The following is a 55,705-nucleotide window of genomic DNA, read 5'->3' as shown; positions in this document are numbered from 1 at the left end:
TACCGCGCGAGACGTAGGCGCCGAGGAATCCGCCGGCATCGTCGCGGCTGATTCCATAGGTCGTCTGCGTCAGGTCGTTGGTGCCGAACGAGAAGAACTCCGCGGTCTTGGCGATCTCGCCGGCCATCAGGGCCGCACGAGGCAGCTCGATCATGGTGCCGACTTCGTAGACGACCTTGCCGCCCTGATCCTTCATCACCGCGTTCGCGGTGGCGTCGATCCGCGACTTGATCATGTCGAACTCAGCCTTGGTTGCGACCAGCGGCACCATCACCTCGGGCGCAACCTGCTTGCCGGTTCGCTTGTTGACGACAATGGCAGCCTCGAAGATCGCGCGCGCCTGCATTTCGGCAATTTCGGGATAGGCGATTGCAAGCCGGCAGCCGCGGAAGCCCAGCATCGGATTGAATTCGGAGAGATCGCGCGCACGGTCAGCGAGCTTGCGCGGATCGGCATCCATCGCCCGCGCGACTTCCTCGATCTCAGCCTGCGTATGCGGCAGGAATTCGTGCAGCGGCGGATCGAGCAGGCGGATCGTCACCGGCAGCCCCTGCATGATCTCGAACAGCTCGACGAAATCCGCTCGCTGCATCGGCAGCAGCTTTGCGAGCGCTGAACGGCGCTTTTGCTCATCGTCGGCGAGGATCATCTCGCGCACCGTGCGGATGCGCGTCTCCTCGAAGAACATGTGCTCGGTGCGGCAGAGGCCGATACCCTCGCCGCCGAATTTGATGGCGACACGTGCGTCCTCCGGCGTGTCGGCGTTGGCCCGAACTTTCAGCTTCCGCATTTGATCGGCCCAGCCCATCAGCGTGCCGAAATCGGCGGCAAGCTCAGGCTCCAGCATCGGCATCCGGCCGGCGAGCACCTGGCCCACCGCGCCGTCGATAGTGATGATGTCGCCGGCTTTGAACGAGCGCCCGCCGACGGTCATCAAACCGCGGCCGTAATCGATCCGGATCGTACCGGCGCCGGAGACGCAGGGTTTGCCCATGCCGCGCGCGACCACGGCGGCGTGCGAAGTCATGCCGCCGCGCGCGGTGAGGATGCCTTCGGCGGCGTGCATACCATGGATGTCTTCCGGGCTGGTCTCGACACGCACGAGAATGACCTTGCGCCCATCAGCTTGAAGCTTCGCCGCTTCGTCCGAGGAGAATACGATTTCGCCGGAGGCGGCGCCCGGTGATGCAGGCAGTCCGGTGGCGATCACGTCGCGCTTGGCGGCCGGATCGATCGTCGGGTGCAGCAACTGGTCGAGGGAAGCCGGCTCGACCCGCATGATGGCGTCCTTGCGCGAGATCAGGCCCTCGTTGGCGAGTTCGACCGCGATGCGCAGCGCGGCCTTCGCCGTGCGCTTGCCGCTGCGCGTCTGCAGCATCCACAGCTTGCCCTGCTCGATCGTGAACTCGAGGTCCTGCATGTCGCGGTAGTGCTTTTCGAGCAGCGTGTAGATACGGGTCAGTTCCTTGAACGCCTCAGGCATCAGCGCTTCAAGCGACGGTTTCTCGGAGCCTGACTCCTGTCGCGCAGCCTCGGTGATTTCCTGCGGTGTCCGGATGCCCGCGACCACATCTTCACCCTGCGCGTTGATGAGGAACTCACCGTAAAGCTGCTTCGCACCGGTGGACGGATTGCGCGTGAATGCAACGCCGGTCGCGGACGTTTCGCCCATGTTGCCGAACACCATCGCCTGTACATTGACGGCGGTTCCCCAGGATTCGGGGATGTTGTGCAGTGTGCGATAGGTCACCGCGCGGGCGTTCATCCACGAGCCGAACACCGCGCCGATCGCGCCCCACAGCTGAGCATGCGGCTCCTGCGGAAATTCCTCGCCCGTCTCGTTCCTGACTGCATCCTTGTACTTGCCGACGATCGCCACCCAATCCTCCGCTTCGAGGTCGGTGTCGAGCGTGTAGCCCTTGGAGTCCTTGTAGGTGTCGAGAATCTCTTCGAAATGATGATGCTCGAAACCCAACACCACGTCCGAATACATGGTGATGAAGCGCCGATAGCTGTCGAAGGCAAAGCGCCTGTCGCCGGAGAGATTGGCCAGCGCTTCGACGGTTTCATCGTTCAGACCGAGATTGAGGACGGTGTCCATCATCCCGGGCATCGATGCACGCGCGCCCGAACGCACCGACACCAACAGCGGGTTTTGGGCGTCGCCAAAGGCCTTGCCGGTCAGCTTGCCGACATAATCGAGCGCCTTCTCGACCTGCGCCTTCAGATCCTTCGGATAGGTTTTGTCGTTGTCGTAGAAATAGTTGCAGACCGACGTAGGGATTGTGAAGCCGGGCGGCACCGGCAGGCCCAGATTGGCCATTTCCGCCAGGTTCGCGCCCTTGCCGCCGAGCAACTCGCGCATTGCGCTTTTGCCCTCGGCGCGGCCATCGCCGAAGGTAAATACCCACTTGCCCGCCGGGACCGCGGCCCGAGCCGGACCTTCCTTGAGCGGAGCAGGCCGCGCCTTGGCGACCGCCTTGCCTGCGCTCTTTGGAAGCGACGCCCGTGCCGCGGGTGCCTTTTTTGCAAGTGCCTTTACATTTGCAAGTGTCTTTGCACTTGCAAGTGTCTTTGCAACGGTGGGTTTGGAACGGGTCCGGGAGACGGATTTCGAAGAGGCTTTGGCCATGGTGTCCGTGACAGGTTGCTTTCAAGGAACTGGCAGCAGCCGCTTACAACATGCTTTCATGTTGCAGCGCAAGCGCCACGAACCACCTATCACCGCAACATTGCGCCGATCTGGTGGACTCGGGCGCCAGCTTCGACCGCTTATCTCAGGATTCCCAGACCGAGAATCCCGACAAGAATCAAATACAGCGCGACGATGTAATTCAACAACCTCGGCATGATGAGAATAAGGACGCCCGCGATCAGCGCGACGATGGGTTGAAGATTGGCGATGCTGATGGTCACGAGCTGTCTCCAATTCGTTGTGCGATGATTTCGTTGTGCGATGAGATGCGAATCGCGGGGAGTAGCTTACTGTTTCCGGAACTGCGATCTTAGACGGTTCCAGATGACGATTGTTCCGCGCGTGCAAAAATTTTCGGCGACGGAACAGAGATCGATTTCGGAACGATGCTGCATGCGCCGCATTAACCGGCGTCCATGCGCGAAAGGCAGGTGGCTCTATTTTCGCGCTTGTTGCCAGCTAAGTGTTGAGGAGAGCATCATGCGCAAACACATTTTTGCCGCAGCCTTGATCGTCGCAACATCTGTTTCACTTCCGGCATATGCGCAGTACACCGGCACGGTTGGCGGACCTGCGGTCGGCATCATCGCCGATGAAGAAGTTCCGACCTTCCGCCGCTATGTCGTCGAGGAACGTCTCCCATCGTTTGCGATTCCGGATCGAGTGGTCGTCGGCGCAACGCTTCCTGATGCTGGCGTCGTCTACTACGATGTCCCCGAACGCTATGGCGCGACCACCTATCGCTATACGGTGGTGAACGATCACACTGTGCTTGTCGATCCGCGCTCGCGGCGGATCATGCAGGTGATCGACTAACGTCCACCACTAGGACGCTGCGAAGTTCAAGAACTCATCCGGCGAGTGCGGGTATCCCCTCCTCGTGCAAACCGGGTGACAGGGCCCCGCGTCGGCAACGCCGCGCGGGGCTTCTTGTGTGTTCATCGTGCGCGTGGCACTCGCAACAATGACGGCTAATCCTGGATCTTCGAAAAATCGGCGACGGCGCGCGTTGCGACACGGATCTGGTTGAGCAGTTTCAACCGATTCTCACGGATCGCCTTGTCATCGTCGTTCACCTTCACCTTGTCGAAGAACGCGTCGACAGCCGGACGCAACCGCGCCATTGCGCTCATCGCGCCCGCGAAATCTTCCTTCGCCACGGCGGCGCTCGCATCATTGGTGACGCCGGCGATCGCCGTGGCCAGCGCCTTTTCCTCCGGCTGCCTCAGCAGCGACGCATCGACCGCACCGTCATAGCTCGTGCCGTCCTTCTTTTCCTCGATGCGGAGAATGTTGGCCGCTCGCTTGGTCCCGGCGAGCAGGTTCTTGCCGTCATCGGTGTCGAGGAATTTGCCCAGCGCTTCAACACGACGGACGATCATCAGCATATCGTCCTGCCCCTCGAGCGCAAACACGGCATCGACAAGATCGTGGCGCGCGCCCTGATCACGGAGTTGGACCTTCAGGCGGTCGGCGAAAAAGGCGAGGAGACTGGACGACAATTCACAGCCGTCCACCGATGTCATTCGCGCGCCAGTCTCGCGCAATCCATCAACACCTGATTTTGCTATCGTCGACAGATGCAGGCGCAACTCGTTGTCCACCGCCAGCCGGATCACCCCCAGCGCTGCACGACGCAGCGCGTAGGGGTCCTTGCTGCCCGTCGGCTTCTCGTCGATTGCCCAGAAACCGGCCAGCGTGTCGATCTTGTCGGCAAGCGCAATCACAATAGAGACCGGATCGGCGGGCACACGGTCGTTCGGCCCCTGCGGCTTGTAGTGTTCCTCGCTGGCTGAAGCGACGGATGCATCCTCGCCCTGCGCGAGGGCATAGTATCTGCCCATCAGCCCCTGCGTTTCCGGAAACTCGCCGACCACTTCGGTGAGCAGGTCCGCCTTGGCAAGTTTCGCCGCGCGCTTCACCTTTGTAACATCCGCGCCGACCAATGGCGCGATCTCTGCGGCCAGCCGCTCGATACGGGCGATGCGCGCGGCCTGGGTGCCAAGCTTCTCGTGAAACACGATTTGTTCGAACTTCGGCAGGCGTGCTTCCAGCCTGGTCCTCAGGTCCGTCTCGTAGAAGAATTTCGCATCCGACAACCGGGCCCGGATCACACGTTCGTTGCCGGCGACGATCGTCTGGCCGCCGTCCGTCGCCTCGATGTTGGCGACGAGAACGAATTTATTGGCGAGCTTCCCTGTCTTGGGATCGCGCACCACGAAGCACTTCTGGTTGTTGCGGATGGTGGCGCGGATCACTTCGGGCGGGATCGACAGGAAGCTCGCGTCGAACGACCCCATCAGCACCACAGGCCATTCGACGAGCCCCGCGACCTCCTCGAGCAGGCCTGCATCCTCGACAAGCTCGAACCCTTGCGCGAAGGCAAGCGACTTCGCATCGGCGAGGATGATGTCCTTGCGCCGCTCGCCGTCGAGCACGACCTTTGCCGCCTCCAGCTTCGCCACATAGTCGTCGAAGCGCCGCACTGAAATTTCGCCAGGCGCCATGAAGCGATGGCCCCGCGTCGTCTGCCTCGCCGCGATGCCGTCGATCGTGAAGCGCACGATCTCCGGATCCTCGGTCTCCGGGCCGAAGGTCGCGATGATCGAATGCAGCGGCCGCACCCACGACAACGATCCGGGCTTGATCGAGCGTGCGCCCCAGCGCATCGATTTCGGCCATGGAAACGTGCGCACGATCACGGGCAGCGCTTCGGCAAGCACGTCCAGTGCGGCACGGCCGGGCTTTTCGATCAGCGCAACGTAGAACTCGCCCTTCTTCGCGCCCTTCTCGATCTTGGCCTCGCTCAGCGACGACAGCCCCGCGCCCTTTAGAAAGCCCTGGATCGCCGCATCCGGCGCGCCGACGCGCGGCCCCTTGCGCTCTTCCTTCAGGTCCGGCTGGCGCGTGGGGATGCCGTGCACGGTCAGCGCGAGGCGGCGCGGCGTCACAAACGCTTTCGCGCCCTCATAGACGAGGCCTTCAGCAACCAGCTTCTCGGTGACGAGGCGGCGCAGGTCATCCGCTGCCTTCGCCTGCATGCGTGCGGGAATTTCTTCGGAGAACAGTTCAAGCAAAAGATCGGGCATTGCGTTCAATCAGCTATTCGAGGGAGGCGCGGCTTGTCGCTAGTCTGCCCGGCCTGCTTCAGTATGAATCCAGGCTTCGCCGCAGGCCTTCGCAAGCTCCCGCACGCGGAGGATGTAGCTCTGCCGCTCAGTGACTGAAATCACGCCACGTGCATCGAGCAGGTTGAACACGTGGCTCGCCTTGATGCACTGGTCGTAGGCCGGCAGTGCGAGCTGGTGCGCTTTGCGGTTGCCGCTTTCGCGCCAGCCGGCGTCGAGATACTTTCGGCAGGCGGCTTCCGCCATCCTGAACTGCTCGAACAGCATCTCGGTGTCGGCGACCTCGAAATTGTGGCGCGAGTACTCCTGCTCGGCCTGCAGGAACACGTCGCCGTAGGTTACCTTCTCTGCGCCCTCGCGACCATTGAAGTTCAGGTCGTACACACTGTCGACGCCCTGCAGGTAAATCGCCAGCCGCTCGAGTCCGTAGGTGAGCTCGCCCGCAACTGGAGCGCACTCGACACCGGCCACCTGCTGGAAGTAGGTAAACTGCGACACCTCCGCACCGTCACACCAGCACTCCCAGCCCAGCCCCCACGCGCCAAGCGTCGGGCTCTCCCAGTCGTCCTCGACGAAGCGGATGTCGTGCACGGCGGAATCGATGCCGATCGCCTTCAGCGAACCGAGATAGAGCTCCTGCAGGTTCGGCGGCGACGGCTTCAGGATCACCTGAAACTGGTAGTAGTGCTGCATCCGGAGCGGGTTCTCGCCGTAGCGGCCGTCCTTCGGCCGACGCGATGGCTGCACATAGGCGGCGTTCCAGGGCTTCGGGCCCAACGCGCGCAGGGTCGTCGCCGGGTGAAACGTGCCGGCTCCCATTTCGATGTCGTAGGGTTGCAGGATGACGCAACCCTGATCGGCCCAGAAGCGCTGCAGGGCGAGGATAAAGCCCTGGAACGATTTTTCCGGGCGCATGTGGGACGGCAAGGAGTCCATTTCAGGGTTTCTACGGTTGAGTTAAGCGCGCGGAAACTATCGACGGCCCTCACCCGGCGCAAGCGCAAGCGAGACGAAACCATAACGAGCCCTGAACGTAGTCAGGCGGGGTAATCCAGCTCTAACCGCCAATTCTGGCAGACCGACTTTCCGCCGAGGAGAAGTCGACGAATGATGTGGCTTGTGGGCCTTGTGGCAATAGCCATGACGGTGCTCGCCGGCAGCCCTTGGCTGCTGGCGCATCGCGCGCAACGCCGCCGGCATCTTCATTTCGTTAAAAGGAGGCGTACCCGTCTACGCAGCCGCTAATCCGCCTGCGGCCGGACCTGGCTGGGTTGGACCTGGCTAGCTTGGACCCGGCCAGTCATCCCACGGTTGAAGCCCTTATTCCGGACGATAGGCACCCGTCACCGGATCGCGGCGAAGCGTCGGAATCCGCTCGGTCCTCACCGTTTCGGCCATCCGCGCCTCGGCCATCCGCGCACGCGCATCGTCAAGCTCACGGTTGATGCGCCGCGCCTCCCTGATCGCCCAGCGGACCAGCGCAGCGCCTCCCAGCACTCCCACCCCCCATGCAATCAGCGGCGGCATGGCCCGCTCCTTTCTCCGGCAAATGCGGGTTTCGATCCCGCCAGCCTCGTCGCCAATTGTGGCGAAACTGCTCCCGCAAGGTGCGGCGTTGGATCGGTCGCGTTCACGGGGCCGTGTGAAAATGCGCCAAAACGCCTCAAAACCCATACCTCGCCCAGATGGCGCGGGCCTCGAGCGCCGAAATCAACTCGTCCGGCAGCGTCCCCGGCATATTCAGCAGGCTCGCCACCTCCATGCCCGCCGAACGGCGGCCAAACAGGCTGGACAAGATCCCGGTTGCCGGCGCGATCACCGGCATCTTAACTTTGTCGCCGAAACGGGTGCGCAGCACGGTGCGCAAATCGCCAATGGCATCGCTCAAGCCGAGGTCGATCGATTTCTGCCCGGTCCAGTAGGCGCCGGAAAACAGATCATCCTCGTCGCCCTTGATCTTGGCGCCGCGGCTGCGCTTGACGAGATCGATGAACAACAGATGGATCTCATGCTGGATCGCCTTCAGCCGTGCTACATCATCCGCTTTCTCGGGAAGGAACGGGTCGAGCATCGCCTTGTTCTTGCCCGAGGTGTAGAGGCGGCGCTCGATGCCGAGCTTCTCGATCAGCCCCTGAAAACCGAACGAGCCGCCCACCACGCCGATCGACCCGACGATCGACGACGGATCGCAGAAGATCTCATCGCCTGCGCAGGCGATCATGTAGCCGCCGGACGCGGCGACGTCTTCCACGAACACCAGCACCGGAAGCTTCTTCTCGGCCGCAAGCTGACGGATGCGGCCGTGAATCTGATGCGACTGCACCGGCGAGCCGCCCGGCGAATTGAGGACGATCGCCACCGCCTTGGCGCCGCGGGTGGAGAAGGCGCGTTCCAGCATGCGCGCAACGCCTGAAAGCGTCATACCCGGACGCAGCGGCGTCACTGCACCGATCACACCCGACAGCCGCACCACCGGCACGACCGGCGCATCACCGCGAAATCGCGGCGGTAGCAGCCGCTTGAGGCCGCGCAGTGTCGAACCCAAAGGCCTCTCGCGCGCATCCGTCCTCGTCTCACTCATGCTCATCGTTCAACGCCTCGAATCGTGGGCATGATCTGGCCGAGACCCAGTGCTTACCATGGGATCATGCCGCATCAACACAACAGTAACCATTCCTCGCATATGTGGAGCGGACTCGTCCGGGACGAGTCCTGACCGCATGCGCTGCGGCGCAGTCCAGACGTTGGATGCCATGAAGATCTATCTGTTGATGCTGCTGATCGGCGCGCTCCTGACGGCTATTCACTTCACTGCTCCTTCGGACAGCCAGCGCGAAGCCGCGCGCCAATAGATCTGATCTCGGCAGCGGCTCTAATTCCCGTCGAGCCGCAAAGTTTCCTCGCCTCTCAGGACCCTGTCCGCCTGCGCTGTGGGCGCGCCACCATCGTCATTGAGCACGAGGCCAGCCAACAGCTGCAGCGGCGCGCCGGACCCTTTCTCCGCCTTCACCAGCAGGCGGATCGCCGCATCTTCCGATTTCGGATGCACCGGCAGAATCGCAATGGCTCCGAATCCGCGGCCCAATGCCGCAAGAATGTCGCCAAGCCCGTCGGCGCGCCAGATCAGCGTCAGCGTGCCGCCCGGCTTGAGCAGCCGGCGCGCAGCATGAACCCAAGCGTCGGAGGACATCGCCTCGTGCGCCGAACGGCGGCCGGGGTCCGGCGACGGCTGATGCCGGGCTGGCGTGTTGAACGGCGGGTTCATCAGCACGCGATCGGCGCTATCGGGCGCAAGGCCGGCGCTCAAGAATGCGTCCGCCTTCGCCGTGACGTCGAGCACGATCGCCCGACATTCGATGCCGTTGAGCGCAGCGTTTTCCCGCGCCAATGCGACGAGCTGCTCGTCCAGATCGACCAGCGTCAGATCGACGGGCCCGACCCGACTGGCGAGCGCAAGCCCAGCCGCGCCGACCCCCGCACCGAATTCGACCACGCGCTCGCCAGCCTGCGCATAAGCGGCCGCGGCCAACAGCATCGCATCGTGGCCGGCGCGATGTCCCTTGCGCGGCTGGCGCAAACGCAACCGTCCGCCGAGAAAGGCATCCTCGGTGAGGTCGCTGGGGCTCATTCGGGGCGTAGTTCGTGGCCGAGCCCCGCATCCGTGACGACGCGCCGCGCTGCGGGCGCATCGGCCTCACCGACCATCACCCGGCTCGGCAGGATACCGAGAGAGCCTTCGATCACGCTCATGTTCTGGTCCAGCACCACATACCGGATGCCGGCGCCGTCCAGCAGCGCGCCGATTGCCGACAGCAGGACGGGATCGTTGACGCGGATCAGTTCACGCAAAATCGCACTCCGGAGCACGGGGTTGGACATTTTGACCTCTGGTGCGCCGGATTCGACGTTCGTACAAGCATTGCGGCCCAGTCCTCGGTACGAACATTCAAATCCAAGCGCACTAGCTACTTAAAGTTGCTAGTGTCCCGCCTGGTTCAAAGATTTGCAGACGAGGTGGCCGCAAAGCGATGCGGACCCCAGAACCGGGACACGAGCCTTGGCCCGACCGACGCGGGCGCGACCTTTTAGCGGAAAAGAACTGCATTCTGAAATAGCCGTTAGGGCGCGAATTACCAGCAGCGGGCTTTCCGCCTTGCCGCCCGGCCCGCCAGTTTCTATGTTTGCGGTGCAAGAATGCACGGAGACTCGCGTGGCCGTTATCGTTCCTTTCGAAAGCCGTTCCGACGCCTCGATCGATCAGCTCGTGGCGCTGGTTGCGGCCGACATGGAGCGGGTCAACAGCACGATCCTGTCACGCACCGGCTCCGAAGTGACGATGATTCCCGAGGTCGCCAACCACCTGATTTCGTCAGGCGGCAAGCGGCTGCGGCCGATGCTGACGCTGGCGATGGCGCAGCTCGCGCGCTACGCGGGCGACGGCCACATCAAGCTCGCGGCCTCCGTCGAGTTCATGCATACCGCCACGCTGCTGCACGATGACGTGGTCGACGAGAGCGAGATGCGGCGCGGCAGGCTGTCGGCACGCATGCTGTGGGGCAACGAAGCGAGCGTCCTGGTCGGCGACTTCCTGCTTGGTCAGGCATTCCGCATGATGGTCGAAGTCGGCTCGCTGCGCGCGCTCGACATCCTTTCGGCAGCAGCCGCCACGATCGCCGAAGGCGAAGTGATGCAGCTCGCCGCGGCGAAGAACACCGCCACCACCGAGGACGAATATCTGGCGGTGATCCGCGGCAAGACGGCGGAGCTGTTCGCAGCAGCTTGCGAGGTCGGCCCGGTGCTCGCCAACCGGCCGAAGGCGGAGCAGGCCGCCTGCCGCTCCGTCGGCATGAACCTCGGCATCGCGTTCCAGCTTGTCGACGATGCGCTCGACTACGGCGGCAAGGCCGCAAAGCTCGGCAAGAATATCGGCGACGATTTCCGCGAGGGGAAGATTACGCTGCCTGTGGTGCTGGCGTTCCGCCGCGGCAACGACGCGGAGCGCGCTTTCTGGGCGCGCACCCTCGAACATGGCGAGATCGGCGATGGCGATCTCGACCACGCCGTTGGACTGATGTCCAAGCACCGCACCCTGGAGGATACAGTCAGTCGCGCGCAGCACTACGGCGCGATGGCGGTCGATGCCCTGGCGCTGTTTCCGTCCTCGCCGATGAAATCAGCGCTGGAAGAGGTCGTGGCGTTCTGCTTGGCCAGATCGCATTAGTAGTCCGCATATGGCGAAACGGATGCCGCGACTGTTCGTTTCACCCTGCATGTCCGTGTAAAGATTATCCACATGCACACGGTCAGTAGCGCCGAGTTCGCACCTGGTGTGGCTAGTGCGGTGAATTTGAAATTCCTGCCAACCTCGCGGCAATCTCATCGCAGGAATTTCAAATTCAAAAACCGCACTAGCATCATAAAGTTGCTAGTGCTCCCTATGTTTCCGAAGTTCGCATGTAGAGTGTGCCGCGAAGTGATGCGAACTTCGGAAACGGAGCACTAGTCGTCGGCCCACATTCTGATCAGATTGTTGAGCGACTTGGAAAGCAAATCGAATTCAGAGGTCTTCCCTTCGCGCCCGTAAAGCGTTCGCCGTACGGTGTCCAGATCGAACAGAAGCTCGCGTTGTGAGGCCGATCGGATGTAGCTGCGGGCCCAACCGACCACTGCATCTCTTGCACCGCGCGTCACAGGGGCGACTCGGTGCAGCGTCGTCGCTTCGTAGACGATGAGCGAACCAGCCTCCAATTTTACAGCATCTTCGCCGGCTGCCGACTCGATGATCAGTTCGCCACCGTCGTAGTCGGCCGGTTCGCTCAAGAACAACGTGAATGCGACATCTGTTCGCATGCCGTTCATCAGCGCATCGTCAACATGCGTGCCATACTCCATGCCGGTTTCGTAGCGCGAGATCAGCAGAGGAGATATGGACCTTGGGCGAACCGCAACTCGAAACAGCTCATTCTCATTCAGGCGTGTTGACACCAGTGATCTGATCGCATTCGCTCCCCGGTCAGTCGCGCCCGCCTGCTTGTTTTTCTTGACTTGCCTGGCGGCGAATCCGGCGGTGGAGCGACCATCCACAAACGGCAATGACTCGAAGGCTTGACGAATGTCTCGCAGATCGTTTGAGGTCAGTAAGCTGCTAATGACGATGCGCATCGCGGGTCTTGGTAGGTAAGTGGGCGTTTGGTGCACTCTCAGTGCATCACTTCATGGCAGGAAACCAGCATGAGAAGAAGTCGCAAGATCTGGCTCGGCGTCGGAGCCTTCATCCTGACTGGCGAGCCTGCGGTCAACGCAAACGAGCTCCAACGGTTTGTCGTGGAAGGAAAGTCCGACGGGAAAACGAGCCTCCCGCCCCATAACGCCGCGCAACTTAGAACTGATCTAGCTAATGTCTGGGCCCAGGCCGGAGAGGGTGGCGAGGGTGGCGAAGGTGGCATCAATCCGGAAACGGTGGGCAACGATCCTGCGGAGTACGCGATTGCCCTGCAAATCATCGCCGCGCATTTCGATGCCGGCATCGCTGCGTATGCAGGGGGCGAGCGAGAGGCGGGCGCCCAGATGTTCGCGCATGGGCTATCTGAAATATACGCTGTTATGGAGGACACCTTCAAGCAACGCGGGGTAACGACACTCGGGCCGAAACTCGAAGCCGCCGTCGAGGCCGCCGCAGACAAGAAGCCGCTGAAAGAAGTCAGAAGCCGTTTCAACGACGTGCTGCTCGCGCTACGCGATGCCGCGCGCCGTGGGCCGCAGCCGGCCTCTCCGAAGCGCATGCAAGCGTTCGTAGTCGGCGAACTCATCGAACGTGCCGCGGCGCAGTATTCAGTTGCACAGAAAGACAAAGGGCTCGAGGCATATCTTGACGGCCTCGGATTTGCGATCGCGGCGCGCCGCGAAGCAAAACCTGCCCTTGAGTCGCTTCGCAGCTCCGACAAGCAAGCTGCGGCCACGCTTGCGAACGCCTTGCAGCTCTTGCAACGAGCCTATCCGGGTCTCAAGCGGCCCACAAAGGGCGACGTTTCAGAGGCTGATCTGTTGGCTGCTGCATCGCGCTCTCGGTTGGCGGTGTCGGCGTACAGATAAACATCCAACTTCACACCGTCGAAATGGGACGCGTATGGATTGCGGACCGTGGCATGGCCAGCGCCGGCAACGATCCCCCTCGCCCATTCACGGAGAATTTGCTCGCATTCCGTCCCGGGAGGTCGTGTTGCCAACCGCAGCGCACGGCCAGGTTTGCCCCATTTGCCACTTCTAGCTAGCTCAACCCGCTCGCCTCGACCCACCAGGTCGGATGCGCCGACTTGAGCGACGCGGCCGCCGTTGCCGCCGACGCGTCGGTGTCGAACAGGCCGAAGCACGTCGCCCCTGAGCCGGACATGCGCGACAGGGTGCAGCCCTTCGCCGAACCGAGCAGCGCCAGCACCTCGGCGATCACCGGCTGGATCTTCACGGCAACCGGCTCGAGATCGTTGCGGCCGCTTTTGATCGCAGCGAGCCAGGCGGTCGGCGGCGACGAAGCCGTCGGCCATGCGATGTCGGCTGTGGCGCCCGATGGCGGCGTGAAGGTCTCGCCGGCCTTCAGACCGATCGCTGCGAACACATCCTTTGTCGGCACCGGTACGCCAGGATTGACCAGCACGCAGGGCAGCCGCGGCAGCGGCAGCGGTGTCACCCTCTCGCCCGCGCCACGCATCATACAGGCGGACGACAAGAGGCAGACCGGCACGTCCGCGCCGGCCGCCTGCGCGGCGGCAATCACGCGCACGTCGTCCCTCGCAATGTCGTTGGCGCCGGCAAGCAGGCGCAGCGTTGCTGCAGCGTCCGCCGAGCCGCCGCCGATGCCGGCAGCCGCCGGCAAATGCTTGTCGAGCACGAAGGCGCCGGATTTCAGCTTCGGCACGCGCTCGGCCAAGAGGCGTTCGGCCTTGGCAACGAGATTGTCGGTAAGGTCGCCACAGTCGGCGGCGCGCGGGCCGGTGACGGCGAGCGAGAAGCTTTCGCCTTCCGAGAAGGTGAGAGCGTCGGCGCAGTCGGCAAACGCGACCAGGCTTTCGAGATCGTGGTAGCCGTCGCCACGACGGCCGAGCACGTGCAGCGTCAGATTGACTTTGGCGCGCGCGCGCTCCTTCAGCACAGTCATGAACGTTGAGCCCCAGCTAGTGTCCCGAATCCAACTCTCTGGATCTCGACGTCAGCCGCCCTTGTCGTTCTTCTTGACCTCGTTGGCAGCCGCGGTCGGCTCCTTGTCGTCCGGCAGGCCGTCCTTGATCTTGGCCTCGATCTTCGGCAACTCGTCCGCTTCAGGCTTCAGATCGCGCGCATGCGACCACTGGAATCTCGCCTCCAGCTTGCGACCGACCCTCCAGTAGGCATCGCCGAGATGGTCATTGATGGTGGGATCCTCAGGACGCAAGTCGATCGCGCGCTCGAGGTGCTTGGTCGCTTCCTCGTAGTTGCCGATGCGATAGTAGGCCCAGCCGAGCGAGTCGACGATGTAGCCATCGTCCGGCCGCTGCTCGACGGCGCGGCGGATCATCTTCATGCCTTCGTCGAGATTGGTGCCCTGGTCGATCCACGAATAGCCGAGATAGTTCAGCACATGCGGCTGCTCGGGCTTCAACTCGAGCGCCTTCTTCAGATCGGCTTCCGCCTTTGGCCACTGCTTGGAACGCTCGTAGCAGATGCCGCGGAAGTAATAAAAGACCCAGCTCTGCTCGTTGATTGCTGGCAGCGCATCAATGCCGAGCGTGTAGGTCTCGCCGCACTCGGCGAACTTCTTCTTGCCGCGCTCGATGTTGCCCAGGGCCATGATCGATTCGATGTCCTTCGGATTCTCTTCCGTCAGACTTTTCAGGATCTTGATGCCCTCCTCGCTGCGCTCCACCGAATCGAGATTGGTGGCAAGCTGGATCTGCGCGTTGCGCTTCAGCAGCGAGCTGGCCGGCACGCGCTCGTAGGCCTTGATGGCGAGCTGCGGACGCTTGACCGTCTCGTAGAGGTCGCCAAGCGAAAGCAGCGCCAGCGCATGCGTCGGTTCGAGGTAGAGCGCAAGCTGCAAGTACACCAGCGCCAAGTCTTCCGCCCCTCGGCGGGTGAGCGAGGCGCCGATACCATAGAGCGCTTCGGCGGCGCCGGCCTGCGGCGACGAGACCAGCGGCGGCATCTTCCTGCCGGCCTTGGCCTCTTGAATGCCCTCGATCACCAGCGGATGACGTGAAAGCTTCTTGTCGAACGCTTCATAGACGGCGGCAGCGGCTTCGGGCTTGTCGTTTCGCGACAGCCAGCGCCCGTAGGAATCCACCACCCGCAGCGCCGAATCGTCGAGCTTGTAGGCGCGCTCCAGTCTCGCCCCTGCCTCCTTGGGCTTGTTGGCAAGATCGTACATCAGTCCGATGTGCAGGTCCTTGAAGATCGGATACCATTCAGGGCCGGCGAGCTTGTCGACCGAGGCTGCGGCGACCTTGACGTCACCCGCCCCCATCGCCGCCCAGCCGGACAACAGCGCTGCGACGAGATCGGTGATCGGTCCCCGCACCGACTGATTGATGTTCTGCTGCGCGGCCGCATACTGCTTCTGCTTCAGCGCACGCACGCCGACGACGAGCCTGGCGATACGGTTGGACTTGTCGACCTGCAGGATCTTCTCGGCGAGCTTGACCGCCTCGTCGATGTCGCCATCGGCAAGGGTCGAGATGAACGCGCGGTCGAGCAGTTCGGCGTTCTTCGGATCGGCGCGGAGCGCCGAGCGGTAGAACGAGGCGGCGGCACCGGCGTCGCGCTCGACGCTTGCGTGGCGCGCGGCCAGATAGTTGCCGGCGATGGTCGATCCCTTCCCGCGATCGACGGGGGCAAATTCAACGACGCCGGAGCGAATGGATTCAGTCTTCTTCTGCTTCTGCTGCGCAAGCGCCTGACCTGGCAGGCTCAGTCCCAGGGCGAGCGAAGCGCAAAGGACCGCGCGGCACGAAAGAAATGACATTACGATTCGCCCTAGGTTGCGGGGTTGCCGTGGCTGCCAGCGACTGCTGCAGCGAGTTGCCAAAACAGCGCAAAATGCCCCGGCACGAGCAGCGACGTTGCCCTTTTCGCCACTCGCTCGCAGGGATTGGAGGCCCTGTTTCGACGCTCCCTTATACCACCTGACGCCCGTTTTGTGTGGCGGCATCGTGGCCGGAACGCCGCACCCACGTAATCGTGCGCGGTCGCCTACAAGTTTTCCCTACATGGCCTGATAGTTCGGCCCGCCCCCACCCTCCGGCGGAACCCAGGTGATGTTGCCGTTCGGATCCTTGATGTCGCAGGTTTTGCAGTGGACGCAGTTCTGGGCGTTGATCACGAACTTCGAGCCGCCGCCCTCCTCCACCCATTCATAGACCCCCGCCGGGCAGTACCGGTTGGACGGTCCGGCAAAAACCTCGAGTTCGGACCGCTTCTGCAGATCGAGGTCGGCGACCTTGAGGTGGATCGGCTGGTCTTCCTCGTGGTTGGTGTTGGACAGGAACACGGACGAGAGGCGGTCGAAGGTGGTCTTGCCGTCGAACTTCGGCGCCGCGATCCGCTTTGAGTCCTTCGCCGGCACCAACGTCTCGCGATCGTGCTTGCCATGGCCGAGTGTCCCGAACAGCGAGAAGCCGAACAGCGAGTTCATCCACATGTCGAAGCCGCCGAGACCGACGCCGAGAACGGTGCCGAACCTCGACCAGAGCGGCTTGACGTTGCGGACCTTGAACAGGTCCCTGCCGACCGCAGAGTCACGCCAGCCGTTCTCGTACTCGACCAGTTCGTCGTTCGCACGGCCGGCGGCCAGCGCCGCAGCAATGCATTCGGCCCCCTGCATGCCCGTGCCCATCGCATTGTGCACGCCCTTGATGCGCGGCACGTTGACGAAGCCACCGGCGCAGCCGATCAGCGCGCCACCCTTGAAGGTCAGCCGCGGCACCGACTGATAGCCCCCCTCGGTGATCGCCCGCGAGCCGTAGGCCAGGCGCTTTGCGCCCTCGAAGAGCGGCGCGACCTTCGGATGGGTCTTGAAGCGCTGGAACTCCTCGAACGGCGACAGATACGGATCGGTGTAGTTCAGGTGCACGACGAAGCCGACGGCGATCAGGTCGTCGTCGTAGTGATAGAGGAATGAGCCGCCGCCGGTCGACATGCCGAGCGGCCAGCCGAACGAATGCTGGATCAGCCCCTTTTTGTGCTTCGCAGGATCAATCTGCCAGACCTCTTTCAGGCCGATGCCGAACTTACCTGGCTCGCTGTTGGCGTCGAGGCCGAACTTCTTGATGAGCTGCTTGGTCAGGCTGCCGCGCGCGCCTTCGGCAAACAGCGTGTATTTGCCGAGCAGTTCCATGCCGCGTGTATAGGAATCCTTGTGCTCGCCGTTGCGGCCGACGCCCATGTCACCGGTGGCGATGCCGCGCACTTCGCCGTTCTCGCCGTAGATGACCTCGGTTGCAGCAAAGCCCGGATAGATTTCGACACCGAGCGCCTCGGCCTTGGTCGCGAGCCAACGGCACACCATGCCGAGCGAACCGATGTAGCAGTGATGATTGTTCATCAGCGGCGGCATGATGAAGTTCGGCAGGCGGATCGCCGCCGACTGGGTCATCCAGTAGAAATGGTCGTCCTTGACCTGCGTCTTCAGCGGACAGTCGGGATCCTCGCGCCAGTCCGGAATCAACTTGTCCAGCGAGGCCGGATCGATCACGGCGCCCGACAGGATATGCGCCCCAACCTCGGATCCCTTCTCGACGATCACGACGGACAGCTCAGGGTTGATCTGCTTCAGGCGGATGGCCGCGGCGAGACCCGAGGGACCGGCGCCGACGATCACCACGTCGAATTCCATGGATTCCCGGGGCGGCAGCTCGTCGGTGGTCATCTTTTCCTCGAACGGTTCTAAGACGCCCCCGTTCTTGACGATTTTTGCTGTAATCACAACCGCTGAAATGAGGGGTGGCCATTCCGCGACGCGGCAGTGTTCCGCTACGCAAAAATCAGGCTGCGCGCGGCCGCGACCAGAACAGCGCCAGCGGCCCGAGCGCAATGCCGATGGCCAGCACGCAAAACGCCGCCAGCCAGCCGGACGTGCTCATCGGCCCGCCGGCCGCGTCGAGCGCGACACCGAGGCCCCACGCGCCCGCGGCTGACAGGCCGAAGCCGACCGTTGAATGCAGCGCCATGGTTGCGCCGCGGAAGGCGGGATCGGCCGACGCCGTCATGCCCGCAGTCAGCGCGCCGGAATCCGCCGGAACGGTGATCGCGTAAAGCAGAATGAGCAGCAACAGCAGCCAGGGCGAGAAGCCTGCGAACAGGCCGATGGCGACGGCGATCAGCGCCGAGGCGACCATGACGATGGTGATCGCCCGGTGCCGGCCGAAGCGGATCGCCGCCTCGTTGCCGAGAATGCTCGCGGGCATCGCCAGAACCGTGAACAGCACGCTGACCGCGATCGCGCCGGGCAGCGACTGACCTGCATTCTGCGCAACGACGAAGCTCCAGAAGCCGACGATCCAGGTGCGGATGCCGTACAGCTCGAAGCAGTGCGCGCCGTAGCCGAGGATGTATCCCAGCGCCGGGCGGTTGCGAAGCACCGGTCGGAAGTCGAGCAGCTTCGCGCTCGCAGGCGCGGGCTTGTGCGGCGGCATCAGCACGCACGCGGCAAGCATCGCCAGCGGGCCTATGCCAGTGATGAAGAACGCGCTGCGCCAGCCAAACGCGTCGGCGGCAAGCTGCGAGACGAGAAACGACAGGCCGACGCCGAACGAGAAGCTCGAGGTGTAGAGCGTCACTGCGCGCGAAGTGTCGCCCGCCGGCAGCCTGTCGGTCAGGGCCTTCAGACCCGGCATGTAGGCGCCGGCGAAGCCGATGCCGGCGATGCTCCACAGCGCGGTGGCGGACCAGAGGCCGACTGCGAACAGGCCGAATGCGACGGTCGCGAGCGCACTGAGCGCCGAGCCGCAGAGCAGGATCAGCCGTGCGTCGATCCGGTCGGTCAGCGTCGCCAGCACAGGAACGGCGAGCATGTAGCCAAAGGCGTAGCCGCTCGCCATCAGCCCAGCTTCGCCGCCGGAAAGCTGCCACGGTGACATCAGGTGCTGCGCCATGATCGCAGGCACCACGACATGCGGAAGCAGGTTGCCGACCTGGCCGACGCACATCGCGACGATGAGAGACTTCCCCGAAAGCGCCACGCCGCCCCTTTGCTTTTCTTGAACGGCGCGAGCCGTCATTCTTGTCGTTAGCTATTCCAGTATCCGCCGCAGGATGCAACCGCCCCGAACGGCGCGCACAATCTCGTCAGCGCGCGCGGGTGGACGGCAGGAACAGGAGCATCACGAAGGCCGACACGGATGCGAGCGCGCTGATCCACAGCGCGCCGGTGCCGATATGTTCGACCATCAGGCCGACGGCGAGCGGCGCGAGTGCGCCCGTCGCCCTGGCCGGCAGCGACAGGACGCCGACACGCCGGCCAAAACCCTGCGGGCCGAACAGCGCCAGTGGGAGCGTCCCCCGCGCGATGGTGAGGATGCCGTTGCCGGCGCCATAGAATCCAGCGAACACTGGCGCAAGCAGCGGTCCGCCGGCCACCAGCACGATCACACCCAACGGATTCATCAGCGTGGCCAGCCGGGCGGACATCAGCGGATGATAGCGTGCGAGCCATCCCGCCTCGATAAGGCGTGCTGCGACCTGCGCCGGGCCGACGATCGTTCCCGCAAACAACGCTGCCGCCGGCGTGGCGCCGAACTGCACGAGCATCGTCGGCAGAAGCGCCGACAGACCTGAACTGACGAATCCGGTCGCCGCGAACACATAGGCGAGCGCAACCATGGCGAAGGTTTCGCTGCGCGGCGCCGGCGCGGCAGCCTGGATCTTCGGCGCCTCCGGCGACAGTGGCACGGCGCGTGGCAGCGACAGATTCAGCGGCAAGGCCAACAGAAGATGGATGAGCGCCCAGACCTGACAGGCGCTGCGCCAGCCGAACTGCGCGTCGAGCCAGACGGTGAGCGGCCAGCCGACCGTGCTTGCGAATCCGGCGATCAGCGTGATGCCGGTGATCGGCCTTCGCGCGGCCGAACCGTAGATGCGCGTGAGTGTCGCGAAGGCGGATTCGTACAGCCCCATGCCCATGCCGATGCCGAGGATGATCCACGCGGCGATCAGGACGATCGACCCGGTTGCGAACGACAGCAGCAGCAATCCCGCAGCAAGAACCACATTGGACACCGCAAGCAGGCCGCGACCGCCGAACGTGTCGATGGCGTGGCCGATGCGCGGCCCGAGCAGGCCGGAGATGACGAGCGCGCCGGAGAGGGCGCCGAAGATGAACGTCGGCGCAAGTCCGAGGTCACGCGCGATCGGCACGGCAAGAATGGCCGGAAGGTAATAGCTCGACGCCCACGCGACAGTCTGCGTCGTGCCGAGGGCCAGCACCACCGGCAGCGAGCGCCCTGCCCGGCTTTGCTCATTCATGTCTGGGGCGCGGAAGGAGCAACGATCTCGCCGTCTTCCTTGATGAAGGGCTCGCGCAAGGGCTTGGTCAGAAGGTCGAGCACCTGCTCGGACGGCCGGCAGAGCCGCGTCCCCTTGGACGTCTCGACGATGGGGCGATTGATCAGGATCGGATGCTGCAGCATGAAATCGATGAGCTGTTCGTCACTCCACTTCGGATCGCCGAGTCCGAGCTCAGCGTAGGGCGTGCCCTTCTCGCGCAGCAACTGGCGCACGGAAATGCCCATCGCGGTGATCAGCGCTTTGAGACGCTCGCGGCTGGGAGGGTCTTTCAGATACTCGATCACGACCGGTTCTTCGCCGCTCTGGCGGATCATCGCCAGCGTGTTGCGCGAGGTGCCGCAATCGGGATTGTGATAGATCGTGACGGTCATTGGTCAGTCCTTCAAGCTCACTCTTTCCGGCAGCGGACGCATCAGCCAGGTCATCAGCACGAGCGCACACACTGCGCCGAAGAGCTCGGCGCCGATGAAGCCCGGCAAGTCCACGGGACGAATGCCGGAGAATGTGTTGGTGAGCGAGCGCGCAATGGCAACGGCGGGATTGGCGAACGATGTCGAGGCGGTGAACCAGTAAGCGGCAGTGATATAGAGCCCGACCAGCCATGGCACCGAGGCGACGGCAAAGCGGATGCCGCCGAGGATCGTCGCGACCAGACCGAAAGCTGCCACGGCTTCCGAGAACCATTGCGCGCTGCCGGAGCGCACCTTGGTCGAGGCGTCGATCAGCGGCAGGTCGAACATGGCGTGCGCGACGATCGTGCCGGCGATGCCGCCGGCCACCTGCGCAAGCACGTAAAGCAGCGCCTCGCGCCCGACGAGGTCCCGCTTCAGCGCGAACACCAGTGACACAGCGGGGTTGAAATGCGCGCCGGAGATTGGTCCGAGCACCGTGATCAGCACCACGAGAATGGCGCCGGTCGGCAGCGTGTTGCCGAGCAGCGCCACCGCAGTGTCCTTCGTCAGCGTCTCGGCCATGATGCCGGAGCCGACGACCGTCGCGACCAGGAGCCCTGTTCCCAGCGCTTCAGCTGCGAGCCTTCGGCTCAGATCGAAGGTCTGCATCAGCCGGCCTTGTCGTGCGGGGTCGTGGAGCCTTGCATCCGCCCGATGTCGCGCAGCTTCGGTCCCAGCGCGAGCTTGTCGATGCTGGCGAGCGGCAGGCTGACGAACGCATCGATGCGGCTCCTGAGATAGCGGAAAGCCTGATTGAAGGCCGCTTCCTTCTCGATGTCGGTGCCTTCGACGGCGGCGGGATCTTCGATGCCCCAATGCGCACTCATCGGCTGGCCCGGCCACACCGGGCAGACTTCCGAGGCCGCATTGTCGCAAACGGTGAAGACGAAATCCATCTTCGGTGCGCCGGCGCGGGCGAACTCCGCCCAGCTCTTCGAACGCATGCCGTGTGTGGGATAGTCGAACCGCTCGAGCACCTTCAATGCGAACGGATTGACGGTGCCTTTCGGCCGGCTGCCGGCGGAGAAAGCGCGAAAGCGGCCGGCGCCATCCCTGGCAAGAATGGATTCGGCAAGGATCGACCGCGCCGTGTTGCCGGTGCAGAGAAACAGCACATTGTAGATCTGTTCAGGCATCGGCTTCCTCGCTTGTGTTTGTCGTTGTCGCTGCGTCATCGCAGCAAGTGACGCTCGCAATCGCCGGTCCGCAGATCTCGATGCGGCCGCTGCAGCAGTCCTCCATCAGGAAGCGGATCAGTTCGCCGAGCGCCTCGTAGTTCGCCGCGTAGATGATCGAGCGCGCCGCCCGGCGCTGCGCGATCAACCCTGCGCGCTCGAGCTCCTTCAGGTGGAATGAGAGGTTGGAGGGCGAGACCGCCACCGCATCGGCAATGACGCCAGCCGCAAGCCCGTCCGGTCCTGCCTGCACCAGACGGCGCAGCACGCGCAGGCGCGTTTCCTGCGACAGCGCGGCAAAGCTCGCGACAGCTTGACTTTCGTCCATATTTCAATATTCCTTGAATTATAGAACTGTTGAAACAGGAGTACCGCAAATGCTGGACCGCGCCAACAGAATTCCGCTGTCGCCGCCGCCCGCAGACGAAATCTCCACCGGCGAAATGCTGCGGCAGCTCGCGGCTAGCCCTCAGTTAAAACTGATCTTTTCCTATGAGGGCCAGGATGTCCTGCCGGGCTATCACGTGACCGAAGTCAAGGATGGCCAGTTCGAGGGACTGGACTGCGGGACCAATCCAGAAGCCTGGCGCGAGACCTTCATCCAGCTCTGGGACGTTCCCGCAGACGACGGCCGGACGCACATGCCGGTTAAGAAGTTCACAGCGATCCTCGGCAAGGTCGGCGAGGTCGTGCCATTCGATCCGAATGCGAAGCTCACATTCGAAGTCAGCGATGGCGTGGGCGCGATCAAGCTCTATCGCGCGGAGGCCATAACGCTTGACGGTGATGCCGTGCGCGTCGCGCTCTCGCGGCGACCTGCGAGCTGCAAACCGCGCGATCGCTGGCTGGAAGCGCAGCAGGTGGAGACCTGTTGTGGTTCCGATAGCAAAGCGTCTTGCTGCGGCTGAGCCCTCGCCTCATAAGTGAGGCATGACGCCGGAGCGCAGGCTGACACCGCGGGAACTGCTGACCTTCTATTCGGAGGCCGGCGTCGATTGCGCGATCGGCGAGGAGCCGGTCGACCGTCTCGCCGACGAAGCGCCGGCGCCGAAGGAGCCGCTGGCGATCGCGCCGCGCATGGAGCGGGCGTCAACCCCGGTTACGCGGCCTGGACCCGCACCTGCCGCAGCGCCGCCGCCTGAAGCTGCGATCGTCACGGCGCGCGAGGCCGCAAGCTCGGCGCGCTCGCTGGACGAGCTGCGCGAGCTCCTGGAAAACTTCGACGGCTGTGCGCTGAAATTCACCGCGTCTCGCCTGGTGTTCGCCGACGGCAATCCCGAGGCGCGGCTGATGTTCGTCGGTGAGGCGCCAGGACGCGAAGAGGACCTTGCCGGTCTCCCGTTCGTCGGCCGTTCCGGGCAGCTGCTCGACCGGATGATCGCCGCGATCGGGCTCGATCGCACGAAGGTCTACATCGCCAATATCATTCCCTGGCGGCCGCCGGGCAACCGCACGCCGACGCCGCAGGAAACACAGATCTGCCTGCCGTTCATCCGCCGGCAGATCGAGCTGGTGAACCCTGATGTGCTGGTCTGCCTCGGCAATCCGTCGAGCCAGGGCATTCTCGAAACGAAGGAAGGTATGATGCGGACGCGCGGCCGCTGGCGCGCCTACGACACCGGCACACGCGCCATCAAGGCGATGCCGACATTCCATCCGGCCTATCTGTTGCGCTCGCCGGTCTACAAGAAGCTCGCATGGCAGGACTTCCGCGCGATCAAGGCAGCGTTGGGCGATTCGTCATTGCGAGCGGAGCGAAGCAATCCAGTCTGAGCTTACGGCAGCCGCTGCACTGGATTGCTTCGCTCCGCTCGCAATGACGCTGCAGCGCCGCTGCTAACCCAGCCTCGCCTCCTTGCCGAGCACGCTCTCGTACACCTTGATCACCGACGTCGAGTCGCCCTGCCCGAGACCCATGCCGCGCGCCATTCTCATCAGGTTCAACACCTGCGGGGCGACCATGCCGGGCACGCCGTGCTCGGTGGCGAGCTCGACGGCGAGCCCGAGGTCCTTGTAGGCGAGATCGAGCGTGAAGCTCGGCTCGAACTTGCCGTGCATCGCGCGTGTTGAGACGCCGCGAAACGCCTGGCTGTTGCCCGAGCCGTTCGAGATCACCTCGACGATCTTGTTCAGATCGACGCCCGACATCCTCGCCATCATCATGCCTTCGGCGGCGACCGCCGAGTTGCACAGAGCCATCATGTTGTTGACGAGCTTGGCTACCGACGCGGAGCCGTGAGGTCCCGTGTACACGACCAGCGCACCGATCGAGGACAAGAGCGGGCGCTGCTTGTCGATCACCGCCTCGTCACCGCCGGCGATGATGGTCAGTGTGCCGTCCGTTGCCTTGATGACGCCGCCGGTCACCGGCGCCTCGATCAACGCCACGCCCTTGGCGGCAAGCGCCTCGCCCAGGCGTTTAATCACAGTCGGCGAGTTGGTCGACAGATCGATGACGACGGTGCCGGGCTTCGCATTCTCGGCCACGCCGCCGGGGCCGATGATCACCGCCTCGACATGCTTCGGTGTCGGCAGCGACATCATCACCACCTCGCAGGACGACGCCACCTCGGCGATACTTGCGCCGCGTTTCGCTCCGGTCTCGATGCATTGCTCCATCGCTGCCGGATTGAGGTCGAACACCATGACCTCGTGGTTGGTCCTGGCGACAATGTTGCGCGACATCGGTCCGCCCATGGCGCCGACGCCGATGAACCCGATCTTCACGACGCATCTCCCTGTGTTGTTGTCTTGTTGTTGTCTTGTTTTTGTCTGCTGCCTTGACGCTACTGGTTGAGCTGCGGCTGGGCACGGCGCACGCCGCCGGCGGTGATGCCGCCGTCGATCACGAGCTCCGCGCCGGTCACGTAGCGCGCAGCGTCGGACGCGAGGAACAGAACGCCGTTGGCAATGTCCTGCGCCTCGCCTGCAAAGCCCAGCGGCACGCCCGCCTTGGCAAGCTCATCGGGGCGCATCGGCGCATTGTGACCCATGCCGGCCGCCTCGCGCGGGATCTTGCCCCAGATCGGCGTGTCGATGATGCCGGGATGCACGGAGTTGACACGGATACCGTCGTTGGCGCCGGCACACTCCATGGCAATGGATTTCGCAAACAGCCGCACGCCGCCCTTGGTCGCGCAATAGCCGGCGAGCGTCGGCGAGCCGCGCAGGCCCGCGACCGAGGACATCATGATGATCGAACCGCCGCCCGAGCGGCGCATCGCCGGAATGCAGTGCTTCACCGACAGGAATACGCCGTCGAGATTGATCGCGGTCTGCCGCTTCCAGTCGGCCAGCGTCATCTCGACGATGGTCGGCGCACCGACGCCGATGCCGGCATTCGAGACCAGCACGTCGAGGCGCTTGTAGCGTCTCTCGATCTCCGCAACGATCTCGATCCAGCGCTCCTCCGACGTCACGTCCTGCTGCAGGTAGATCGCTTCGCCGCCGGCGCCCTGAATGGCCTTGACCGTCACGGCGCCACCGCGATCGTCGATGTCGGTGACCACCACCTTCGCGCCCTCGCGCGCGAGCGTCGCCGCGCATGCTGCGCCAATGCCCGACGCACCACCGGTCACTAGCGCGACCTTGCCCTCAACCTGGCCCATTCGTTTCTCCCTCTGGTTATTGTCCGGCCGCATCAGCGGCGGCCGACTTCTAGAGCATTTTCCGAAGTGGACACCGGTTTTTCCGCAGAAAATGCGATCAAACAAAGAAGCTCGTGTCGGATTTATCGGCTCGGACTGAGCCGGCGCTCGACGATGCGCGCCATCAGGCTGGCGCCGATCGGGATGATCGCATCGTCGAAGACGAACTCCGGATTGTGCACCGGCTTGTCGCAGGCATGCCCGACCCAGCAATAGGCGCCGGGCGTCACCCGCAACATGTCTGCGAAATCTTCGCTGCCCATCACCGGCTCGACGGCGGTCGACAGATTCTCGTCGCCGACGATCTCGCGCGCGACATCCGCATAGGCTTCCGTCTGCTCCGGATGGTTTTCCAGCACCGTGAAGATGTCGCGCGAACTGACCTCGACGTCGACGCCGTAGGTCGCGGCGACACCGGCCGCGATTTCCTTCATGCGCTTGCGTACCAGCGCCCGCGCATCGTCCGAGAACGCCCGCACGGTGCCGGAGATTGTCGCGTCCGCCGGAATGACGTTGTAGGCGGAGCCTGCATGGATCTGCGTCACCGAGACGACCAGCGGCGTACGCGGATGATTGTTGCGGCTGACGATGGTCTGCAACGCCTGCGCAACTGCGACAGCAGCAATGATTGGGTCGCGTGCCTCGTTCGGCCGCGCGCCGTGGCTGCCACGTCCCTTGATGTGGAAATCGAAAAAATCCGCGCCTGCCATTGCTGCGCCCGGAAACACCGCCACCCGACCCGGCTTGCGGTTCGGCGCATTGTGCAGCCCGTAGATTTCATCGCAGGGGAACTTCTTGAACAGGCCGTCCTGGAGCATCGCCCGCGCTCCGCCGAGCCCCTCCTCGGCCGGCTGGAACACGAACACGGCGGTGCCGGCGAAATCGCGTGTTTCGGCAAGATAGCGCGCCGCGCCGAGCAGGATGGTGGTGTGGCCGTCATGGCCGCAGGCGTGCATCTTCCCGGGCGCCGTCGATGCGTAAGGCAGTCCGGTCTCTTCCTGGATCGGCAGCGCGTCCATATCGGCACGAAGGCCGATGCGGCGATTGCCGTCGTGCCTGCCTTTCAGCTCACCGACAACGCCGGTGCCGCCGATGCCGCGATGAACAGTGATGCCCCACTTTTCGAGCAGATCGGCAACGATGTTCGAGGTGCGAACCTCCTCGAAGCCGATTTCGGGATGGGCGTGAAGATCGTGGCGAATGGCGACAAGTTCGTTCTGATAGTGATTGATCCGTTCGATGACCGGCATTGTTTCGTCCGATGAGATGACCACGCGCGGGTGAAACGGTAGCTTAGCACTGTATGCGGGCGACGAGTCCAGACAAGTTTCGAGGCGCATAACAGGGCTCAGCCTGCGAACGCAGGGATCGCAACACCGTGTCATCAATGAGACGGGAACGCGCTCGTTGACTTTCCGCCAACGACAGCCGCCGGCCGGATCGGCGCCGCGGTCAATCGATACCCTGCCTTCGCAGGGACGCCGCTACCAGCTTGCTGGCAGCGTCTTCAGGCCGCGAAGCACGAAGGTCGGCCGCCACTGCGGGTTGACGACGTCGTCGATCTTCAGGTTCGGCAGCCGCCGCAGCAGCGTCGAGATCGCGACTTCCGCCTCGATGCGCGCGAGCTGCGCGCCGAGACAGAAGTGGATGCCGCCGCCGAACGATTGCGGACGGATGTTCTGTCGCGTGATGTCGAGCTTGTCCGGATTGTCGGGATAGGCGGCTGGATCACGGTTGGCCGAGCCGAGCAGGCACAGAACCGCGTCGCCCTTCTTGATCTCCTTGCCGCCGACCTCGCCGATGTCCTCGAGCGCGACGCGCCCTGTGGTCTGCACCGACGAGTCATAGCGCAGGAATTCCTCGATCGCGTTCTGCATCAATTCCGGCCGACTCTTCAACAGCGCGAGTTGATCGGGATTGCGGTGCAGCGCCAGGAGGCCGTTGCCGATCAGGTTGACGGTCGTCTCGTGGCCGGCGCCGAACAACAGGATGATGTTGGCACAGAGCTCATCGTTGGTGAGCTTGCTGCCGTCCTCCTCCGCCTGCACCAGTTGCGTCGTCAGATCGTCGCCGGGCTCGCGCCGACGCAGTTCGAAGAGCTTGTGGAAATAGGCCAGCGAGTTCTTGTGGCCCTCGTTCGCTTCGTCGATCTCGGCGCGCGACAGCGGCACGGGGTCCAGCAGGCGTCCGCCGGTGCGCTCGCGCTGGAAGAAGATCACGCGGTCCTGCTCTGGAATGCCGAGCATGTCGCAAATCACGATCACCGGCAGGCGAAACGCGAAGTCGGCGATCAGGTCCATGTGACCGTTCTTCTCCACGCGATCGATCGAGTCATCGACAATCGCCTGGATGCGCGGACGCATGTCCTCGACCCGCCGCGCCGTGAACGCCTTAACCACGAGGCCGCGCAGCCGCGTATGATCCGGCGGATCCTGCGTCAGCATCCAGTGACTCATGCTGCGGAACACCGGCTCCTCCATGATGCCAGGACCGTGGCGCGCGATGGTGCGGGACGCGAAATCCTTGCCGAAACGCCTGTCGCGCAGGATCATCGCGACATCCGCGTTGCGGCTCGCGAGATAGGCCTTGAACGGCGTCAGATACATCGGCTCGGTTTCGCGCAGCCGCGCATAGGCCGGATATGGATCGCTGATGAAATCCGGCGACAACGGGTTGAACAACGGTTGAGCGGCGGTGTTGCGAATTGCTTCGTTCATGCGCGTCTCGCGAAAGTTATGACCTTGCGCGAAACCTAAGGCATTCGTGGCTGGCCCGGTACTCGCATTTGCTGCGCTGCAAAGCAGCTGGTCAGGCGACTTCGCCGCAACACGGCCGCGTGAAGACGCGAACTATTGCGCTGCCGCCGCTTGCGACGGCCGCACGATGGCCCAACCGATCCTGAGCAGCGGCTGGCGGCCGTTGAGATAGCGCTCGAACGTTCGCGGCACTTCCGGAACCAATCCCGGAAAACGTCGGGCGATGTCCTCCGGCGGCGTGCCGGCAGTATCGGCTGCCCGCCAGACGACGACACCGCCGGCCTGGTTGAACGCCTGGTACGTCAGCCATGGCGTCTTTTCAGGCGAGGCGTCCAGCAACAGATGCGGTCGGTGCGGAGCGGCGTAGCTGATCAGGGCGGCAAGCTGCGGATCGCCTGCGATCGCCGTCAGCGGCCGGCCAGTGCGGCGCTGAAAGCTGTCGGCAAAGAATGCGCCGATCTCGCGTGCCGGCAGCATGGTCCGTACCTCAGTGCCGAGAATCCAGGGCTGCGTCAAAGTGATCGCAATCATGAACAGCGCCGGTGCCGCGACGATCCAGGCCCAGACGAGGCGGAGAAGACGCTGGCGCCGCAGATAGATGATGTCGCCCGCCGCGACCACCACGGCGAGGCCGGACAGCAGCAGCATCGTTCCATTGCCGGGCATGAGCGATGGCGTGTTGAAAAGCGCCGCAAGAATGCTGAACAGCGCCGGCGGCAGTATGGCGAAGCAGTAGACGAAGTTGCGACCGAGCGGATCGACTGCAGGTCGATAGATCACCGGCGCCCACTCCACTCCACCAGTCAGGCGCCGCAGATTGAAGATGACCACCAGCGCGACGCCTGCGAGTGCGAATGCGAGGCCGCCGATGATGTCGAGCCAGCGCGAGAGTCCGTCCTGCAGCACAAGACCCTTCAGTATCACGTCGTGGCCGACGCCGGAGCGTATGACAAACATGACATAAGGCGCCACCAGCGCGATCACGACGATCAGAGCGAACAGCGGATCGAACGACGCAAGCGCACGACGGCCCCGCGCGGTCGCGAGCGCAAACAGCGCGAGCATGGTCAGCATCAGCGGGGCGGCATAGGTCGTCAGCAGCAACAGGCTGGCATAGATCGACAGTGCGAACCACGCCTCACGCCGGCGCTCGCCGAAGATGCGCCAACCGTTCAGCAGCGTCAGCGCCCACAGCGGCTGAGCCACGGTGTGCGGACCGAACGCGACGCCGGGGAATGCGAACGCGGTGATCGTTATCGTGAGAAGCACGGCAAGGACGGCGTGCGGCTCCCCGACAATCGCGCGCCCGAGTCGGAAGACCGCCCAGAACGAGACGACGGCGCAGATCTGCGACAAGAGGTAGACGCCGAACATGTGGTTGCCGGCAATGCGGAAAGCGAGGTCGCCCAGCCAGAACGCAAGCGGCGGCCCCCGGACGCTGCCAAGCAGGTATTCCCGTCCGTAGGCAAGGTTCAGAGCGACGTCGCCGGGCGGGCTGGCATAGAGCAGCGTCGGCAGGACGAACCAGAGCGCAGCCTGTGCGAGCACGACCAGCCAGAACACCAGCACTGGCCGCGCGCGGATCAATTCAACGATCAGGGACGTAAAGCGCATGCGGGAGCGGGCGGCCGATGAAACTGCACCCTGTCTGTACGGCGATGGCTCGCCTCCGGCAACACTGGTGCTATCGATTTGACGTTCGTACAGCATTGCCGCGAGTCCCTGGGACGAACGTTAAATTTGGCGCGCGAGCTTCATTGAGGTAGCTGGTGCCTCTTTTGCCTGGTTCTGACCGTCGCAGCTACTCCTGGATGATGCGAACAGTAGAACCGCGGCGCTCGCGGCTTCGCGCCCGCGCGTCTGCTCACGCCGACAGCGGCAAGCCGCCCTGCAGGAGTGCCGCCACCGGTGCGAACAGGCGACGGTGGTGCATCGTCGGCCCCAGACGGCGCAGGGCATCGAGATGCGCCGGCACGGCATAGCCCATGTGGCTCTCGAAGCCGTAACCGGGATGATCGAGCGCGAGCCGACACATCAGCCGGTCGCGCGAGACTTTTGCGACAATGGAAGCTGCGGCGATCGAGGCGACGATCGCATCTCCGCCGATGACGGCGTCGCAGGTGCAAGTGATCTCGAGCTTGTCGCGACCGTCGACGAAGACATGCTCCGGCCGATCGGGCAGCGCATGCACCGCCTTCGCCAGCGCCCAAAGCGAGGCGCGCAGGATGTTGTCGCGCTCGATCCTCGCCACCGAAGCGACAGTCACCGCCACCTGCGCGGTCGCACAGATTTTCTCGAACAGTTCTTCCCGGCGCTCGGCCGTCAGCCTCTTCGAATCGTCGAGGCCCTTCGGAATGCGCTTCGGGTCGAGCACGACGGCGGCTGCGACTACAGGCCCTGCAAGCGGTCCACGCCCCGCCTCGTCGCAGCCGGCGACCAGGCGAATGCCCTTCTTCAATATCGCGCGCTCGCGCCGGAAGGTCGGCGTGGGCGTGTCAACTGCCTTTGCCGCTGCCTTCGTCGCAACCGGAGCTTGAACTGCCGCAGCCTTGTTTGCTCGAATCATCGGCCGATGTTGGCGAAATCGGCCGAACGCCGCAACGGCGCAGCTCAGTTATCGCCGCAATCCACGGCCTCCCAAGGCTCGGAACAAGGCTCAGAACAGGCTCAACTGCCCGCCGCTGTCCTTTGGCCTTTCGAAATGTTCCGTGGTCAGCTTGGCCCGCTTCTTGTTCAATCCGAGCTTGGCGCAGGCGATCTCGAAGCGGCGGCCAATCATCCAGGCCATCGGCCCGCTTCCCTTCATCCGCACGCCCCATTGCGAGTCGTAATCCTTGCCGCCGCGCATGTCACGGATGACCGTGAAAACATGCCTGTACCTGTCGGGATAGTTGGCGACCAGCCATTCGCGGAAGAGATCGCGCACTTCGAGCGGCAACCGCAACAGGATATAGCTCGCCTCCTTGACGCCGATATGCGCCGCCGAATCGAGGATGCGCTCCATCTCGGCGTCGTTCAGCGCCGGGATGACCGGCGACACCATCACCTTGGTCGGCACGCCTGCATCGGACAGCAGCTTGAGCGCTTCCAGCCGCTTCGTCGGGGTCGAGGCGCGCGGCTCCATTGTCCGCGCCAATTTCGCATCGAGCGTCGTCACCGAGATGCCGACCTTGACAAGGTTTCGCGCCGCCATCCGCGACAAGATGTCGAGATCGCGCACCACCAGCGCCGACTTGGTGACGATGCCGACCGGGTGCGAGACCCGATCGAGCACTTCGAGAATACCACGCATGATCTTCAGGTCACGCTCGATGGGCTGATACGGATCGGTGTTGGTGCCGATCGCAATCATGCGCGGCTCATAGCCCGGATGCGCGAGCTCCTTTTCCAGCAGTGCCGGCGCGTCGTGCTTGGCGAATAGCTTCGATTCGAAGTCGAGACCGGGTGATAGCCCAAGATAGGCGTGCGTCGGTCGGGCAAAGCAGTAGACGCAGCCGTGCTCGCATCCCCGGTAGGGATTTATCGAGCGATCGAAGCCGACGTCGGGCGAATCGTTGCGGGTGATGACCTTGCGGGCGCTGTCTGCGCTCACCGTCGTCTTGAACGGAGGCAGGTCTTCGATGCTCTGCCAGCCGTCGTCGAAGGCGACGCGCGCTTCGGCTTCGAACCGGCCGCTTGTATTCGATTGCGCACCGCGCCCCCGCCTGCGCTCGCGTTCGACGGCCGTCTCATTCGCCGGCAAAGGCCCTTCGGCCTCCCGGAGTTCAGTCTGTCGCGATGATGATGCCGACCTTGCCATGACCCGAACCATAGCAAACGATTAGAACATAACAAGAACACAAATATGAGAGGCCCTCGGTTATTCAATACCGGGCACGCCACCCGGCCCTCGCGGCGTTGTGATGGGACAGCGCGAGAGCGACCTTTATTCAGCCGCGGGAAACGACCAAGTCAGCGCTTCCGCCCCTCGCAACGGGCGGCAATCACGGAGAAGAAAATGCGCGTACTCACTTTTGCCGCGGTGCTGGCCGGCTCGGCGTGGATCGCAGCCCCGACGACAACGCCCGCAAACGCGCAAGGTTTCGAGTATCCCTATTGCACGAGCGGCGGCTGGGCGACCGACAATATCTGCCGGTTCTACACGTTCGAGCAGTGCCTGACGTTCGTGCAGGGCGTCGGCGGATCCTGCACGCGCAACCCGCGCGTGGCGGCGCAATACCCTTACGACCAGGATTCGCAAGGCATTCCAGGGCCGCGGAAACCGCACCGGCGTTAACTGAACGCGCGCGCATCCGAAAGCATCGGCATCAGTGGGCCGAAGCTGAGATGGAGATGAGGACATCGACCATGCGCAACTTCATTCTCGGTGCGGCGGCGCTGGCGCTCGCTGGCGTCATCCTGTCGTTCGCGGCCTCGAACGCGGCGCAAGCGCAGGAGTATCCCTACTGTGCATCAGGCACATGGGGCGCGGGTGGCTGCACGTATGCAACGCTCTACCAGTGCCGAGCCTTCATCAGCGGCGCGGGCGGAAGTTGCGTGCGCAATCCGCGCTACACGCCCGATACGAGCAGTTTCGCTCGCAAGCGCCGCTAACCAACCGAGCGGAAACGCCTGCAATCGAGGCTGTTTCCACGCCGAACCGGTGCTAACAGTGCAGTCCATGACATTTCCATGAAGTCGTGGGCCGCCGATGCTGAGCGTTATCATATTGACCAAAGGCGATGAGCGCGGCGTCGTCATGACGCTGGCCGCGCTCGTGCCGGGCGCCGCCGCCGGTCTTGTGCGCGACGTGCTGCTGATAGACCGGGAGGGCGGCGGCGCGATCGAGCGCGTGGCCGACGTCGCCGGTTGCCAGCTCCTCGTCCACCAGGGCACGGATGGCGCGCTGCTGCGAGAAGGCGCGCGGGCCGCGCGATCCAACTGGCTGCTATTCCTGCGCGCCGGCGCGGTTCTCGAAGGCAGCTGGATCGACGAAATCGCGCAATTCATGGAAAGCGCCGCGCTGGCGCCGAAGGCCCGCGCGGCCGTGTTTCGTTACGCGCGTTCGCCGCACGCGGACCTGCGCGTGCGCGATGCGTTCAAGACCGCGCATCGTTTGCTGCTTGGGCCCTCCGCTGACCAGGGCCTGCTGATCGCCCGCGCGCACTACGACGCGCTGGGCGGCCACGCCGCCTCGTCAGAGCGCGCGGAAGCGAAATTGCTCGCGCAATTGCGACGCAAGGACCGCATCCTTCTGCGCAGCCGGATCGTCGCCGGCAACTGATTGACTCGGTCAAATAATTGGTTGATAAAGTCAATCATTGTTCGAGGCACGATGGCCGTGACACGCGCTGAAACTCTGCTGACGGATGTCGCCGCGGTGCGACGTTTCAACCGCTTTTACACGCGCCAGGCCGGGCTGATCGAGCCGAAGCATCTGCACACCGATGTCTCGCTGCCCGAGGCGCGAATTCTTTACGAACTGGCGCAGAACGGGCCGCTCGGACCGACCGATCTTGCCCGCGATCTCGGCATCGATCCGGGTCAGCTGAGCAGGACTGTGCAGGCCTTGCAACGGCGCCAGCTGCTGTCGCGAAAGGTCTCCAGCGCAGACAGGAGGCAGGCCGAGATTGCGCTCACCGCCAAGGGGCGCAAGCTGTTCGCCGAACTCGACAAGCGGTCGCAGCAGTTCGCTCTCGACATCATCGCGCAGTTGCCGGGGTATCGACGTGCAGGCCTGGTTGATGCCATGGGAGAGATCGAGCGCGCGCTCGCCGTCACGTCCCGGCCCGCCGTTAACCTGCGTCCGCACCGTCCCGGGGACATCGGCTGGATCGTCTCGCGCAATGGTGCGCTCTATGCTGAAGAGTATGGCTGGACGATCGAATACGAGGCGCTAGCGGCCGAAATCGCCGGGCTGTTCATCAAGACCTTCGATCCTGAGCGCGAGCGCTGCTGGATTGCGGAGGTCGACGGCAAGACCGTCGGCTCAGTCATGCTCGTCAATGCGGGCAACGGCGTCGGCAAATTGAGGCTGCTGCTCGTCGAACCGCAAGCGCGCGGACTTGGTGTCGGCAAGACGCTGGTCGGCGAGTGCATCCGCTTCGCGCGCGAGGCGGGCTACACATCCATGACCTTGTGGACGCAAAGCATCCTCACCGCAGCGCGCGGTATCTACAAAGCCGCCGGATTCCGCCTCGTGGATGAAAAGCCGCACCACAGCTTCGGCCACGACCTGATCGGCGAGACCTGGGAAATGGATTTGGACCGATCGGCGTAGCTCGTTGCTTTCACGTCGGCGGCCGTCTCGGCCGGCTGCTATATGATCCGCTTGACCCGGCAGGTCGAACACGCGCGTTTGATGACACGCGCTACACCATCGACCACTTTCAAACGAAGTTGTTCAACATCGCAGAAGGCTTTCAGACGACGGCGGGAGCCCGCCTCGCCACATCGAGACAGAAACGCCTGCAACGCTTCTTTGAGGAGTTCATAGATGAAATCTCGTGCGATGCTACTCGCGATGAGCCGTAACGCACGTCACGCCGGCAGCCGCGCCGCTTCACGGCTCGCAATGACCGTTGGGCATCGCCGAGCGTAGCCACACACGTCATTGCGAGCGAAGCGAAGCAATCCAGTCTGAGGTGCCGCACGTGTGACGTTTGCAGTCTGCATTGCCGCGCCGCTTCGCGGCTCGCAATGACGAAGGTTTAGCGTAGCGGCTCGCCGCTGCTGACGTGAAAATGCAGGTGCTTGGAATCCTGATAACGTCCGAGATTGGTGAGAATGCGCGCGGCACCGTGCTCGGCAGTGACGCTTGCTGCCAGCGTCTTCATCACCTCGACCATCTCCAGGAATATCGGCGTGTCGTCCGCCGACAGGGTGACGAACGAGGCAATATGTCTCTTTGGGATGACGACGATATGCACCGGCCAGAACGGGCGCGTGTGGTGATATGCGAGCACGGCATCGCTCTCGTACTCTTTCTTCAGCGGAACGGCGCCCTTCAGCGCGACATCGCAATAGAAATCGTCGCCGGAATAGTCTGACGTCATCAGGCGGTTGCGCCCCTGGCTTTGCCGCGGCGCAGATGCTCGTCGAGTCGCGGCATGATCTCGACGAAGTTGCACGGCTTTGTACGGTAGTCGAGTTGGGCCGCGAGAATGCCGTCCCAGCCGTCACGACAGGCGCCGGGCGACCCCGGCAGGCAGAAGATATACGTTGCGCCCGCAACGCCAGCGGTAGCCCTGCTCTGGATCGTCGAAGTGCCGATCTTGGCATGGCTCAGCATGTGAAAGGCGATCGAGAAGCCGTCCATTCGCTTTTCGAACAGCGGCTCGAGCGCCTCTGGCGTAACGTCGCGGCCGGTGAAGCCGGTGCCGCCGGTGGTGAGCACCACGTCGATGTTGGGATCGGCAATCCAGATCTTGACCTGCGCCTGAATGCGCTCGACGTCGTCTGGCACGATGTTGCGGGTCGCGAGATGGTGCCCGGCCGCCGTGAGGCGCTCGGCAAGCGTCGCACCGGACTTGTCGTCATCCAGCGAACGCGTATCCGAGACGGTCAGCACCGCGATGTTGAGCGGGATGAACTCTCTGGTCTGGTCAGCCATTGGCGAATGCCTTTCGGGGCTGCTGGAGCATTTTCCGGAAAGGTGGACCTCGGCCTTCCGCAAGAAAATGCGACCACCACAACGAATCTAAAGCCGCACGCCGGGTGCAAAGGTATTGCAGGCCTGCACCGACCCCTGCTGGTAGCCGATCATGAACCAGCGGCGGCGCTGTTCGGCGGAGCCGTGCGTGAACGAGTCGGGCACGACGCGACCCTGCGTTCGTCGCTGCAACGTGTCGTCACCGATCGCGGTGGCGGTCTGCAGCGCCGCATCGATATCGCCTTCCTCGAGGAAGTTTGGCCGCTTCTGCTTCTCTCTGTTCACCCAGACGCCGGAGAGACAGTCGGCCTGAAGCTCGACCCTGACCTGAAGCCCGTTGGCCTCGGCGCGGCTGACCTGCTGTTGCTCACGCTGCACCCGCTGGAGAATGCCGAGCACGTTCTGGATATGGTGTCCTGCCTCATGGGCGATGATGTAGGCGGCGGTAAACTGGCACGCCCGACCCGAGCAGCCGCGGAAGCGCGTCTCGATCTCGCGGAAGAAGTTCGTATCGAGGAAGATCTGCCGGTCCGGCGGGCAGTAGAACGGCCCCATCGCGCTTTGCGCCATACCGCAGCGCCCGCCATTGGTGGCGTTGCGGAACAGCACGACGCGCGGGCCGACATATTGTTGGCCGGCCGCGCTGAAGATCTCCGACCAGCGGTCGTCGATTTCGCCGAGCACGCCGGCGATCATGCTGCCCATTTCGTCCTGCGGTGCACCGCGCTTGGGGCTCGACTGTGACGGCCGATCCATTTGCACCGACGGTGCGCCGCCGCCGTTGATGCCGGACAGCATATCTGCGCCACTGATCAGGATGCGCGGATCGATGCCGATGGCCCAACCAAGCAGGCCGAGCACGAGAATGGTGCCGATGCCGAGCCCGCCGCCTCCGATCGGGAGGCCGAACCCACCTCCGCCACCGCCAAAGCCACCGTCGTCGCGCCGGTCGTCGATGTTGTCGCTGCGACGAAAATCATCGTAGCGCATGGCGGCTCTCCTTCATTTTCACTTCAGTTTCGCAAATATCGCCGTCCCTTTTCGCGGCGATATCGGCAGATTGTCATCGACCAATCGATAGCACCAGCAATACCGCGCTAGGCAAAAATTGCCTAGCCAGAAAGATGCTCGTCGTGGTTGCCGATAACCGTGCGTTTACCTCGCTGCGGCAAGGTAGGCCCAGTCGGTTTTAAGTCAGTCCCGCGTCGCCGGCTGCGTCGCCTAAGTCAGAGTTGTGAGTCATGGGTGTGTCGCGTCGCGGGGCGTCTGTAAGGGCGCCCCGCTTCAATTTGGAGTCTGCAGAAGACACCAGCATCATCGTCGGTGATTGCGTCGCCGAGATGTCGAAGCTTCAACCCCGCTCGGTCGATCTGGTTTTTGCCGACCCGCCCTATAACCTGCAGCTCAAGGGCGACCTCAAGCGCCCCGACGAATCCCATGTCGATGCGGTGAACGATGAGTGGGACAAGTTCTCGTCATTCGCCGTTTATGACGATTTCACCCGCGCCTGGCTGCTCGCCTGCCGCCGCGTGATGAAGCCGGCTGCGACGATCTGGGTGATCGGCTCCTACCACAACATCTTCCGCGTCGGCGCGATCATGCAGGATCTCGGCTTCTGGGTGCTGAACGACATCGTCTGGCGCAAGTCGAATCCGATGCCGAATTTCCGCGGCCGCCGCTTCACCAACGCGCACGAAACCATGATCTGGGCGGCGCGCGACGAAAATGCCAAGGGTTACACCTTCAATTACGAAGCCTTGAAAGCGGCCAACGAAGACGTGCAGGCCCGCTCCGACTGGCTGATTCCGCTGTGCACCGGCGAGGAACGTCTAAAGGGCAACGACGGCAAGAAGATCCATCCGACGCAGAAGCCCGAAGGCCTGCTCGCGCGCGTGTTGCTGTCGTCGTCGAAGCCCGGCGATCTCGTGATGGACCCGTTCAACGGCACCGGCACCACCGGTGCGGTCGCCAAACGCCTTGGTCGCCGTTACATAGGCTTCGAGCGCGAGGCGGCTTACGCCGAGGCTGCGCGAACCCGCATCGCGGCGGTCGAGCCTTTACCCGACGCTACGCTTGCTCCGTTCATGACCGCACGGGAGGCGCCACGCGTTGCGTTCTCCGAGTTGATCGAGCGCGGCATGATCCTGCCTGGCACCAGGCTCGTCGACGCGAAGAAGCGACACGGAGCGCTGGTGCGCGCCGACGGCGCGATCATGCTCGGCGACAAGGTCGGTTCGATCCACCGCATCGGCGCTGTGGCGCAGGGCTCCGAAGCCTGCAACGGCTGGACCTACTGGCATGTCGAGACAGGCAAAGGTCTGAAGCTCATCGACGAGTTGCGCGCCGAGATCCGCAGCCAGATGGCCGCAGGCTGACGTCCGTCTTTCCACACGAGGCCGTCGTTCAGCTAACGGCGCCGTGGTCATGGACCACGGCGAGCGATCGGACGCCTCGCATAGCAACAATAAACCATCAACCTCTGCCCGCCACGACGCGATCCACCATCTGCGGCGCCAGCCCGATGTAGTTGGCCGGATTGCACGCGCGGTCTATCCCCTCCATGCCGCCGAGCGCTTCAACCATGACCGGCATGGTCGCCAGTACCTCGGCGAGCGAGCGCTGGTCCGTGGCCGCAACGCGGCACGCCTCATAGACAACCTCGTGCGCATGTTGTCGTCCGAGCTTCGGTGCGGCGGCCATCATCACGGCTTCCGCAACAATGAGGCCTCGACTGATTTCGAGATTGCTGCGCATCCGGTCGGCGTCCACGATAAGACCACCGAGCATGAATTTGGCCTGCGCCAGAGCACCGGCGGTCATGATGAAGCTCTCGGGGATGGCGATCCATTCCGCATGCCACGGCCCGGTCGCACGCTCGAGATCCTGCACCATCGCGTCCAGCATCAATGCAACGTGCTGACGAACTCTCTTCGCACAGGCGACGATCAGCTCGGATGATATCGGATTGCGCTTTTGCGGCATTGTCGACGACGAACCGCGTCCCTTCACGAAAGGCTCCGAGAGCTCGGCGAATTCAGTCGATGTCAGCAAGATGACGTCCGTCGCAATCTTGGCGAGGCTGCCCGTCACCAGGCCTAGAAACGCAACCACCTCCGCCAGCCCGTCCCTGGCCACGTGCCAGGTCGCAACAGGCTGTGCCAGATTCAATTCCCGGCAGAACGCCGATTGTACGGCAAAACCCTGCTCGCCGAGGGATGCGAGCGTACCCGCCGCACCGCCCAGCTGCGCAAGCAGGACACGGTGGCGAAGCTGATCGATGCGCTCGATGTGCCGGTCAATTGTCGAGAGCCAGATCGCGGCCTTATACCCGAACGTGACGGGCAGCGCCTGTTGAAGGTGCGTTCTGCCGGCCATGGCCGTGTCGCGATAGCGCTGTGAAAGGCTCACCAGAATGGACTGGACCTCCAACAGGTCCCGCGCAACGAGATCGAGGGCCTCTCGCGTCTGGAGAATAGTCGCGGTGTCCATGATGTCTTGCGTCGTGGCACCCCAATGAACGTAGCCGCCGGCGTCACCCGCCGCTTCAGCCAACTGGTTGACGACGCCCACGATCGGATAGCCGACGATTTCCGTTTCATGGCGCAACCTGGCGAAATCGATCGTCATCGCCGCGGCCGCGGATGAAATCGCCTGCGCTGCCTGAGCGGGAATGACACCAACCGCCCCCTCGGCTCGCGCCAGCGCGGCCTCGACTGCAAGAAATTGGTGAACCAGCCTCTCATCCGAGAACACCTCCCGCATGGCGGGCGTGCCAAACATGTCACGAAATATCAACGACTCCGCGACGGTGCTCGGCATGGGCTTCTCCTCTTACCTTACCAACGAGGTGTCGCTAAGGCGGTCAAGATCAGTGTCCGGAATATGTCCGAACTTATTTCGGGCTTGTCAATATGTTCGTACTTATCTAAAGCCAAAGGCAATCTTGCTTTCCGCTGACGTCCGACTAACGGCCTTTGATCCTGCAGACGAGATGATGACGTGAGTTTGCAAACACGGTGGGCGTTCGTAGCCAGGTCCCTTGCGCAAAGCTTTGCGGCGGGGGCCTACCCGATCGGCTCGGTGCTGCCGACGGAGATTGAACTCGCGGAGCAGTTCGACGTCAGCCGCGCGACCGTGCGTTCGGCACTGCGGGAACTGCAAGAAGCTGGAATGATTTCCCGGCGGCGAAACGCAGGCACGCGGGTTGAAGCCGCGCGGCCCATCAATGGGCCTCAAAGCTACAACCAGACGTTGGCGACTGTCGAAGACGTCGTGCAGTTCGGCGCACAAACGAAGCGGCATGTACAGGAAATCGCCGACGAGGTCGCTGGCATTCGCCTGGCGCAGTATCTGCAATGTTCTCCGGGCGACGTGTGGTTGCGCGTCTCGAGCATCCGGTCATCGAAGGCATCGTCCGACCAGCCCATTTGTTGGACGGATGTCTATCTCGCTTTTGAATTTGCCGACGTCGTACGATCCAGGATCCGGCGTTTGCCCGGCCTCATAAGTGACCTGATAGAAGAAGGTACAGGTTATCGGGCTTCCGAGATCCGTCAAAGCATTCGCGCAGTCGGGATCCCGACAGCACTTGCCGGTCCCCTCAGGACCAAGCCGGGTTCTCATGCGCTGGAAATCACGAGACGCTATATCGGTCCGAAAGATCGCTGCTTCATCATCAGTCGCAGCGTACATCCCGGTGATCGGTTCTCGTACGAGACACGCCTGTCGCGTCAAACCGCGGACGCTATCCTTGACCAACCGTCCGTCGCCGCAATTGACAACCGTCGAAAGTTGCGTACGTGCTAATCAATAAGTCCGTACATAAGTGAGCGTAAGGAGGAAATAGTGACTGCCAGATTGCTTTCGCGCCGCCGCGTCCTGACGTCAGCCGCAGCATTATCGGCCACCGCCGCCCTGCCGCGCCTTGGCCGGGCCACAGACTGGCGACCGTCGGAAACCGTTCGCGTGATCGTGCCCGCCGCGCCCGGCGGCACGACGGACGTGATGGGACGATTGCTGGCAGCGCACCTGCAGGCTGCCTGGGGCAAGGCCGCGGTCGTGGAAAACCGATCCGGCGGCGGCGGCACCATCGGCACATCGGAAGTCGTGCGGCAGAAGGGCGACGGGCACACCATCCTGGTCGGAAATCCCGGCCCCAACGCGATCGCCTACAGCATCTTCCGAAACATGAACTACAAGGCCGACCAGCTGCAGCCGGTCAGCAACTTGATCCGGATCCCGAACATCGTATCTGCCAATCCGTCGACCGGCATCAAATCGATTGCCGAACTGATCGCCTATATCAAAGCCAATCCCGACAAGCTGACCTACGGTTCGTCCGGCGTCGGGCAAAGCCCTCACCTCACGGGCGCCTGGTTCCTGCAGTTGACCGGATTGAAGATGGTCCATGTGCCTTTCCGGGGCGCAGGGCCGGCGCTGCAGGCAGCTCTCGGAAATGACATCCAGATCCTGTTCGACAATCTTTATCCGTCGCTGCCGCAGACCCAGGAAGGTAAGCTCACTGCGCTGGCGGTGACGACACCAGAGCGAAGCGCACTGGCACCAAACATTCCGACCATGCGCGAGGGCGCGCCGGAGTTGGCGAAATTCGACGTCTCCTCCTGGTTCGGCATTTTCCTGCCGAAAAGCGCGCCTGCTCCGATCGTCGAAGCTCTCAACAACGAGATAAAGGTCTTCCTGGCTCGCGAGGATACCAAGAAGACGATCGAAGCCATGGGCGCACGCACCGATTACGGAACGCCGCAGCAGTTTTCCGACTTCGTGCAGGCCGAAACGGATAAGTTCGCCGCCATCATCAAGCAGGAAGGCCTGCAGATGGACGCGAATTGATCACCTCATGACGGTTCTGATCGCAGGCGGCGGCATTGGCGGGCTGACACTGGCGCTCAGCCTGCACCAGATCGGCGTACCGTGCCGCATCTTCGAAAGCGTGCCGGAGCTGAAGCCGCTCGGTGTCGGTATCAACGTGCTGCCGCACGCCTGCCGCGAGCTGATCGAACTCGGCCTGCTCGAGAAGCTCGACACCGCGGGGGTCGCCACCTCCGAATTGGCCTACTTCTCCAAGCACGGCAAGCCGATCTGGTCGGAGCCACGCGGGCTCGCCGCCGGTTACAAGTGGCCGCAGTTCTCGATTCATCGCGGCATCCTGCAACAGATCCTGCTCGACACGGTCATCGAACGGCTCGGTCGCGACAGCATCCTGAACGGCCATCATCTGTCGCACTTCGAGGAGACCGCATCATGCGTGCGCGCCAGCTTCCTCGATAAGGCTAAAGGCAGGATCGCCGGCGTCTACGACGGCGAACTGCTGATTGCCGCCGACGGCATTCACTCGGCGGTGCGCGAGAAGCTTTATCCCGACGAAGGCCCGCCGATCTGGAACGGCCGCATCCTCTGGCGCGGCATCACCGAAGGTGACGTCTTTCTTTCGGGGCGCACCATGATCATGGCCGGACATCAACATGTGAAGTTCGTCTGCTATCCGATTTCAAACCGCGACGACCGCGGGCGTCAGGAGATCAACTGGATCGCCGAGCGCACCCTCGATCCGACGTACCAGTGGCGGCGCGAGGACTACAATCGCACGGCAAGGCTCGACGAATTCCTGCCATGGTTCGAAGACTGGCGCTTCGACTGGCTCGACGTGCCGGGCCTGATCCGCAACTGCGCTCACGCTTACGAATATCCGCTGGTCGACCGCGATCCGCTTCCACGCTGGACCTTCGGCCGCATCACCCTCATGGGCGACGCGGCGCATCCGATGTACCCGATCGGCTCGAACGGCGCCTCGCAAGCCATTCTCGATGCGCGCACTATCACGCGCGAGTTTCTGGACAAGGGCGTGTCGATCGAGGCGCTCGAAGCCTATGAGGCCGAACGGCGGCCGGCGACGTCCGAACTCGTGTTGCTCAACCGCGGCAACGGCCCCGAACAGGTGATGCAGCTCGTCGAAGAACGGGCACCGGACGGCTTCGAGGTCGTCACCGATGTTCTGTCACGCCAGGAGCTGGAAGGCATCGCCAGCAACTACAAGCGCGTCGCGGGCTTTCAGGTCGATGCGCTGAACGCCAAACCGCCTATCGTGCAGATACCGGGCAGCGTCAGCCGCTTCTGAGCTTTGCTGATCTCAGAAGTTCGTAGACCGGGTCGCTGGGGAAGCAGCCACCGATCGGCTTGCGCAGGCCGAAGCGAGCATCTTCGGACTGCTCAGGCGGGGTCTGCTCCTCGAGCCAGTCATAAACGACGACACGCCTGGCAATGCGCCACTCGCCATCGCGCTTCTCGAACAGGTCGCAATAGCGCCCTGCAAGCATCACCTGGCCAACGCCGCTGTCTTTACGCCGACTGCGTTGCAGCGCGCTGAAGGCACTTTCGACCGCAGCCACGGTTTCGCTTGCGAACTCGATCAGGACATTGCTGATCTGATGGATGTTGCGCGGGCCCGTCGCCGATCCCTGCTTCACCAGTTCGAAGAAGCCTTCGACCGGTCCCGCGTAGCGGCCGTGCTGGTCGGTGGCGTCGGGCCAATAAGCGCTGCGCAGCGCAGCCTCATCGGCCCGATCGATACCGCGGCAGTAACGGTACAGACAGTCGCGGATCGCCTCGCGATCGAGCAACTCGGTCAACTGTCTCGCGGAGACCGCCATGATTCAACTTGCCCCGAAAGCGTCATTCTGCTGTCGCGCCGGAACGCTCCACGACCGTTCTGAACTTCTCGGTTTCCTTGGCGATGAAGTCGCGGGTCTTGTCGGAGCCGAGATCGCCGAGCGGCATGTTGTCGTTCGCATCATAGTACTGAACAACGGACGGATCCTTCAGCGCCTCCCACACCACAGAAGCGAGCTTCTTGACGATGTCCGGCGGCGTTCCTGCCGGCACCGCGATGGTCGACCAGCCGGCGTTCTGCGCATTGGAATAGCCAAGCTCGGCGATGCTCGGCACATCGGGAAAGCCCTTGAAACGTTTGGCGCCTGTCATGGCGATCGCACGCATCTTGCCGGCCTCGATATAGGGCCGCACCACGGCCGGATATTCGATCGACAGGTCGAGCACGCCCGACATCAGGTCGGTCATCTGCGTCGCGCCGGTCTTGTAGGGAACGTGCGTCATCTTGATGCCCGCTTCCGCCTGCAGCAGTTCGGCGCTCAGATGCTGCGCCGTCCCCTGCCCTGGCGAGCCGAAGTTAAGCTTGCCAGGGTTCTTCTTCGCGAACTCGATCAGTTCTGGAAGCGTTTTGAACGGCGCGTCCGGATTGACGACGATCAGCATGTTGGCCTGCGACAGAGCCTGAACGGGCGTGAACGACTTCAGCGGATCGTAGGTCAGCTTGCCCTTGTACAGCGTCGGGTTGACCGCCATCGGCCCGCTCGAGGCATAGAGAATTGTGTAGCCGTCCGGCTTGCTCGAGGCGACGTACTCGGTACCGACGATGCCGCCCGCACCGGGGCGGTTGTCGACCAGCACGGGCTGTCCAGTGATCTTCGACATTGCCTTGGCGACGATGCGCGCGGTGTTGTCGGTGACGCCGCCGGCGCCGAACGGAACGACCCATGTAATCGCCCGGTTCGGGTAGTCCTCCGCCGCGGCGGCTGGCGCCGCAACGGCGATGGACGTGATCAACGCCGTCAGGATGGCCAGGTAGGTCATGCAATTCTTCCTTCTTGTTATCTTCTGCACTCTCAGATGTTGGTCACTGTGATTCCGCCATCGACCGCCATGATCTGCGCGGTCACGAAACCGGCCTCGTCGCCGGCGAGGAAGCAGATCGCCTTGGCGATGTCGTCCACGGTGCCGAGGCGCCCCAGCGGGGTCCGCGCGATGCGCCTCGCGTCCAGCTCGGCATTGCGATTGCGGACGGTGCCCTCGGTCGGCACGGCACTTGGCGCAACTGCGTTCACCCTGATCTTGCGCGCGCCGAGCTCTGCCGCCGCGGCGCGAGTGATCCCCATGACACCCGCCTTGATTCCGCTGTAGACGATGCTGTTCTTGGCTGAAACGAGCCCTGCGACAGACGCAACGTTGACGATGGCACCGCCACGCTCCGCATCCATGACTTCCGCGGCCGCCTGAATGCCCCAGATCACCGCCTTGAAGCCGATGTCGAGCATCCGCTCGATCGTCTCGGGCGCGATGTCCGGCACGGACTGATAACGCACCCACGCCGCGTTGTTGACGAGAATGTCGAACCGGCCCTGCTGTTTGGCAAATCCAAGCACGGCGTTCCGCATGCCGTCCCGCGTCGACACGTTCTGCGTCACCGCGACCGCCCTGCCGCCAAGCCTCTCGATCTCGGCGACGACCTTTTCGACGAATTCCAGCTTCAGATCGTTGACGCCGACGATGGCGCCCATCGAAGCCATGCGCAACGCAGTCGCACGCCCGATGCCGTTTCCAGAGCCGGTAATGAGTGCAACCCGTCCTTCGAGAACCTTGGTCATGTCGAAACCAGTCCTTCTTGCTGTTACGTCGTCGTTGTTACGCCGCTGTCTGCGGATGTGCAGGGCTCACGTCGGCAATGGTGTCATGTCCGAGCGCGGCGAGCACGCCGCTCGCGTCGCCTTGCGCCTGCAGGGCACGGATCCTGCGGACGTGCCGATGCACCGGCACGTCCCAGGTGAAGCCCATACCGCCGTGCATCTGCACCGCCCCCTCGCTGATCGCAACGCCGTAGGACGACGCAGCGAGAAAAGCGGCGCGCCGCTCGCGCAGGCCGGACGAGAAAAACAGCGCGCGGGCGATCGACTGGCGGATGCCTTCCAGCCCAAGCTTGTGCCGGGCCAGCGTGTGACGGATGGCCTGGTTGTAGGACAGGGCGCGGCCGAACTGGCGCCGGGTCGAGACATGCTCCTGCGCCAGCGCGAGACAGGCCTCTGCGGAGCCGAGGATCGCGGCTGCGCGCAGCACAAGCGCATCCGATTCAAGGGCGGGCCAGGTGCCGTCCGCAAGGAGATGATCGGCGGAGACACTGACCGCGTTGAGTTGCACCGTATGCTCCGGCTGCGTCAGATCGATGCCGTGGCTGTCCTCCAGCGTGACCGCGGAGATTGGGACGAGCGCTGCACCGGTCGCACCGACGCGCACGAGCATCAGGCCGACGTCGCTTGCGCGCGGCGCGCGAGCAACCCAGCCATCCAGGATGACGCGATCGCCCTGCTTCTTCGCACTCACCGCGCCGGTCCAGGCGATTGTCGCGCTATTGTCACCCGCGACGATCGCCGACGCGATCCGCGCCTGACGTTGCTGCAGCAGGCGCGCGAGTAGAATGTTTTCCATCAGTGGAAAGGCCAACAGGCCGGCGCTTGCGGCTGCGACCACCGGCACGGCAAACGACAGCGGCAGGTCAAGACCGCCCACGTTATCGCCTGCGATCACGCCGAGCAGGCCGTCGCCCACGAGGCGCGCGCCCTGCTCGGAGACGCTCAAACCCGCACAGGCCGCGACCGCACGCGACGCCGTGGCGGCGAAATCGGCTGGTGTCAGCCCATCGTCCGTGATCGTCATCTTACTTGCCTCGCGAGAGTTCGAGAATCCGGTCGGCGATGATGCCGAGCTGGATCTCGGTGGTGCCGGCGTAGATCGTTTCGGCCCGTGATTGCAGGTAGATCCCCTCGAACCGCCGCAGCGCGATCCGCACTGCGGGCTGAAGCGGCAGCGATGCCTTCGACAGAAGCTCCATGGCGAGCGCTGCGAAGCGCTGGTGAGCTTCGCTCCAGTGCAGCTTCGCGAGGCTTCCCCGGGCGCCGATCGTCTCGCCCGCCACCAGCGCGTCGACCGCCGTCTCCACATGCGCCTTCAGCACGTCGATATCGACGATCGTCTCGGCGAGCTTCGCTGCGTGGTGCTGCTGTTGCAGCAGGCCGGACAGCACCGGATCGGTCTTCGCCGCCGCGATCAGGTGGCGCACCTCGTTCTCGAAGCGCCATGCGCGGTACATGCGATTGGTCGCACGCTCGATCGCCAGCACGCGGATCGCCGCCGACCAGCCTTCGTCCGGCGCGCCCAGCGCATCGTCCTGCGACACCTCGACGTTGTCGAAGAACACTTCACAGAAGCTCTCCCGGCCGTCGATCGACTTGATGGTCCGCACGCGCACGCCGACCGCATCCAGCGGCACGGCGAACAGCGCGAGCCCGCGATGGCGGTCCTCGACAGGTCCCGTGCGCGCCAGCAGCAGGCAGCGTTGCGCACGATAGGCGCCGCTGGTCCAGATCTTCTGGCCGTTGATGCGCCAGACATCGCCCTCGCGTACGGCGCGCGTGCGCAAGCCCGCAAGGTCGGACCCGGCCTCCGGTTCGGAGAACCCCTGACACCAGATGTTGCTCATGTCGAGGATACGCGGAAGGAAGCGCAGCTTCTGTGCCTCGGTACCGATCGCGAGAATGATGGGACCCGCGAGCTCCTTGCCGATGGAGTTGACGCTTTCGGGGATAGGCAGCGCGCCGATCTCCTGGTTGGCGATGAGGTGTTCGCGCAAGGTCCGGCCATGGCCGCCGTAGATGCTCGGCCAGGTGATGCCGGCGAGGCCCGCGCGATGCAGCGCCGCCTCCCAGGCAATCGATTGGTCAAGCTTCGGCGGAGTGAAGGCTGCGCTGTCGCCACGGAAGTCTTCAGGCAGGTTGGCGCGAAGCCAGCTTCGCGCGGCCTGTCGATAGGAATCGCCGGTGAGCGATGCGTCGGCCGCGCCGTCTTGCACCGGAACGTTCATTGCCGTCATGGTTTTTCCTTCGCATTCACACGCTCGCGTGACACCAGCAGTGCGTCGAGCGCCACAGCACCCTCACCTTTCCCCAACACGAGCAGCGGGTTGATGTCGATTTCTGAAACCGAGTCCGCATGCGCTGCGGCAAAACGCGACAACGCCGCAACCGCCCGCGCCGCCGCATCGAGGTCGGCGACGGTGCGGCCGCGCGCGCCGTTCAACACCGGAAAGGCCTTCAGCGAGCGCAGCATTTCGGCCGCCGTGGCCTCGCTGACCGGCGCGGTCTGCACGACAGCGTCCTGGACGATCTCCGCGAAAATGCCGCCCAGCCCGACCATCACCACCGGCCCGAAGATCGGGTCCGTCGTGGTGCCGAGGATGAGCTCGGCGACGCCTTTCGCCATCGGCGCGATCAGCACGCCGTCCACCTTGGCAGCAGGCGCCTTGGCCTTCACGGTTCGCAGCATGTCGTCATACGCCGTCCGCACTTCCGCCGGCGAGGTGAGACCGATCCTGACGCCACCGACCTCCGTCTTGTGCCGCAGATCGACCGAGGCGACCTTCATCACCACCGGAAAGCCGATCGCCTCGGCGGCGCGCGCCGCGGCATCGCTGTCAGTCACGAGCTGTTCGTTCAGCACCGGAATGCCTGCGGCCGCCAGCGCCTGCTTCGCGCCGAACTCGTGACGGAAGGCGTCCGCCGATAGCGCCGCCATTGGCGCAACCGGACCGGAAGGCACGGCTTTCGAACGCGCAGCGCGACCGAGCGCGACGAGACTCGACAGCGTCGCGCAGCAGGAATCGATGCCGTCGACCGTCGGGAAGCCCATTGCGTGCAGTTCGGCGACGGCGTCCTGCGGCCCGCGCACGCACAGCATGATCAGCCGATCCGGATGCTGCTCGCGAATGCTGCGCAGCGCCGCCATATAGACCGAACGCAGGCGCGGCAGGCCGAGCGACGATGCCAGCAGCAGGACGACCGCGTCGCAGCTCTCGTCCTCGACGATCGCCGAGAGAATCTTGTGCAGCATCTCCGGCCGGCTGGACATCTGTGCAGTGGCATCGACGGGATTTCGCGCCGACGCGAACGGAACGACATCCAGCACGCGCTGCTGAGTGGTCGCGCTGAGTTCCGGCAAGGACAGGCCAGCGGCGCTCGCCGCGTCCGCAAGCAGGACGCCGAAGCCGCCCGACGCCGTCAAGAGCGCGACGCGCGGTCCCTTCGGCAGACGGTCCGGCAGCAGCATCGCGGCCGCATGTCCCAGCTGGACGAGCTGCTCGATGCTGCGCACGCGGACCGCGCCGGTGTTGGCGAAGATCGCATCGAACACGGCGTCCGAACCCGCCATCGCTCCGGTATGCGAGGCCGCGGCGGCCTGGCCGACCGCCGACGTGCCGATCTTCAGCACGATCACCGGCTTGTTCGCGGCGCGCGCTTCTTCCAGCGCCGCGATCAGCCGGGGTGCATCGCGGCACGTTTCCAGGCAGCACAGGATCACCCGTGTCGCCGGATCGCGAGCCAGCCAGGCGATGCCGTCGGCGACATCGACATCGCACTCGTTGCCGGTCGTCATGAAGCGGCTGACGCCGGCGCCGCGTTCGCCGGCAAGCCGCATGGTAAAGCTGCCGAGATTGCCGCTCTGCGACACGATGCCGAGCACGCCTGCCGGCGGCAGTGAGTCTTCGAGCACGATGGAGAAGGTAGCGATGGTCTTGTCGGCGATGCTCACGGCGCCGAGACAGTTCGGCCCGAGCACGCGCATGCCGGTGCGCTTCGCCGTGTCGCGCAGGCGCTGCTGCAGGGCGCTGCCTGCTTCACCGAGTTCGGCAAAGCCCGAGGAGAACACGACCACGCCGCGCACCCCGCGCGCGGCGCATTGCTCGACGGCGTCCGGCGCCCTCGAAGCCTCGACGGCGATGATCGCAAGGTCGGGCGCCTCCGGCACGTCGGCGATCGACGCATAGGCTTTCAGGCCCTGCACCTCGGAGGCTTTTGGATTTACAGGATAGAGCCGGCCCGCATAGCCGTACTTGAGCAGCAGCTGCAGCGGCCGGCCGCCGATCTTGCTTGCGTCCTGCGACGCGCCGACGATGGCGATCGAACGCGGCCGCAGCAGCGCCTCCAGGCCCTCTCCCGCACGCATGCTTAGCGTCCCTTGAAGACCGGCTCGCGCTTTTCAAGGAACGCCTGGCGCGCTTCCTTGGCGTCCTCGGTCTTCGATAGCGCCATGGTGAAGTTCTGCTCGAAGCGATAGGCGTCGCGCTGCGGCATCAGGTCGACCATGTTGGTGGCCTGCTTGGCGTATGCAATCGCCAGCGGGCTCTTCGACGCGATCTCTTTCGCGATCTTCATCGCTTCCGGCACCAGCTGCTCGCGCGTCGTGCAGGCCTCGATGATGCCGCGCCGGTAAAGCTCGGCCGCCGGCAGCCGCAGGCCGGTGAAGAACATCCGGCGGGTGATCGAGCGGCCGAACAGCGTCCGCAGCATCGAAGCGCCGCCGGCGAGGCCGACATTGATCTCCGGCATGCCGAACACCGCCTCCTCGGCTGCAAGATAGATGTCGCATGCGGCCATCAGCCCGAGCCCCGCGCCAAGCGCCGCGCCGTTGATAGCGGCGATCACCGGCTTGTTGCATTCCTTGATGCTGTTGCCGGTCTCACGGGTGATGCGGTTATGGCTGAGGAACGCACCCGGCCGGCTTGCGTCCGGACGATCCTTCAGATCGGCGCCGCTGCAGAACACCTTGCCTGCGCCGGTCAGCACCGCGACGCGAACGTCGTCGCGCTCGGAGATCTCGTCGAACACCTCGACGATGCGCTCGCGCATCGCCCAGTCCAGCGCGTTGACCGGCGGCCGGTTCAGCGTCACCAGCGCAATGAAATCGGAGACTTCCAGTTTGACGATATCGGCCGACATGGTTTTTCCTTTTTTCTTGGGCCGGCGGCGGCCCTGGCGCGGACTGGCTGACCGGTCGGTCAGGCGACGACGGACGGCCGTTTAGCACCCGGAAATCCCGCCGGCAAGCCGGATGGAGGGATTGACCGACCGGTCGGTCATGACCTATGGAGCGCCGTTTGATTGAAAAAATTGACGCTGGAGGAGACAGGCGATGCCGAATTTCAGCAGACGTCAGGTGACCGCGCTGCTCGGCGGCGGGCTGCTCGCGCCGCTCGCAGCACCGTCCATCGTTCGCGCACGATCGACACAACCGATCTTCATCGTCGTGCCCTATGCCGGCGGCGGGACGATCGACAACCTGATCCGCACCGTGGCCAAGGGCATGTCGGAAAAGCTCGAGCGGCCGGTGCTGGTCGACAACAAGCCAGGCGGTAACGGCATCGTCGGCGCGCAATATGTCGCGCAGGCGCCGAAGGATGGCACGGTCTTGCTGGCCGGCGGAACGGGCCCGATCTCGCTCAACGTCATGCTGCGCAAGAACCTGTCCTACAAGCTCAAGGACTTCACGTCAGTCGCGCTGCTCTGCACCGGACCGCTGACGCTGACGGTCAACACGCAGATGCCGGTCGACGATGTGAAGGGCTTCGTCGCCTACGCCAAGAGCCGCAGCAAGCCGTTGTTCTACGCGACGCTCGGTCCGGGCAGCGTTTCGCATCTGTACGGAATCATCATGTCGCAATCCATGGGCTTCACGGTGACGGACGTGGCCTATCGCAACAACCCGTCCTCGATCATGGATCTCTTGTCCGGCGAGTGCGACCTGAACTTCGCGACGCCCTCTGCGGTGATCGAGCACGTCAAGGCGGGCAAATTGAAGATACTGGCCCTCTCGACGCCGCAGCGGATTGCGAACCTGCCCGACATTCCGACATTTGCCGAGTCCGGCTATCCGCAGCTCACGGCCTCCTTCTGGACCGCATTGCATGCGCCCGCCGGCACGCCGCCGGAGATGATTACGCAGCTCAACGAGGCGGCCAACGTCGCGCTGAAGACGCCTGAGATCGCCCGCCTGATGGAGATCGAAAGCCAGCAGGTCGAAACCGGCCCGCCCGCGCTCCTCGACAGCCAGCTCGAGAAGGACGTGGCGCTGTGGGGCCGGGTGATCAAGGCGCAGAACATCGTGCTGGAGTAACGGCGACACTTACGCGCCGACGAAGTCCGCAGTCGTCCCGGCCAAGCGAAGCGCGAGCCGGGACCCATGACCACCGCGGCAACGAGGTCGCATTGACGTCGTGCCCACCATTCAATTCGGTGTTCATGGGTCCTCGCTTTCGCGAGGACGACCGCCGCAAATCTCACCTCGACTGAACGAGACGTCCCGTCTCGCTCGCCGCGACCGATTACCTCTTCGCCCCCGCGTGCAGGCCGTTGAACACCATGTCGAAGTAGAGGTCGGCGATCTGCTCCGGCTTCAGCGACTTGGCCGGATTGTACCAGCGATGCATCCAGTTCAACGATGACAGGATCAGGCGGCCGGCCATCGCCACGTCCATATCGCGCACCTCGCCCGCATCGATCGCCTCCTGGATCAGGCTGCGCAGATACTTCTCGTAGCGATCGCGCCGGATCAGCCGCTCCTTCTGGCGATGACGCGCCGGATCGTTCCAGAAGGCGGTGGTCGATGCGATCCAGGCCCAGCGATGACGGCGGAAGTACTCCGCCGTTGCGACCATGAAGGCACGGATCTTCTCCGACGGAGACTTATCGGCCGGAACGCGCTCGAAAACGAACACGTAGAGTTCCTGCGTCGCGCCGACAGCGACGCGCGAATAGATCTCTTCCTTGCTCTTGAAGTGGTGGTACAGCAGCGACTTCGAGATATCGCAGGCCTCGGCGATGTCGCGCATGGAGGCGCCTTCATAGCCCTTGCGGGCGAAGATCTGCGCCGCCTCGCTCAGGATCTGCACGACGCGCTCGGATTCGTCGGCCTTTGCAGGCGCGTCTTCTTTCAGAATTGCTTGGGTCATCGCGTGTGCTCCGGACCGGTCCGACGACGTGGCATCGAAGCGACCGCCGACCACAATAATCGATTGACGCAAATCATATTTTTCGCTGACCGAGCGGTCAAGCGCGGCGCACCTGACGTTTCCTGATCTGTCCCGGCACATGTTCGGCCAGGAAATCGAGAAACACCCTGATCTTCTCGGGCAGGTAGTTCGTTTGCAGGAAGGTCGCGTAGATGCCTTCGTCGAACGTGGAATTGGTCACGCGCCAGCCGGGCAGCAGACGCACGAGCCGTCGCGCGGCAAGCTCGGCTGCGACCGTATAGTCGTCGAGCAGCGCGATGCCGTGGCCCATGGCGGCAAGCTGGATCAGAACGTGTCCGTTGTTGCTGCTGAACGACGAGGGCACCACGAGCTCCGTCAGCTTTCCCTTGGTCATGAACTTCCACGCCACCTCCTCCGATCCAAGCCAGTAGGTCAGGCAGTTGTGCCGCTTAAGATCGCCTGGAACTCTCACGGCCGGCATCCGCGCCACATAGTCGGGCGCCGCAACCAGGATGCGTTCACTCGCAAGCAGCCGCCGCTGCATCAGGCTGGGATCAGAGGGCGCGGCGATCTGCAGGTCGACGTCGAAATCCTGTTCGCGAAGCTGGACCCTGCGTTCGGACAGGGACAGCTCGACCTTCAGCTCCGGATAGAGTTTCTGAAACTGTGGCAGCAGCGGCGTCAGCACCGTCATGCCGAACAGCATGCGCGAGTGCACCCGCAGCGTTCCCCGCGGCGTCTTCTGCAAGGCAAGCGCCGCCGCCGCCGCGTCCTCGACGCTGTGCAAAATCTGCTCGGCGCGCTGCAGGTAGACCTTGCCGGCTTCCGTCAGCGACAGGTGTCGCGTCGTCCGATTGAGCAATTGCACGCCGAGGTTCGTTTCGAGTTCGCCGATGTGGCGCGACACCGAGGCCGGCGACAGGCCCACGCGACGGCCGGCGGCGGAAAAGCTGCATTCCCGCACCGTCAGGACGAGCAGTTCCATCGACTGCAGGTGGCTCATCGTGATCGATTATCGTCCTGGTTCATCCGATGTCTCAGGCTCATTCCGATTTTCTTGTTTTTTGCAAAAGACATGCTTGTGATAGGCCGATTGTCTCGGATTTTTCAAGGCCCTAGCTTTCCGCTCCGCCGCGCCTCGGCCGGCAATTCGCTCAACCCCGCCCGCGGAGGCTTGCTTCATGGAATTCGGTGTTTTCATTCTGGCTCAGCAGCGCGGCTATCATCAGTCGTCGCAGCAGGTCATCCGCAATGCGGTCGAGCAGACGGTCGCCGCCGAAGCTGCCGGCTTTGACACCGCCTGGTATGCCGAGCACCATTTCAACAATTACAGCCTCTGTCCGTCGCCGCTGATGATGGTCGCGCATTGCGCGGGGCTGACCAAGACCATCCGGCTTGGCACCGCGGTCTGCGTGCTGCCGCTCTATCACCCGGCCCGCTTGCTCGCCGAGATCGGTTTCGCCGACACCGTGTCCGACGGCCGGCTCGATCTCGGCATAGGCTCGGGCTACCAGCAGTTCGAGTTCGAACGCTTCGGCGTCGAGCTCAAGGAATCGCACGCGCTGTTCGCCGAATTCTATGACGTGCTGCATGCGGGCCTTCGCGAACGCATCTTCTCCTATGACGGGGCGCACATCAAAATGCCGCCGACCGCCATCAGCGTCCGCACCGTGCAGAAGCCGATGCCGCCGCTCTGGGTCACGTCGGGTCACGCGGAAACACTTGGTCTCGCGGTTCGCGACAACCACAACCTGTTCGTCACCGCGCTGCTCAACGGGCACGACGCGATCAAGGCGCTGCGCGACAAGCTCGAAGGCATCGCCGAGAAGCAAGGCCGCTCGATCGATACCGTGCGCTTCGGCTTCCTGCGCTGCGGTTATGCGAGCGACAACGAGAGCGAGATCACCGCCTATCTCGACAACGCGCGCTTTCAGCGGCGCCTGTCCGAAAGCCTGAAATTCCGTCGCGCCCAGAGCGACGACGGTTACCTGATCAAGGAAGAAGCCGGACCGAACGAGATGTCGCTCGAAACCATGCGCGCCAACCTTCCCGTCGGCAGCGTCAACCAGGTGATCGACCGCCTGCTCGAGGAGATCAGCATCCTGAAGCCCAGCCACATTGCGCTGCAGACCCAGCTCGGCGACTTCGATCAGGCCACCATGCTGCGCCAGATCGAATTGTGGGGCACGCGGATCATCCCTGCGGTGCGACGCGAACTCAAAAGCGTTCGCGCGGCGTGATCGCGAAGGACCGTAGCCCGGATGAGCGAAGCGACATCCGGGGCTGACACGGCGGCAACTCCCGGATATCGCTTCGCTCATCCGGGCTACAGGCCCGCCGCTCGCCTTCAGGAATCGTCCCATGACCGACACATCCACCGATCCTCGCAGGCTCGCAAAAGATGCGCATCCCGCGGTTGCAGCCGCCAATGCGGCAATGCTGGCGGCGTTGCCGTTCCACGATCGCCAGGACTTCGAGGATGCGCGGCGTGGATTCATCGACACGTTGCCAGACGCCACCATCCTCGCGGCGGCAGGCCACGCCGCGTGGACGATGGCGCCGTATGGATTTCTGGCCTCGGACACGGCGCCCGCGACCGTCAATCCGAGCCTCTGGCGGCAGGCCCAGCTCAACATGAACCATGGCCTGTTCCAGGTCACCGATCGCATCTACCAGATCAGGGGTTTCGATCTCGCCAACATGACGTTGATCGAGGGCGACACCGGCGTCATCGTCGTCGACACCCTCACCTCGATCGAAGGCGCCCGCGCAGGCCTCGAGCTCTACCGCAAGCATCGCGGGCAGCGGCCGGTGATCGCGGTCATCTACACCCATACCCACGGCGATCACTGGGGTGGCGCACGCGGCATCGTCAGCGATGAGGACGTGCAAAGCGGCCGCGTGCCGATCATCGCGCCCGACCTGTTCATGGACTTCGCCGTCTCGGAGAACGTAATTGCCGGCCGTGCCATGCTGCGGCGCGCGGAGTACCAGTTCGGCCGCTTCCTGTCCCGCGGTCCGCGCGGA

Annotated in this window: 54 protein-coding genes (2 of these 54 only partly in view); 16 read left to right on the top strand and 38 right to left on the bottom strand. The window is 63.8% G+C overall.

Going from position 1 to position 55,705, the window contains the following annotated elements:
* Positions 1–2,632, bottom strand: the 5' portion of a protein-coding gene (gene ppdK / locus RCO31_RS24015) for a pyruvate, phosphate dikinase (RefSeq protein ID WP_308971066.1). Its footprint begins 260 nt before the window's first position; only the first 2,632 of its 2,892 coding nucleotides appear in the window; it begins with the start codon at positions 2,630–2,632; the stop codon falls past the left edge of the window.
* Between the two features lie 140 nt (positions 2,633–2,772).
* Positions 2,773–2,916: a DUF3096 domain-containing protein gene (locus RCO31_RS24010; RefSeq protein WP_308971064.1), complete on the bottom strand. Its 144-nt coding sequence runs from the start codon at positions 2,914–2,916 to the stop codon at positions 2,773–2,775.
* A 259-nt stretch (positions 2,917–3,175) separates the two neighbouring features.
* Between RCO31_RS24010 and RCO31_RS24005 the strand changes: the two genes are divergently transcribed.
* On the top strand, positions 3,176–3,511 hold the full coding sequence (locus tag RCO31_RS24005; protein WP_308971062.1) for a DUF1236 domain-containing protein: 336 nt from the start codon (positions 3,176–3,178) through the stop codon (positions 3,509–3,511).
* A gap of 155 nt (positions 3,512–3,666) precedes the next feature.
* On the opposite strand, the gene glyS is transcribed toward RCO31_RS24005, so the two are convergent.
* From glyS to RCO31_RS23975, 6 genes are all read right to left on the bottom strand, one after another.
* Positions 3,667–5,784 (bottom strand): glycine--tRNA ligase subunit beta, encoded by a 2,118-nt coding sequence (gene glyS / locus RCO31_RS24000; protein ID WP_308971061.1) that lies wholly within the window; start codon positions 5,782–5,784, stop codon positions 3,667–3,669.
* Between the two features lie 39 nt (positions 5,785–5,823).
* Entirely contained in the window at positions 5,824–6,759 is a 936-nt protein-coding gene (locus tag RCO31_RS23995) for a glycine--tRNA ligase subunit alpha (RefSeq protein ID WP_308971059.1), read from the bottom strand.
* 384 nt (positions 6,760–7,143) lie between these two features.
* On the bottom strand, positions 7,144–7,350 hold the full coding sequence (locus RCO31_RS23990) for a hypothetical protein (protein WP_308971058.1): 207 nt from the start codon (positions 7,348–7,350) through the stop codon (positions 7,144–7,146).
* A 136-nt stretch (positions 7,351–7,486) separates the two neighbouring features.
* Positions 7,487–8,404, bottom strand: coding sequence for a S49 family peptidase (locus RCO31_RS23985; protein ID WP_308971057.1), 918 nt, complete (start codon positions 8,402–8,404; stop codon positions 7,487–7,489).
* Between the two features lie 291 nt (positions 8,405–8,695).
* Complete coding sequence (locus RCO31_RS23980; RefSeq protein ID WP_308971056.1) at positions 8,696–9,451, bottom strand: methyltransferase; 756 nt, start codon at positions 9,449–9,451, stop codon at positions 8,696–8,698.
* Entirely contained in the window at positions 9,448–9,672 is a 225-nt protein-coding gene (locus RCO31_RS23975; RefSeq protein WP_308971090.1) for a DUF2007 domain-containing protein, read from the bottom strand. Before RCO31_RS23975 ends, RCO31_RS23980 begins: the two co-directional genes overlap by 4 nt.
* A gap of 361 nt (positions 9,673–10,033) precedes the next feature.
* On the opposite strand from RCO31_RS23975, the gene RCO31_RS23970 reads away from it, so the two are divergent.
* On the top strand, positions 10,034–11,044 hold the full coding sequence (locus RCO31_RS23970; protein WP_308971055.1) for a polyprenyl synthetase family protein: 1,011 nt from the start codon (positions 10,034–10,036) through the stop codon (positions 11,042–11,044).
* Positions 11,045–11,322: 278 nt separating this feature from the next.
* On the opposite strand, the gene RCO31_RS23965 is transcribed toward RCO31_RS23970, so the two are convergent.
* Positions 11,323–11,985, bottom strand: coding sequence for a Fe2+-dependent dioxygenase (locus tag RCO31_RS23965; protein WP_308971053.1), 663 nt, complete (start codon positions 11,983–11,985; stop codon positions 11,323–11,325).
* Between the two features lie 69 nt (positions 11,986–12,054).
* Here RCO31_RS23965 and RCO31_RS23960 point away from each other — a divergent pair, with 69 nt between their 5' ends.
* Positions 12,055–12,915 (top strand): hypothetical protein, encoded by an 861-nt coding sequence (locus RCO31_RS23960; protein WP_308971052.1) that lies wholly within the window; start codon positions 12,055–12,057, stop codon positions 12,913–12,915.
* Between the two features lie 175 nt (positions 12,916–13,090).
* Here the strand turns inward: RCO31_RS23960 and RCO31_RS23955 are convergent, their stop codons facing one another.
* The 9 genes from RCO31_RS23955 to RCO31_RS23915 all read right to left on the bottom strand — a co-directional run bounded on the left by RCO31_RS23955 (position 13,091) and on the right by RCO31_RS23915 (position 22,307).
* Positions 13,091–13,975 (bottom strand): 4-(cytidine 5'-diphospho)-2-C-methyl-D-erythritol kinase, encoded by an 885-nt coding sequence (locus RCO31_RS23955; protein WP_308971051.1) that lies wholly within the window; start codon positions 13,973–13,975, stop codon positions 13,091–13,093.
* A 51-nt stretch (positions 13,976–14,026) separates the two neighbouring features.
* Positions 14,027–15,814: a tetratricopeptide repeat protein gene (locus tag RCO31_RS23950; protein ID WP_308971050.1), complete on the bottom strand. Its 1,788-nt coding sequence runs from the start codon at positions 15,812–15,814 to the stop codon at positions 14,027–14,029.
* Positions 15,815–16,054: 240 nt separating this feature from the next.
* Positions 16,055–17,716 carry an electron transfer flavoprotein-ubiquinone oxidoreductase gene (locus RCO31_RS23945; RefSeq protein ID WP_308971048.1) on the bottom strand — a complete coding sequence of 554 codons (1,662 nt, stop codon included), beginning with the start codon at positions 17,714–17,716 and terminating at the stop codon, positions 16,055–16,057.
* A 115-nt stretch (positions 17,717–17,831) separates the two neighbouring features.
* The gene (locus RCO31_RS23940; RefSeq protein WP_308971089.1) at positions 17,832–18,995 is read right to left on the bottom strand and encodes an MFS transporter; all 1,164 of its coding nucleotides are present in this window, start codon (positions 18,993–18,995) and stop codon (positions 17,832–17,834) included.
* A 139-nt stretch (positions 18,996–19,134) separates the two neighbouring features.
* Positions 19,135–20,310, bottom strand: coding sequence for an MFS transporter (locus RCO31_RS23935; protein ID WP_308971046.1), 1,176 nt, complete (start codon positions 20,308–20,310; stop codon positions 19,135–19,137).
* Positions 20,307–20,723: an arsenate reductase (glutaredoxin) gene (gene arsC, locus RCO31_RS23930; RefSeq protein WP_308971045.1), complete on the bottom strand. Its 417-nt coding sequence runs from the start codon at positions 20,721–20,723 to the stop codon at positions 20,307–20,309. The genes RCO31_RS23935 and arsC overlap by 4 nt, the downstream gene beginning before the upstream one ends.
* Before the next feature lie 3 nt (positions 20,724–20,726).
* A complete protein-coding gene (locus RCO31_RS23925; RefSeq protein ID WP_308971044.1) occupies positions 20,727–21,413 on the bottom strand; it encodes an MIP/aquaporin family protein in 687 nt (228 codons plus the stop codon).
* Positions 21,413–21,940 carry an arsenate reductase ArsC gene (locus RCO31_RS23920; RefSeq protein ID WP_308971042.1) on the bottom strand — a complete coding sequence of 176 codons (528 nt, stop codon included), beginning with the start codon at positions 21,938–21,940 and terminating at the stop codon, positions 21,413–21,415. Before RCO31_RS23920 ends, RCO31_RS23925 begins: the two co-directional genes overlap by 1 nt.
* Positions 21,933–22,307 (bottom strand): metalloregulator ArsR/SmtB family transcription factor, encoded by a 375-nt coding sequence (locus RCO31_RS23915; protein ID WP_308971041.1) that lies wholly within the window; start codon positions 22,305–22,307, stop codon positions 21,933–21,935. Before RCO31_RS23915 ends, RCO31_RS23920 begins: the two co-directional genes overlap by 8 nt.
* Positions 22,308–22,356: 49 nt before the next feature.
* On the opposite strand from RCO31_RS23915, the gene RCO31_RS23910 reads away from it, so the two are divergent.
* Together RCO31_RS23910 and RCO31_RS23905 are read left to right on the top strand one after the other, a co-directional pair.
* Positions 22,357–22,887 carry a DUF6428 family protein gene (locus RCO31_RS23910; RefSeq protein ID WP_308971040.1) on the top strand — a complete coding sequence of 177 codons (531 nt, stop codon included), beginning with the start codon at positions 22,357–22,359 and terminating at the stop codon, positions 22,885–22,887.
* Positions 22,888–22,909: 22 nt separating this feature from the next.
* Positions 22,910–23,752: a uracil-DNA glycosylase gene (locus RCO31_RS23905; protein WP_308971039.1), complete on the top strand. Its 843-nt coding sequence runs from the start codon at positions 22,910–22,912 to the stop codon at positions 23,750–23,752.
* 63 nt (positions 23,753–23,815) lie between these two features.
* Here RCO31_RS23905 and RCO31_RS23900 read toward each other — a convergent pair whose 3' ends face one another.
* The 7 genes from RCO31_RS23900 to RCO31_RS23870 form a co-directional block, all read right to left on the bottom strand.
* Positions 23,816–24,706 carry an NAD(P)-dependent oxidoreductase gene (locus RCO31_RS23900; protein WP_308971038.1) on the bottom strand — a complete coding sequence of 297 codons (891 nt, stop codon included), beginning with the start codon at positions 24,704–24,706 and terminating at the stop codon, positions 23,816–23,818.
* A gap of 59 nt (positions 24,707–24,765) precedes the next feature.
* Complete coding sequence (locus RCO31_RS23895; protein ID WP_308971037.1) at positions 24,766–25,587, bottom strand: glucose 1-dehydrogenase; 822 nt, start codon at positions 25,585–25,587, stop codon at positions 24,766–24,768.
* Between the two features lie 122 nt (positions 25,588–25,709).
* Positions 25,710–26,876, bottom strand: a complete 1,167-nt coding sequence (locus RCO31_RS23890) for a M20 aminoacylase family protein (RefSeq protein WP_308971035.1) — start codon at positions 26,874–26,876, stop codon at positions 25,710–25,712.
* A gap of 234 nt (positions 26,877–27,110) precedes the next feature.
* Positions 27,111–28,343 carry a cytochrome P450 gene (locus tag RCO31_RS23885; protein ID WP_308971034.1) on the bottom strand — a complete coding sequence of 411 codons (1,233 nt, stop codon included), beginning with the start codon at positions 28,341–28,343 and terminating at the stop codon, positions 27,111–27,113.
* Between the two features lie 132 nt (positions 28,344–28,475).
* Positions 28,476–30,092: a glycosyltransferase family 39 protein gene (locus RCO31_RS23880; protein ID WP_308971032.1), complete on the bottom strand. Its 1,617-nt coding sequence runs from the start codon at positions 30,090–30,092 to the stop codon at positions 28,476–28,478.
* Between the two features lie 154 nt (positions 30,093–30,246).
* Positions 30,247–30,948 (bottom strand): ribonuclease HII, encoded by a 702-nt coding sequence (locus RCO31_RS23875; RefSeq protein ID WP_308971030.1) that lies wholly within the window; start codon positions 30,946–30,948, stop codon positions 30,247–30,249.
* Positions 30,949–31,038: 90 nt separating this feature from the next.
* Positions 31,039–32,181, bottom strand: coding sequence for a PA0069 family radical SAM protein (locus tag RCO31_RS23870; RefSeq protein WP_308971029.1), 1,143 nt, complete (start codon positions 32,179–32,181; stop codon positions 31,039–31,041).
* 198 nt (positions 32,182–32,379) lie between these two features.
* Between RCO31_RS23870 and RCO31_RS23865 the strand changes: the two genes are divergently transcribed.
* From RCO31_RS23865 to RCO31_RS23850, 4 genes are all read left to right on the top strand, one after another.
* Positions 32,380–32,658, top strand: a complete 279-nt coding sequence (locus RCO31_RS23865) for a DUF3551 domain-containing protein (protein WP_308971028.1) — start codon at positions 32,380–32,382, stop codon at positions 32,656–32,658.
* A 56-nt stretch (positions 32,659–32,714) separates the two neighbouring features.
* A complete protein-coding gene (locus tag RCO31_RS23860) occupies positions 32,715–32,975 on the top strand; it encodes a DUF3551 domain-containing protein (protein ID WP_308971026.1) in 261 nt (86 codons plus the stop codon).
* 97 nt (positions 32,976–33,072) lie between these two features.
* A complete protein-coding gene (locus RCO31_RS23855) occupies positions 33,073–33,645 on the top strand; it encodes a glycosyl transferase (protein ID WP_308971025.1) in 573 nt (190 codons plus the stop codon).
* A gap of 51 nt (positions 33,646–33,696) precedes the next feature.
* Positions 33,697–34,641 (top strand): bifunctional helix-turn-helix transcriptional regulator/GNAT family N-acetyltransferase, encoded by a 945-nt coding sequence (locus RCO31_RS23850; protein WP_308971024.1) that lies wholly within the window; start codon positions 33,697–33,699, stop codon positions 34,639–34,641.
* Between the two features lie 430 nt (positions 34,642–35,071).
* On the opposite strand, the gene RCO31_RS23840 is transcribed toward RCO31_RS23850, so the two are convergent.
* The 3 genes from RCO31_RS23840 to RCO31_RS23830 all read right to left on the bottom strand — a co-directional run bounded on the left by RCO31_RS23840 (position 35,072) and on the right by RCO31_RS23830 (position 37,002).
* Positions 35,072–35,416: an HIT domain-containing protein gene (locus tag RCO31_RS23840; protein ID WP_308971023.1), complete on the bottom strand. Its 345-nt coding sequence runs from the start codon at positions 35,414–35,416 to the stop codon at positions 35,072–35,074.
* Entirely contained in the window at positions 35,416–35,973 is a 558-nt protein-coding gene (gene moaB, locus RCO31_RS23835) for a molybdenum cofactor biosynthesis protein B (RefSeq protein ID WP_308971022.1), read from the bottom strand. The genes RCO31_RS23840 and moaB overlap by 1 nt, the downstream gene beginning before the upstream one ends.
* 87 nt (positions 35,974–36,060) lie before the next feature.
* Positions 36,061–37,002, bottom strand: a complete 942-nt coding sequence (locus RCO31_RS23830) for a neutral zinc metallopeptidase (RefSeq protein ID WP_308971021.1) — start codon at positions 37,000–37,002, stop codon at positions 36,061–36,063.
* Positions 37,003–37,253: 251 nt separating this feature from the next.
* Between RCO31_RS23830 and RCO31_RS23825 the strand changes: the two genes are divergently transcribed.
* Positions 37,254–38,387, top strand: coding sequence for a site-specific DNA-methyltransferase (locus RCO31_RS23825; protein ID WP_308971020.1), 1,134 nt, complete (start codon positions 37,254–37,256; stop codon positions 38,385–38,387).
* Positions 38,388–38,484: 97 nt separating this feature from the next.
* Here the strand turns inward: RCO31_RS23825 and RCO31_RS23820 are convergent, their stop codons facing one another.
* Positions 38,485–39,831: an adenylosuccinate lyase family protein gene (locus RCO31_RS23820; protein ID WP_308971019.1), complete on the bottom strand. Its 1,347-nt coding sequence runs from the start codon at positions 39,829–39,831 to the stop codon at positions 38,485–38,487.
* A 180-nt stretch (positions 39,832–40,011) separates the two neighbouring features.
* Between RCO31_RS23820 and RCO31_RS23815 the strand changes: the two genes are divergently transcribed.
* Genes RCO31_RS23815 through RCO31_RS23805 form a run of 3 tightly spaced genes read left to right on the top strand, consistent with a single transcriptional unit; the run spans position 40,012 to position 43,147 of the window.
* The gene (locus RCO31_RS23815) at positions 40,012–40,818 is read left to right on the top strand and encodes a GntR family transcriptional regulator (RefSeq protein WP_308971017.1); all 807 of its coding nucleotides are present in this window, start codon (positions 40,012–40,014) and stop codon (positions 40,816–40,818) included.
* Between the two features lie 39 nt (positions 40,819–40,857).
* Positions 40,858–41,862 (top strand): tripartite tricarboxylate transporter substrate binding protein, encoded by a 1,005-nt coding sequence (locus RCO31_RS23810; RefSeq protein WP_308971016.1) that lies wholly within the window; start codon positions 40,858–40,860, stop codon positions 41,860–41,862.
* A gap of 7 nt (positions 41,863–41,869) precedes the next feature.
* Positions 41,870–43,147 carry a flavin-dependent oxidoreductase gene (locus RCO31_RS23805; protein ID WP_308971015.1) on the top strand — a complete coding sequence of 426 codons (1,278 nt, stop codon included), beginning with the start codon at positions 41,870–41,872 and terminating at the stop codon, positions 43,145–43,147.
* Here RCO31_RS23805 and RCO31_RS23800 read toward each other — a convergent pair.
* Genes RCO31_RS23800 through RCO31_RS23770 form a run of 7 tightly spaced genes read right to left on the bottom strand, consistent with a single transcriptional unit; the run spans position 43,134 to position 50,648 of the window.
* The gene (locus RCO31_RS23800) at positions 43,134–43,679 is read right to left on the bottom strand and encodes a nuclear transport factor 2 family protein (protein ID WP_308971013.1); all 546 of its coding nucleotides are present in this window, start codon (positions 43,677–43,679) and stop codon (positions 43,134–43,136) included. The two genes, RCO31_RS23805 and RCO31_RS23800, sit on opposite strands and share 14 nt — an antisense overlap.
* A 22-nt stretch (positions 43,680–43,701) precedes the next feature.
* On the bottom strand, positions 43,702–44,679 hold the full coding sequence (locus tag RCO31_RS23795) for a tripartite tricarboxylate transporter substrate binding protein (RefSeq protein ID WP_308971012.1): 978 nt from the start codon (positions 44,677–44,679) through the stop codon (positions 43,702–43,704).
* Positions 44,680–44,711: 32 nt separating this feature from the next.
* Positions 44,712–45,470 (bottom strand): SDR family oxidoreductase, encoded by a 759-nt coding sequence (locus RCO31_RS23790; protein ID WP_308971011.1) that lies wholly within the window; start codon positions 45,468–45,470, stop codon positions 44,712–44,714.
* A gap of 37 nt (positions 45,471–45,507) precedes the next feature.
* On the bottom strand, positions 45,508–46,533 hold the full coding sequence (locus RCO31_RS23785; RefSeq protein WP_308971010.1) for an acyl-CoA dehydrogenase family protein: 1,026 nt from the start codon (positions 46,531–46,533) through the stop codon (positions 45,508–45,510).
* 1 nt (position 46,534) lies between these two features.
* Positions 46,535–47,746, bottom strand: coding sequence for an acyl-CoA dehydrogenase family protein (locus RCO31_RS23780; RefSeq protein ID WP_308971008.1), 1,212 nt, complete (start codon positions 47,744–47,746; stop codon positions 46,535–46,537).
* Positions 47,743–49,875 (bottom strand): acetate--CoA ligase family protein, encoded by a 2,133-nt coding sequence (locus RCO31_RS23775; protein WP_308971007.1) that lies wholly within the window; start codon positions 49,873–49,875, stop codon positions 47,743–47,745. The genes RCO31_RS23780 and RCO31_RS23775 overlap by 4 nt, the downstream gene beginning before the upstream one ends.
* A gap of 2 nt (positions 49,876–49,877) precedes the next feature.
* On the bottom strand, positions 49,878–50,648 hold the full coding sequence (locus tag RCO31_RS23770) for an enoyl-CoA hydratase/isomerase family protein (protein ID WP_308971006.1): 771 nt from the start codon (positions 50,646–50,648) through the stop codon (positions 49,878–49,880).
* Between the two features lie 193 nt (positions 50,649–50,841).
* Here RCO31_RS23770 and RCO31_RS23765 point away from each other — a divergent pair, with 193 nt between their 5' ends.
* Positions 50,842–51,822, top strand: a complete 981-nt coding sequence (locus tag RCO31_RS23765; protein ID WP_308971004.1) for a tripartite tricarboxylate transporter substrate binding protein — start codon at positions 50,842–50,844, stop codon at positions 51,820–51,822.
* Between the two features lie 208 nt (positions 51,823–52,030).
* Here RCO31_RS23765 and RCO31_RS23760 read toward each other — a convergent pair whose 3' ends face one another.
* Positions 52,031–52,657, bottom strand: a complete 627-nt coding sequence (locus RCO31_RS23760) for a TetR/AcrR family transcriptional regulator (protein WP_308971003.1) — start codon at positions 52,655–52,657, stop codon at positions 52,031–52,033.
* A 97-nt stretch (positions 52,658–52,754) separates the two neighbouring features.
* On the bottom strand, positions 52,755–53,681 hold the full coding sequence (locus RCO31_RS23755; RefSeq protein WP_308971002.1) for a LysR family transcriptional regulator: 927 nt from the start codon (positions 53,679–53,681) through the stop codon (positions 52,755–52,757).
* Between the two features lie 178 nt (positions 53,682–53,859).
* Between RCO31_RS23755 and RCO31_RS23750 the strand changes: the two genes are divergently transcribed.
* Together RCO31_RS23750 and RCO31_RS23745 are read left to right on the top strand one after the other, a co-directional pair.
* The gene (locus RCO31_RS23750) at positions 53,860–54,918 is read left to right on the top strand and encodes an LLM class flavin-dependent oxidoreductase (protein ID WP_308971001.1); all 1,059 of its coding nucleotides are present in this window, start codon (positions 53,860–53,862) and stop codon (positions 54,916–54,918) included.
* A gap of 121 nt (positions 54,919–55,039) precedes the next feature.
* Positions 55,040–55,705, top strand: the beginning of a protein-coding gene (locus RCO31_RS23745; RefSeq protein WP_308971000.1) for an alkyl sulfatase dimerization domain-containing protein. 1,281 nt of this gene lie beyond the right edge of the window; 666 of the gene's 1,947 nt are visible here — the first part of the coding sequence; the start codon lies at positions 55,040–55,042; its stop codon lies off the right edge, out of view.

Source organism: Bradyrhizobium sp. LHD-71, from assembly GCF_031157255.1.
Taxonomy (GTDB): Bacteria; Pseudomonadota; Alphaproteobacteria; order Rhizobiales; family Xanthobacteraceae; genus P52-10.
This window is presented reverse-complemented; position numbering and strand designations above follow the sequence as displayed.

What these genes read in the sequence shown, in the direction of transcription:
- RCO31_RS23980 (WP_308971056.1), bottom strand. Translation starts at nt 9,451, where the DNA reads ATGAGCCCCAGCGACCTCACCGAGGATGCCTTTCTCGGCGGACGGTTG.
- RCO31_RS23875 (WP_308971030.1), bottom strand. Translation starts at nt 30,948, where the DNA reads ATGATTCGAGCAAACAAGGCTGCGGCAGTTCAAGCTCCGGTTGCGACG.
- RCO31_RS23780 (WP_308971008.1), bottom strand. Translation starts at nt 47,746, where the DNA reads ATGACGGCAATGAACGTTCCGGTGCAAGACGGCGCGGCCGACGCATCG.
- RCO31_RS23790 (WP_308971011.1), bottom strand. Translation starts at nt 45,470, where the DNA reads ATGACCAAGGTTCTCGAAGGACGGGTTGCACTCATTACCGGCTCTGGA.
- RCO31_RS23910 (WP_308971040.1), top strand. Translation starts at nt 22,357, where the DNA reads ATGCTGGACCGCGCCAACAGAATTCCGCTGTCGCCGCCGCCCGCAGAC.
- RCO31_RS23785 (WP_308971010.1), bottom strand. Translation starts at nt 46,533, where the DNA reads ATGACGATCACGGACGATGGGCTGACACCAGCCGATTTCGCCGCCACG.
- RCO31_RS23855 (WP_308971025.1), top strand. Translation starts at nt 33,073, where the DNA reads ATGCTGAGCGTTATCATATTGACCAAAGGCGATGAGCGCGGCGTCGTC.
- RCO31_RS23795 (WP_308971012.1), bottom strand. Translation starts at nt 44,679, where the DNA reads ATGACCTACCTGGCCATCCTGACGGCGTTGATCACGTCCATCGCCGTT.
- RCO31_RS23865 (WP_308971028.1), top strand. Translation starts at nt 32,380, where the DNA reads ATGCGCGTACTCACTTTTGCCGCGGTGCTGGCCGGCTCGGCGTGGATC.
- RCO31_RS23860 (WP_308971026.1), top strand. Translation starts at nt 32,715, where the DNA reads ATGAGGACATCGACCATGCGCAACTTCATTCTCGGTGCGGCGGCGCTG.
- RCO31_RS23955 (WP_308971051.1), bottom strand. Translation starts at nt 13,975, where the DNA reads ATGACTGTGCTGAAGGAGCGCGCGCGCGCCAAAGTCAATCTGACGCTG.
- RCO31_RS23880 (WP_308971032.1), bottom strand. Translation starts at nt 30,092, where the DNA reads ATGCTGTACGAACGTCAAATCGATAGCACCAGTGTTGCCGGAGGCGAG.
- RCO31_RS23995 (WP_308971059.1), bottom strand. Translation starts at nt 6,759, where the DNA reads ATGGACTCCTTGCCGTCCCACATGCGCCCGGAAAAATCGTTCCAGGGC.
- RCO31_RS23885 (WP_308971034.1), bottom strand. Translation starts at nt 28,343, where the DNA reads ATGAACGAAGCAATTCGCAACACCGCCGCTCAACCGTTGTTCAACCCG.
- RCO31_RS23985 (WP_308971057.1), bottom strand. Translation starts at nt 8,404, where the DNA reads ATGAGTGAGACGAGGACGGATGCGCGCGAGAGGCCTTTGGGTTCGACA.
- RCO31_RS23830 (WP_308971021.1), bottom strand. Translation starts at nt 37,002, where the DNA reads ATGCGCTACGATGATTTTCGTCGCAGCGACAACATCGACGACCGGCGC.
- RCO31_RS23905 (WP_308971039.1), top strand. Translation starts at nt 22,910, where the DNA reads ATGACGCCGGAGCGCAGGCTGACACCGCGGGAACTGCTGACCTTCTAT.
- RCO31_RS23925 (WP_308971044.1), bottom strand. Translation starts at nt 21,413, where the DNA reads ATGCAGACCTTCGATCTGAGCCGAAGGCTCGCAGCTGAAGCGCTGGGA.
- RCO31_RS23750 (WP_308971001.1), top strand. Translation starts at nt 53,860, where the DNA reads ATGGAATTCGGTGTTTTCATTCTGGCTCAGCAGCGCGGCTATCATCAG.
- RCO31_RS23775 (WP_308971007.1), bottom strand. Translation starts at nt 49,875, where the DNA reads ATGCGTGCGGGAGAGGGCCTGGAGGCGCTGCTGCGGCCGCGTTCGATC.
- moaB (WP_308971022.1), bottom strand. Translation starts at nt 35,973, where the DNA reads ATGGCTGACCAGACCAGAGAGTTCATCCCGCTCAACATCGCGGTGCTG.
- RCO31_RS23950 (WP_308971050.1), bottom strand. Translation starts at nt 15,814, where the DNA reads ATGTCATTTCTTTCGTGCCGCGCGGTCCTTTGCGCTTCGCTCGCCCTG.
- RCO31_RS23760 (WP_308971003.1), bottom strand. Translation starts at nt 52,657, where the DNA reads ATGACCCAAGCAATTCTGAAAGAAGACGCGCCTGCAAAGGCCGACGAA.
- RCO31_RS23755 (WP_308971002.1), bottom strand. Translation starts at nt 53,681, where the DNA reads ATGAGCCACCTGCAGTCGATGGAACTGCTCGTCCTGACGGTGCGGGAA.
- RCO31_RS23895 (WP_308971037.1), bottom strand. Translation starts at nt 25,587, where the DNA reads ATGGGCCAGGTTGAGGGCAAGGTCGCGCTAGTGACCGGTGGTGCGTCG.
- RCO31_RS23990 (WP_308971058.1), bottom strand. Translation starts at nt 7,350, where the DNA reads ATGCCGCCGCTGATTGCATGGGGGGTGGGAGTGCTGGGAGGCGCTGCG.
- RCO31_RS23965 (WP_308971053.1), bottom strand. Translation starts at nt 11,985, where the DNA reads ATGCGCATCGTCATTAGCAGCTTACTGACCTCAAACGATCTGCGAGAC.
- arsC (WP_308971045.1), bottom strand. Translation starts at nt 20,723, where the DNA reads ATGACCGTCACGATCTATCACAATCCCGATTGCGGCACCTCGCGCAAC.
- RCO31_RS23850 (WP_308971024.1), top strand. Translation starts at nt 33,697, where the DNA reads ATGGCCGTGACACGCGCTGAAACTCTGCTGACGGATGTCGCCGCGGTG.
- RCO31_RS23940 (WP_308971089.1), bottom strand. Translation starts at nt 18,995, where the DNA reads ATGTGCGTCGGCCAGGTCGGCAACCTGCTTCCGCATGTCGTGGTGCCT.
- glyS (WP_308971061.1), bottom strand. Translation starts at nt 5,784, where the DNA reads ATGCCCGATCTTTTGCTTGAACTGTTCTCCGAAGAAATTCCCGCACGC.
- RCO31_RS23945 (WP_308971048.1), bottom strand. Translation starts at nt 17,716, where the DNA reads ATGACCACCGACGAGCTGCCGCCCCGGGAATCCATGGAATTCGACGTG.
- RCO31_RS23920 (WP_308971042.1), bottom strand. Translation starts at nt 21,940, where the DNA reads ATGCCTGAACAGATCTACAATGTGCTGTTTCTCTGCACCGGCAACACG.
- RCO31_RS23890 (WP_308971035.1), bottom strand. Translation starts at nt 26,876, where the DNA reads ATGCCGGTCATCGAACGGATCAATCACTATCAGAACGAACTTGTCGCC.
- RCO31_RS23935 (WP_308971046.1), bottom strand. Translation starts at nt 20,310, where the DNA reads ATGAATGAGCAAAGCCGGGCAGGGCGCTCGCTGCCGGTGGTGCTGGCC.
- RCO31_RS23800 (WP_308971013.1), bottom strand. Translation starts at nt 43,679, where the DNA reads ATGGCGGTCTCCGCGAGACAGTTGACCGAGTTGCTCGATCGCGAGGCG.
- RCO31_RS23820 (WP_308971019.1), bottom strand. Translation starts at nt 39,831, where the DNA reads ATGCCGAGCACCGTCGCGGAGTCGTTGATATTTCGTGACATGTTTGGC.
- RCO31_RS23960 (WP_308971052.1), top strand. Translation starts at nt 12,055, where the DNA reads ATGAGAAGAAGTCGCAAGATCTGGCTCGGCGTCGGAGCCTTCATCCTG.
- RCO31_RS23805 (WP_308971015.1), top strand. Translation starts at nt 41,870, where the DNA reads ATGACGGTTCTGATCGCAGGCGGCGGCATTGGCGGGCTGACACTGGCG.
- RCO31_RS23915 (WP_308971041.1), bottom strand. Translation starts at nt 22,307, where the DNA reads ATGGACGAAAGTCAAGCTGTCGCGAGCTTTGCCGCGCTGTCGCAGGAA.
- RCO31_RS24005 (WP_308971062.1), top strand. Translation starts at nt 3,176, where the DNA reads ATGCGCAAACACATTTTTGCCGCAGCCTTGATCGTCGCAACATCTGTT.
- RCO31_RS23840 (WP_308971023.1), bottom strand. Translation starts at nt 35,416, where the DNA reads ATGACGTCAGACTATTCCGGCGACGATTTCTATTGCGATGTCGCGCTG.
- RCO31_RS23870 (WP_308971029.1), bottom strand. Translation starts at nt 32,181, where the DNA reads ATGGCAAGGTCGGCATCATCATCGCGACAGACTGAACTCCGGGAGGCC.
- RCO31_RS23770 (WP_308971006.1), bottom strand. Translation starts at nt 50,648, where the DNA reads ATGTCGGCCGATATCGTCAAACTGGAAGTCTCCGATTTCATTGCGCTG.
- RCO31_RS23765 (WP_308971004.1), top strand. Translation starts at nt 50,842, where the DNA reads ATGCCGAATTTCAGCAGACGTCAGGTGACCGCGCTGCTCGGCGGCGGG.
- RCO31_RS23825 (WP_308971020.1), top strand. Translation starts at nt 37,254, where the DNA reads ATGGGTGTGTCGCGTCGCGGGGCGTCTGTAAGGGCGCCCCGCTTCAAT.